A 54,692-nucleotide genomic window follows, 5' to 3' on the forward strand; every position below is an offset into this window, starting at 1 on the left:
TGGGCGGCGTACTCTTCGCCCACCAGGAATTCCAGGCCGTGATCCAGGCCGTCAAGGAATTCGCTGCCGAAACTGGCAAGCCGACCTGGAACTGGTCCGCCCCGGCCGAAAACACCGCCCTGCTCAGCGCCATCAAGGCCGAGTTCGGCGAGGCCATCTCCCAGGCCTACACCATCACCATCAAGCAGGACCGCTACAGCCGCCTGGACGAGCTGCGTGACCAAGTCATCGCCCGCTTCGTTGGCGAAGAAGCTGGCCAGTTCCCGGCGGGTGAAGTGAAAGACGCTTTCGGCCTGCTGGAATACCGCACCGTTCGCGAGAACATCGTCAACGGCAAGCCGCGTATCGACGGCCGTGACACCCGCACCGTACGTCCGCTGAAGGTCGAAGTTGGCGTGCTCGACAAGACCCACGGTTCCGCCCTGTTCACCCGTGGCGAAACCCAGGCGCTGGTTGTTGCCACCCTCGGCACCGCCCGTGACGCCCAACTGCTGGACACCCTGGAAGGCGAGCGCAAGGACGCCTTCATGCTGCACTACAACTTCCCGCCGTTCTCGGTAGGTGAGTGCGGCCGTATGGGCAGCGCCGGTCGCCGCGAAATCGGCCACGGCCGCCTGGCCCGTCGTGGCGTTTCCGCCATGCTGCCGAAAGGCGACGAGTTCCCCTACACCATCCGTGTCGTGTCCGAGATCACCGAGTCCAACGGTTCCAGCTCCATGGCTTCCGTTTGCGGTGCTTCCCTGGCTCTGATGGACGCTGGTGTGCCGATGAAGGCGCCGGTTGCCGGTATCGCCATGGGCCTGGTCAAGGAAGGTGACAAGTTCGCCGTCCTGACCGACATCCTGGGTGACGAAGACCACCTGGGCGACATGGACTTCAAGGTAGCCGGTACCGCCAAGGGCGTGACCGCGCTGCAGATGGACATCAAGATCAACGGCATCACCGAAGAGATCATGGAGATCGCTCTGGAGCAGGCTCTGGAAGCGCGTCTGAACATCCTCGGCCAGATGAACCAGATCATCGCCCAGTCCCGCAGCGAGCTGTCGGCCAACGCGCCGACCATGATCGCGATGAAGATCGATACCGACAAGATTCGCGACGTCATCGGCAAGGGCGGCGCTACCATCCGTTCGATCTGCGAAGAGACCAAGGCCTCCATCGACATCGAAGATGATGGCAGCGTGAAGATCTTCGGCGAGACCAAGGAAGCTGCCGAGGCCGCGCGTCAGCGCGTTCTGGGTATCACCGCTGAAGCCGAAGTGGGCAAGGTGTACGTGGGCAAGGTCGAGCGCATCGTCGACTTCGGCGCCTTCGTCAACATCCTGCCGGGCAAGGACGGCCTGGTGCACATCTCGCAAATCAGCGACAAGCGCATCGACAAGGTCACCGACGTTCTTCAGGAAGGCCAGGAAGTCAAAGTCCTGGTTCTGGACGTCGACAACCGTGGTCGCATCAAGCTGTCGATGAAGGACGTAGAAGCCGCCGAGGCTTCGGGCGTTTGATAATCGCCGCACGATGAAAGAGAGGGCCCCTTGCGGGCCCTCTTTTTTTGCCCGGACAATGGCGAACCGCCATCGTGCCTGGAACAGTCATGGACAAGACGCTCTGCCAGTACCATCCTGCCCAACCCGCAACCTGGCACTGCGTGCCCTGCCAGCGCCATTTCGGCGATTGCTGCATTCCCCTGAATGCAGACGCGCCTGACGACAGCCCCGTCTGCCCACTGTGCCGCAGCCAGCTGACCTTCCTCGGAGCGGCCAACACCGCCCAGCCCTTCTGGGAACGCCTGCCTCAATTCTTCGCTTACGGCCTGCAGACCGGACCGCTGGCCTTCAGTGCACTGTTGGCCCTCGCAGGCCTGTTCATGCCGCGCTCGCTGATCCTCTGGATCATCCTGCTGAGCATCGCCACGAAGTATTTCCACAGCGTGATCGAGTCCAGCAGTGAAGGCGTTCGCGAAGCGCCCTCTCTGGTCAGCGCCTTCGCGGGGGAAGGCTTTTCATTGTTCTTCAAGCAGATGGCGGTCTTCGCCATTGCGCTGGGGGCGCTGTGGCTGGCGGCGGATTTCAACAGCGAGACGATCTTCTGGGTGGTGAACATCGCCATCGTGCTCCTGCTGCCGGCCAGCATCATCCGCCTGGCGCTGAGCAAGGAACTCGGTGCGGCGCTGAGCCCCGATCAGGTGGGTGAGGTGATCAAGGCCATGGGCTGGCGTTACCTGATCCTCTGCGCCTTTCTCTTCATCCTCTGGCAGTCGCCCAGCTATGTGGCCTGGATGCTTTCCGGCGGTCTGCCGAAGGTGGTGCTGATGCCCATCGCCACCTTCCTGTTCGGTTACTTCGGCGTGGTGATGTGCAGCATGATGGGCTATGCCGTGTTCCAGTATCAGGGGGCGCTGGGCTTTGCCATTGCCGAGGAAGGCACCCAGCAGGGCTTGCCGGAAAGCGAATGGCGCCGTCGCAAGGCGCTCGTGGAAGCCGAGATTCGCCTCAAGGAAGGACAGAGTGACGGAGCATTGGAAATACTCACCAATGCCCTGCAGCGTGACCCTGAGGACCTGCGCCTGAACGAGCGTTTCCACCAGTTGCTGTTCGGATTAGGGGCCCGGGAGCGCTGTCTGCGGCATCTGGAGCATTACCTGCCCCTGGTCGCTCGCCAGAATCCTGCACTGGCTGCCACGGCGCTGCTCAATGCCCGCCAGTTCCAGGCCGATTTTCTCCCAGGCGACGCACTGGTGTGCGAGCAGATCGCAGGTGCATTGCTCGATCGCCACAAGGTTCGCGAAGCCCTGAGTCTGCTGCGCAACCTGCACCAGCGTTTTCCTGACTATCCGCACATTCCCCGTGCCTACCTGCTGGCGGCGCGCGGTTTCGCCGAAGGACTCGGGCAGGTGGAGCCGGCGCAAAAGCTGCTGGCCTACATTCGCGCACGCTATCCGGCTTCGCCTCTGTTGGACCAGGTCACTGCCCTGGAAGGCACCATCGCCAAGTTGGGGGGCACTGGGCGCTGAAGCGGGTTTTATCGTGCAGTCTGCAAGGCGACTCGGGATCGAACTTGCAGACTGCACGTGACGGGGCTTTTGGTGGTTTTTGTATCTATCTGATTTGGCTGGATTTTAATTTTCTTCGGAAGCTGGCACAGGCCTTGCGATGTTCATCGTGACCCTGCAGCCGGGAGCTTGCTGCAGATGTTCCGAAGAAGAGAGGAGTACCACCTCATGAAACAGTCTTTCACCAAGTGGACCTTTGCCGCTGTTACTGCTGCCGCCATCAGCCTGCCGTTCGCTACCGGCGCCTACGCAGAAACCAGCGGACAAACCATGCTGGCAGCCAGCGACACCGTTCAGAAGGCCGAAGAGGCTGTCTCGGACACCTGGATCACCAGCAAGGTCAAATCGACATTCCTGGCTGACAAGAACCTCAGCGGCATGGACATCAAGGTCGAAACCAACAAGGGCGTGGTAGCACTGTCCGGTATGGTGAAGACCGATGCCGAGCGCGACCTGGCGATCGAAACCACGAAGAACATCAAAGGTGTTACCGCGGTTTCGGCTGACGGTCTGAAGTCCGCCGATTAACCCCCCGGCCGGGCCCGCCCCGAGGGTGGCCCGGCCCGAGTGAGAGGAGCATCCCCATGAACGCCGATATCATCAAAGGCAAATGGAAGCAGCTCAGTGGCCGTATCAAGGAGAAATGGGGCCATCTGACCGATGACGATCTCGACGTGGCCGAAGGCCATAGCGAGTACCTGGTCGGCAAGTTGCAGGAGCGCTACGGCTGGAGCAAGGATCGTGCGGAGCGGGAAGTCCGCGACTTCAGCACTCGACTCTGACGCCTGCTGGCAAAGAAAAGCCCCGCAATTGCGGGGCTTTTTCTATCAGCGCGCCAGGTGCTGCTGGTACAGCGCCAGTTGGCGAGTCTGTTCCGCTTCGGGGAAGGCTCGGCGCAGGTATTGGCCGAGTTCACCGACTCCGCGCAGGTCCTGGCGCTGGCCCAGTTGCTTGGCCAGTTGCAGGGTCAGCCCGGGAAGCTGCGGTGGTACCGGATTCGTCTGGCAGAGTCGGCGCCATGGTGCCAGGGCGCGCGTGCCGTCCCCGGCCTTGATCAGGCGTTGCAGCAAGTGCAGCAGTACGGCGGGGTGCTGCAGCAAGCGTTGCTGCGGGTCGGCGACATCGTCGGCCAGTTTCTGCAGCAGGGGCAGGGCGGCCGCTTGTTCAGGCAGGCTGAAGAGTTGCTTCAGTACCGCGGTCAGCAACGGTTTGTCCTGCCGACTCTTGGCCACCGGATAGAGCCGTTCCAGGAGCGCCAGTCGGCCCGGGTAGCGCTGCAGCAGGTCGAGGCCGCGCGGGGCGGCCTGATCGAGGGCGAAGCGGCCGATGAGCTGATCGAGAGCTGTCAGCTCGCGCTTGAACGGCGCGTCCGGATCTTCCTTGTTGAGATAGGCCTCATCCACCTTGAGGAATCCCACCTTGTGCAACGTCCAGGTCGAGAGGAAGCCGAAGGCAAGACCGCCGAGGTGCGCGTAGTAGTTCACGTGGTCATCGGCCAACAGCACGCCGTATAGCTCCTTGCCGAGCCATGCGGGAAATATCCACAAGGCCGGAGCCTTGAAGTAGCCGATCAGGGGGCCCAGCCAGTAGAAGAAGCGGATCTTGCGCAGGCCGTAGACGCCGATGGTCATGCCCATCAGTCCCGATACCGCTCCCGAGGCACCGATGCCGGCGACCCAGACCGGGTCCATCGCCCACCAGAGCAGGTGCGAAGCGAGGCCGCTCGCCAGGTAGAGGCCGAGGTAGACCCAGCGTCCGAGTGCCGCTTCCAGGGCGAAGCCGCAGATGAACAGGAAAATCATGTTGCCCAGCAGGTGATCGAAGCTGCCATGCAGGAACATGGCGCCGAACAGCCCCTGGACACTGAACTTGTTGGGGATGAAGCCGAATCGCTGCGCGCTGATGAGGTCCCGCGCCGCTTCTGCCTTCTGCCGAGCCTGCTGCCAGGCAGGATCGGCCTGGTAAGCCGGGAGGCGGTGCAACCAGTCCTCGAACTCCAGGTCGCGGATGATGATGGTCGCCAGGTCCTGGCGGCGCATGGCGTCGATGCTGTGGCGCTGGTCGGCGTCGAACTTCTCGCGCTCCACCAGGTGGTCGATGAACAGCGCGCGCTCGCGGTTGAGCAGGCCTCCGTCCAGGTAGAGCTGCTGCGCTTCTTCGATGCGCGCCTGGTCGCCGCCCTGGTAGACGATGTAGATCAGGGTGTTGAGCAGGATCAGCAGCAGGGTGATGACGGGGGGGCGTCGCCAGTCGAGGGGTTGATCAGCGGGAAGGATGATCATCGCGCGCGGCTCAGTTGCGCTTGCGGTCGAATTCGTTGACGAGTCTGCTCTCGCAGCGGAAGGTGCTGGCGGTGGCCTCGAAGGTCAGCGGGAGGGTGGCTGCAAGGGCGCAGGCAAAGGCTTTCATGGGGGCGGCATCCTGTCCGGTGGTAAGCGTGCGCAGAGCCTAGCATTCCGTCCGAGCGGCTGTCAGTTGCCCCGTTTGCTGTCGATATCGCGCAGTCGATTGCCCTCGAAACGGAGGAATTGGTACATGCCGTTGCGTGGCCCGTAGACCCATTCCTCGACCCGGACCTCGTTGCGCCGGTAGTACTCGTCGACCACCTCCTTGAAACCCAGGTCGGCACGACTGATGGGTTCGCCGCACTTCTCCAGGACTTCGCCGGTGGTGTCATCGAGGCTGATGAGGTTGCTGTTGCAACGCAAGGTGGAGGAGGCGTGGGCGTTGCCCAGGGCCAGCAGCAGCGAGGCGAAGAGAAGGACGCGGCACTTCACGGGAATGTCCGAATAGCGGGAGGTCGCTACAGCCTACACCCGGCGCCGATGGGCGTCAGCGACTGCGCCGGGTTTCAATGCGCACCAGGCGATTGCCCTCGAACGTGAGGATGCTGAGCATGCCGTTATTGGGGCCATAGACCCATTCCTCCACGTTGAACTCGCGCCGGTCATAGGAGCCGAGGGTGTAGCCGACAAGATCGCGGTGCACCGGCTCTCCGCATTTCTGCAGGACCTCGAAGGTGCGGTCGCCGAGGCTGATCAGCTTGCTGCCGCAGCGCATGGTCTCGGCCCCGGCCGGAGCAGCCAGGGCGAGGATCAGCAGGGCGAGCGGCAGCGTACGCATGGAGGACTCCTACTCGCTGTCCAGGTGCAGCGGAGTGATCACTTCCCCTGCCTGGTTGGGGTCCACCAGGCTGACGTCGAGCAGGAAGATTCGCTCATCGGCAAGACCGCCACGGTCCACCAGGTAATCCTTGATGGTGGCAGCGCGGGCCTGGCCCAACTGGCGCAGCAGCAGGTCGCTCTGTGCCCAGGACGCCAGCACCGCATCGCGCAGCTTGGTCGTGCGCTGATCGCTGTCCAGTTCCTTCCACTCGGCCGGAGGCTGTTGTTTCAGGCGGGTGCGGTAGATGCCCTCCAGCATAGGCCCTTTCTCGTCGTCCGGAACCTCGATCTGGCCCGCCTCGGAAGGTACCTTGTCGCCCCGGCGCTGGGCGATCTTGTAGTAGGTGCTCTGGTATTCCCGCTCCAGTCGCTGCTGGGCCAGCAGCGGGCCGTCGGCGGCCTTGGCGCTGGCGCCTTCCACCTCCAGACGCAGCGCCGGGCGCTTCTTCAGCGCGTCGGCCAGGGTGTCCAGGGCCTTCTGTGCATCGGTGTCGAGCTCGCTGCTGCCAGCGGGGAAGGGAACCTGGCCAAGATCTTCGCTGCTCCCCCCCACCAGGCCGGCAACGAAGTTGAAGGGCGCCTGCACGGCGCGCAGCACCAGGTTGCGCAGGGTCTGCCAGACGATGGGCGCAACGCTGAATTGCGGGTCGTTGAGGTTCCCGGCCACGGGGAGCTTGATGTCGATCTTGCCTTCGGTGTCCTTCAGCAGGGCAACGGCCAGGCGCACCGGCAGGTCCACCGCGTCGGGGCTGGATACCTGCTCGCCGAGCTGCAGCTGTTCCAGCACGAGATGGTTTTCAGCTTTCAGCTGGCCCTTCTCGATCTGGTAATGCAGGTCCAGGTTCAGCCGCCCCTTGCGGATGCGGTAGCCGGCGAACTTGCCGGAGTAGGGCGTCAGGGTGGTCAGTTCGACACGCTTGAAGCTGGTGGCGATATCCAGGCTGTCCAGCGGATTGAAGGGGTTCAGGCTGCCTTTGATGGTGACCGGCGCGTAACGATCCACCTTGCCATTGATAGCGACCTTGGCCGGCTTGGGGTTGCGGTTGTCGAGGGTGCCGATCTCGCCGTTGAGTTGCTGGATGGCGGTGGCGAAGTTCGGTGTCAGGCTGAAGTCGGCGAAGTTGGCCGAGCCGTCCTTGATCTCGATACCGCCGATACGGATGCCCAGGGGTTTGGCGGCAGGTTCCGGTTTGGCGGCGGCGTTGGCTGGAGTGCCAGTCTCGGCGGGCTGCTTGATCACCAGGTCGCTGGCGTTGGTGGTGAGGTCTTCGTTGATGATGAAGCGCGCGTAGGGCTGGCTCAGGCTCACCTTGTCGATGTTCAGGGTATCGCCGTGCTGGTAGTTGAGGCCTTCCACCAGCAGCTGCTGCCATTTGACGAAGTCTCGCTCCTTGATGGTGTCCAGGGTGTGCATCTGGTTCACCAGGGCGCGGCCGGTAACGGCGAGGGCCAGCGGCTCGGTGCTCTTGAGGTCGACGTTGAGGTCGCTGTCGAGCATGCCGCTGCGCAGTTCCAGGTGCACGAACGGGCTGAGGTAGGCCTGAGCCACGCGCAGGTCGATGTCGCGGGTCTGCACCTGCAGTTTGGCGGTCGTGGGCTTGAGCTGGACCTGGCCCACCGCCTGCAGCTTGCCTTGCTTACCCAGGCCGGTATCGAGGTTCAGGTTGAAAGGCGATTCGCCGCGGCTATCGAAGTCCTTGAGGTCCAGGTTCAGCGGGCCCAGCTCCAGCTGCACCGGTTCCTTGGGCACCCGATCGGCCAGGTGCACCTTGTAGCCGCGCAGTTGGGCTTCGCGCAGCAGCACCAGCCAGGGCTTGCCCGGCTCGGCCTTGTCATCGTCGGGCTCGTCGGTGGTCTTTTCGTCGCTTTTGGCTGCCGGTTTGGCTTCACTGGCGAACAGTTTCTGCCAGTCAAGCTGGCCGTCGGCTTCACGGGCTGCCCAGGTTTCCAGGTTCTGGCTGTGGATCTTGCCGATCACCACTTCCTGCTTGATCAGGTCGAGGGAGCTGTCGCTGACCTCCAACGTCTCCAGTTTGACCAGGGCGCGATTGTCTGGCGCCTTCATGGCGAAAGGCGACACCTTGATCCAGATCTTGTCCAGGTTGAGCTGGGTGCCCTTGGACAGGTTCAGCTTGTACTCGGTGGACAGGCTGATCACACCTTGCTCCAGCACCAGGGGCACGGCATCGCGGACATAGGGCCAGAAGGCCTTCATCTTGCCTTCCGTGAGCTTCAACTGGCCGCTGGAACTGAACGGCACCAGGCTGATCTGGCCTTCCCAGTCGACCCGTCCACCGTATGGGCCGGTGGCGACCAGGGACATCTCGGAACTGTCATCGGGCAGCGTACTGAGATTGCGCAGTTCCAGATTCAGCGAGTCGTAGACGAACTCGATGGGCTCGCTCGGGCGAAGGTCCTCGAAGTGCAGGCCGCCCTCGCTCAGCTTGATGCGGTCGATGCGCAGGGGAAAGGGATCGCCAGCCGGTTCTTCCGGCTTGGGCTCGCTGGCTGGCAGCTTGAACAGCTGGGCCAGGTTGAGTTTCCCGTCCTTGGCGAACAGTACCTCGGTGGTGGATTTGTCGAGCTCCACGTCCGCGAGGTGCAGGGCGTCGGACCAGAGGCTGTCCAGTTCCAGGTTGGCATAGAGTCGTTCGAAGCCGACCTGTTCGGCCCTGTCTTCGCCGATATGCAGCCCCCAGAGGGTCAGTTCCAGGCTGAAGGGGTTGAGCTGGATGCGCTCAAGCCGGGCGGGAACCGTGGCGTATTGGGCCAATTGCTGGTTGGCCACCCGCAGGGCGATCCCCGGGATGATCAGAAAGCCAAGCAGGCTGTAGAGGGCTACGACGATCAGCAGGGCGCAAACGGCCCGTTTCAATCCTTTGTACATGAGGCGTCAACTATCCCGGCGAAGAATGCCTTGGATTATGGCACGGCCTCAGGGTTCCGCCTGACGGCTGGCTCTCGTTACCGAGCGGTCTTCAGAGCTGCAGGATCAGGGTCTTGAGCGGGGGGCGCGCATCCTGGGACGGGAAGTCGGGGGCCGGTGCCAACGGTTGGCAGTCACGGGCTGGACGGCCCAGTTTGCTGGCGCAACGCAGCACCAGTTCGCGCCAATCGTCCATGGCCACCTTGGCCAGGTTGTTGTTGCAGATCAGCACGCCGCCTTCCGCGGTCGCCAGCAGGGCCGGCTTGAGCAGGCTCTGGTAGTCACGCAGCAGGTCCACGGTGCCGAAGGCGCTCTTGGCCCAGGCCGGCGGGTCGAGGAACACCAGGTCGAACTGCCGTTGTTCCAGGCGCGGATAGCTGGGCAGCTTCTGCCCGTGGCGGCGGGCGATGGGCTGCCCGGCCAGTTGGCGGATCGCCGGGAAGTAATCGGATTGCACGAAATGCATGGGGGCCAGACCCGGGTTCAAGGCGCCGTTCTCACGGCCGACCGCGAGGTTGCCCTCGGCGAAGTCCAGGTTCCACACCTCGCGCGCACCACCGCCGGCAGCGCAGACGCCCACTCCGCAGGTGTAGGCGAAAAGGTTGAGCACGGACTTGCCGGCGCTGTGGTCCTTGACCCAGCCACGGGCGTTGCGCAGATCGAGGAACAGCAGCGGGTCCTGCCCTGCGTGTCGGCCACGTACCCGGTAGTTCAGGCCCCACTCGCGACCCACGAGGTCTTCCAGGGCGGCCGGTTCTGCCTGATAGATCGGATCGCGACGATCGACCCGTGAATTGCCCTGGGAACGGTCGTTGTAGACCAGCAGCAGTTTCTCGCCGAGGAATTCGTCCACCGCTGCGGCCAGGTCCAGGATTGGGCCGCGTTCGAGTGTCTGGTGGAAGCTCTGCACCATCAGCTGGGGACCGTAGCGGTCGACGGTCAGGCCTGAGGCCCCTTCCTGGCTGCCGTGGAACAGCCGATAGCAATCGGTGCCTTGGGCATGGAGTTCAGCCAGCAGCGGCTGACGGGCATCGAGTGCGGCGCGCAGCGCCTGGATGAGAGCGGAGGACATGCGCGGCGTCTCGCAAAAAGGGGCGCGCAGTTTAACAAAGCGGCTTTACCGTAGGTTGGCGCAGAGCGAAGCCCAACAAAGGGTATCGCGTTGGGCTTCGCTGGGCTCAGCCCAACCTACAGAATCGGCTTAGCGCTCGATAGCCAGGGCCACGCCTTGACCGCCGCCGATGCAGAGGGTCGCCAAACCCTTCTTGGCGTCGCGCTTGATCATTTCATGCAACAGGGTCACCAGCACGCGGCAGCCGGAGGCACCGATGGGGTGGCCAAGGGCGATAGCACCGCCATTGACGTTGACCTTGGCGGCGTCCCAGCCCAGTTCCTTGCCGACCGACAGGGACTGTGCAGCGAAGGCCTCGTTGGCTTCGATCAGGTCCAGGTCGCCCAGACTCCAGCCGGCTTTTTCCAGGCAACGGCGGGTGGCCGAAACCGGGCCGATACCCATGATTGCCGGATCGACACCAGCATTGGCATAACCGGCGATGCGGGCCAGCACCGGCAGACCCAGTGCCTTGGCCTTCTCCGCGCTCATCAGCAGCACGGCGGCAGCGCCGTCGTTGAGCGTGGATGCGTTGCCGGCGGTGACGCTGCCGTCCTTCTTGAAGGCCGGCTTGAGTTTGGCCAGGGCTTCGGCAGTGGTGCCGGCGCGTGGCTGCTCGTCGGTGGCGAAGGCGAGCGGATCGCCTTTCTTCTGCGGAATCAGGATGGGGGTGATCTCATCCGTGAAACGCCCGGACTCGATAGCGGCCGCGGCCTTCTGCTGAGAGGCGGCGGCAAAGGCGTCCTGCTGCTCGCGGTTCAGGCCGTATTTTTCCACCAGATTCTCGGCAGTAATGCCCATGTGGTAGTCGTTGAAGGCGTCCCACAGGCCATCCTGGATCATGGTGTCCACCAGCTTGGCGTGACCCATGCGCAGACCGGTGCGGGCACCCAGCATGACGTAGGGCGCCAGGCTCATGTTCTCCTGGCCGCCGGCGATGATCACCTCGGCGTCGCCGCAGCGGATGGCCTGGGCTGCCAGGTGCAGGGCCTTGAGGCCGGAGCCGCAGACCTTGTTCAGGGTCATGGCGGGAACCGCATGGGGCAAACCGGCCAGGATGGCAGCCTGGCGCGCCGGGTTCTGGCCGCTGCCGGCGGTGAGCACCTGGCCCAGGATCACTTCGTCAACCTGCTCGCCCTTGAGGCCGGTTTGCGCCAGCAGCTGGCGGATTACGGCGGCGCCCAGCTCCGGGGCGGGAATGTTCGCCAGGGAGCCCTGGAAGCTGCCGATGGCGGTGCGGGTGGCGGCAACTATTACGACGTCTTGCATGGATCTGTCCTCACGGCGGTGAATTGGGTCAGGCAATGACCGGGCAAGCAGTGATCGTCGCACAGGCAATTTGACCGGACCACACTCTCAACGGGGGGGCAGTCCCATGCGACGGCGAGCACGATGGACTGCGCCATTACGCATGGCCCAGCGCAGCAGCGGTGCCACCCGCCAGACCAGGTCCCGTACTACGCGGCGCTGCCAGGGGCGCTGGTGCAGGCCGAGCATGGCGCTGGCCCAGTCCGGCATCAGGTCGATGCCAGCCTGCATCATCAGTACGCCGAAGGGCTTGGCCATCGCGCTGGGTGCCGGGGCTCCGAGGAGGACACGCACCACTTCCCGGCTGCGTTCGTCGCAGGCAAGTTGCGGGCGCATCGCCTCCAGATAGTCCGCCACTTGTTGGCGGGACTTCGGTACGTCCCGCGCACCGAGCCGTTCGGCCACCAGCGCGATCTCGGCGTAGTAACGGTCCTGTTCTTCCCCGGAAAGGTGCGGGTTGAGGTAGCGAAGGTGGGCCTTGAGAAAGCAACTCACTTCGGCCACATGGACCCAGGTCAGCAGGGCCGGGTCGCTGGCGGCATAGGGGCGTCCGTCCGGCGCGGTGCCCACCACCTGCGAATGGATGGTGCGGACCTTGTCGATCAGCCAGTCGGCATCCTTGCGGGTGCCATAGCTGGTGCCGGAGATGAACTGGCCGGTGCGGCGCAGGCGGCCGAGCATATCCGCGCGGAAATTGGAGTGGTCCCAGACGCCGGAAAGCGCCAGGGGATGCAGCATCTGCAAGAGCAAGGCGCTGATGCCGCCGATCATCATCGAAGTGAAATCGCCGTGAACCTTCCAGGTCACCGAGTCCGGGCCGAACAGGCCGGGGTCGCCCTTGGGGTTCTCGAAATCGAGCTGGCCAAGGGCAAGACCAGTAAGGCCGATGATCTGGCTTTCGATACGGCGACGAATGAATTCCATGCAGCGAGTGCTTCCGGGCGAAGGCGCCAGCCTCCAGGGAGGCTGGCGTCTTGAGGGGCTTACTGGTTGAGGCGCTTGTCGATCAGGTTCTGCACCACTGACGGGTCGGCCAGGGTGGAAGTATCGCCGAGGTTATCCAGCTCGTTGCAGGCGATCTTGCGCAGGATGCGTCGCATGATCTTGCCCGAGCGGGTCTTGGGCAGGCCCGGCGCCCACTGGATCAGCTCGGGCTTGGCGAAGCTGCCGATCTCCTTGCTTACCAGGGCCAGCAGTTCCTTCTTCAGCTCATCGGTCGGTTCCAGGCCCTTCATCGGGGTCACGAAGGCGTAGATGCCCTGGCCCTTGAGGTCGTGCGGGTAACCCACCACGGCGGCCTCGGCCACGGCGTCATGCAGAACCAGGGCACTTTCCACTTCAGCGGTGCCGATGCGGTGGCCGGAAACGTTGATTACGTCATCGACGCGGCCGGTGATCCAGTAGTAGCCGTCTTCATCGCGACGGGCGCCGTCGCCCGTGAAGTAGTAGCCGGGATAGGCGGCGAAGTAGGTGTCGATCATCCGCTTGTGGTCGCCATAGACGCTGCGGATCTGACTGGGCCAACTGGCCTTGATCGCCAGTACGCCGGAGCCGGCGCCTTCGATTTCCTTGCCCTTTTCATCCAGCAGCACCGGCTGCACGCCGAAGAACGGGCGAGTAGCCGAGCCGGGCTTGAGCGCGGTAGCGCCCGGGAGCGGGGTGATGAGGATGCTGCCGGTTTCGGTCTGCCACCAGGTGTCGACGATGGGGCAGCGGCAATCGCCCACCACGTGGTAATACCACTCCCAGGCTTCCGGGTTGATCGGTTCGCCGACGCTGCCGAGCAGGCGCAGGCTGGCGCGGGAGGTCTTCTTCACCGGTTCCTCGCCTTCGCGCATGAGGGCGCGGAGGGCGGTGGGGGCGGTATAGAAGATGTTCACCTGGTGCTTGTCGATCACCTGCCAGAAGCGCGAGGCGTCTGGGTAGTTGGGCACGCCTTCGAACATCAGGGTGGTGGCGGCATTGGCCAGCGGGCCATAGACGATGTAGCTGTGGCCGGTGACCCAGCCCACGTCCGCGGTGCACCAGTAGATGTCGCCGTCGTGGTAGTCGAATACGTACTTGTGGGTCATCGCCGCGCCCAGCAGGTAGCCGCCGGTGGTATGCAGTACGCCCTTGGGTTTGCCGGTGGAGCCGGAGGTGTAGAGGATGAACAGCGGGTCCTCGGCATCCATCCATTCGGGCGGGCAGTCCTCGCTAACGCCGTGCAGGGCCTCGTGGTACCAGAGGTCGCGCCCGTCCTGCCAGTCGATCTTGCCTTCGGTGCGCTGGACCACCAGCACCGAGGATACGTTCGGGCAGTCTTTCAGGGCCTTGTCGACGTTCTGTTTCAGCGGGACGTACTTGCCACCGCGCACGCCTTCGTCGGCAGTGATCACGGTGCGGCAGTCGGCGTCGAGGATGCGGTCACGCAGGGCATCCGGGGAGAAGCCGCCGAATACCACCGAATGCACGGCGCCGATGCGCGCGCAGGCGAGCATGGCGTAGGCCGCCTCGGGGATCATCGGCATGTAGATGCAAACCCGGTCGCCCTTCTTCACGCCACGGCTCTTCAGCACGTTGGCCAGGCGGGCCACGTGGCTGTGCAGCTTGCGATAGGTTATCTGCGCGGATTCGCTGGGGTTGTCGCCTTCCCAGATGATGGCGACCTGCTCGCCGCGCTGCTCCAGGTGGCGGTCGATGCAGTTGTAGGCGACGTTCAGCTTGCCGCCCTTGAACCACTCGGCCTCGCCTTTCGCGAGGTCACTGTGGTGCAGCTGGTCCCAGGGCTTGAACCAGGTGAGGAAGCTGGTGGCCTGCTCGCTCCAGAACAGCTCGGGCTGCTCCACGGACTGCTGGTACAGGCGCAGGTAGGCATCGTTGTCGATAAGGGCGTGCTTGCGCACGGCGTCCGGCACGGGGTGAAGGCTGATCTCGTACATGGCGGGTCCTTGTTGTTGTAAAGCCGAGATGGCGACAAGGGTGCATCCAAGCCGTCGCCGGGTTCAAGAGTTGTCCATGGAGTTTTGAACCCGGGGCCCGCCGGATCGTTCAGCGGCGTGGATACTCCAGCTGGGCGGCGACGAAGGCGGCGGTGGCGCTGCCATTGCGTGCGGCAATGGCGTCCAGCGTTTCGTCCAGCACCCGGCCGGGACGCGCATCGCTATCGGGGAGGGCAGGTTCCCCACCTGCGGGGGCATCAGGCAGCAGTGTCAGGCCGTAACGGGTACGCACCGGACCGCCGCCCACGGCCTGTACTTTGCTGCGGAAACTGCGGGCCCACGCGTCGGCGCGCAAAGCGAGGGTGGCCTCATCAATCCCGGGGCGCAGTGGCAGGGTCAGGGTCTCGTGGCGCCAGAAGGCCAGGTAATTGGCCGCGGCCGTCAGGTAACCGCCGGGGCCGAAGGCAAAGGCCTGGCTCTGGTGCTCGACGGACCAGTCCGCCAGACCGATCTCACTCGCGAAGGCGAGCGCTTTCTCGGGGCCGGCGATGGCTTCCACCAGCGCCACGGACACAGGCAGCGCGGCGCTGACGCCCGAGCTGGTCACCAGCTTGCCGTCCACCACATAGCGCCGGTCGACCTGCCAGCGGGTGTCGGGAAAGTCTGTCTCGCGTTGTGCTTTCGAATACCAGTGACCGGTAGCCCTGCGGCCGTGGAGCAGGCCGGCGTGGCCCAGTACCAGCACGCCGTCGCAGATGCCAACGATGGTGGCGCCCCGTGCAGCTTGTCCGGCGACGAAGGCGGTAAGGACGGGATCATCACTGTGGTGCACGGCGGGAACGATCAGGTAGTCCGCCCCCTGTGGATAACGTTGTTCGAACTCGGCGGTGGTCGCCTGCACTTCGAGCCTCAGCGCCGGCATCATCTGCAGCGGCCCTTCGCGGGTGGATAGGGCCACTACTTCGGCAACACCGGCGCGGCTGAGCAGGCCGAAGGGCACCAGGTAATCCACCAGTTCGGTCATGCGGTTCTCGCCGACCACCGCCACCAGCGGCTGTTCGCGACCGAAGCGCGGCTGGTAGGGCTGGAGTGCTTCTGCGTGAGCCAGCAGGGGGAGGTAAAGGGTCAGGACCAGCAGGAGGGCGCGCATGGGGCTTCTCCGAAAATGGGGATAACCAGTGTGGCGCGCAGGCAAATGTCAGGAATGACAGCTATCAGTGAATATCTGCCAGCCCGTCGTTCGAGTACTCCCCCATGCCGCAACCCCATCGTGTGCTCCTACTGGTCTTCCCGGACTTCCAGCTGCTGGATGCCACCGGCCCGGCGGAAGTGTTCGCCGCCGTCAGCGGGCACCTGCCGACGGAGGCGGGGCCTGCCTATGTCCTGCAGGGCATCTCCGTAAGCGGTGGGCTGGTGCGTTCCAGCACCGGGCTGGAACTGATGACCGACGCCCTGCCGGAGCCGGCCAGCCTGGCGGGCTGCACGCTGCTGGTGGCGGGCGGCTTTGGCGTGCAACGGGCGATGGCACAGGGCGTGCTGGCGCGCTGGCTCAAGGACGCGGTTAACCGAACGGCCCGTTGTGGTTCAGTGTGCACCGGGGCTTTCCTGCTGGCCCAGACCGGTTTGCTCGATGGCCGTCCGGTGGTGACCCACTGGAAGTACGCGGTGCTGCTGAAACGGCTGTTCCCGAAACTATTGGTGCAGGAAGACGCGCTGTTCGTTCGCGACGGGTGCTTCTTCAGCTCGGCTGGGGTGACGGCCGGTATGGACCTCTGCCTGAGCCTGGTGGAGGAGGACCATGGCCGCACGGTATCGCTGCAGGTGGCCAAAGGGCTGGTGATGTACCTGCGCCGGCCAGGAGGACAGCGGCAGTTCAGCGCCGAACTGCTGGCGCAGCAGGCACCCTCGGGAGGCATGCTGGAGAAGCTGGTCCAGTGGTTACGCGGTCGCCTGCATGAAGCATTGGACATCGAGTTGATGGCGGCGGAGATGGCGGTATCGCCGCGGACGCTTCACCGGCATTGCCAGGCGGAACTGGGGGTGACGCCTGCGAAACTGCTGTTTCAGCTGCGGCTGGAAGAGGCCTGTCGATTGCTGGAGCAGGGCGTGCCGTCACTCAAGCGTACGGCGGAGAAGAGCGGGTTCGGCAGCGAGTACAACCTGCGCCGGGCATTCGTTCAGGCGCTGGGGGTAACGCCGAGCGAGTATCGGCAGCGGTTTTGCCGGTAGGAAGGGATTCGCGAATGAATTCGCTCCCACAAGTGCGATTCAGCCTGTGGGAGCGAATTCATTCGCGATAGGGATCAACCGCGGTGACGCGCGCGGAAGAAGTCGATCAGGCCCTGGGTCGAGCCGTCCTCGGCCTGGGCTTCGTCCTGGCCAGTGAGGCGTGAATAGACCGCCTTGCCCAGTTCCTTGCCGAGTTCCACACCCCATTGGTCGAACGCATTGACGCCCCAGAGCACGCTCTGCACGTAGACCTTGTGTTCGTACATGGCAATCAGTGCACCCAGGCGGCGCGGGCTGATGCGTTCCACTACCAGGGTATTGCTCGGGCGATTGCCGGGCACGACCTTGTGTGGTGCCAGGCGCTGTACTTCCTCTTCCGGCATCCCCTTGGCGCGCAGCTCGGACTCAGCCTCTTCAAGGGATTTGCCAAGCATCAGTGCCTGGCTCTGGGACAGGCAGTTGGCGAACAGCCACTGGTGGTGGTCGGCCACCGGGTTGTAGCTGGATACCGGGACGATGAAGTCCGCCGGAATCAGCTGGGTGCCCTGGTGCAGCAACTGGTGATAGGCGTGCTGGCCGTTGCAGCCGACACCACCCCAGATCACGGGACCGGTACCGGCGGTGACGGGGGTGCCGTCCTGGCGCACGCTCTTGCCGTTGGACTCCATGTCCAGCTGTTGCAAGTGGTCGGTGAAGTTACGCAGGTAGTAGTCGTAGGGCAGGATCGCGTGGCTGTGTGCGCCCCAGAAGTCGCCGTACCAGACACCGAGCAGACCGAGGATTACCGGGATGTTGCGGTCGAACGGCGTGCTCTGGAAATGCTGGTCCATGCTGTAGGCGCCGGAGAGCAGTTCCTTGAAATTGGAGATGCCGATGGACATGGCGATCGGCAGGCCAATGGCGGACCAGAGCGAATAACGACCTCCGACCCAGTCCCACATAGGGAAGATGTTCTCTTCGCGGATGCCGAAGGCCACCGCCGCTTCCTTGTTGCTGGAAACGGCGATGAAGTGCCGGTACAGCTCCTCTTCGCTGCCGCCCTGGGCCAGGTACCAGGCGCGTGCGGCCTGGGCGTTCTTCAGGGTTTCCAGGGTGCTGAAGGACTTGCTGGAGACGATGAACAAAGTGGTTTCAGCGTTCAGGCGGCAGGCCAGTTCGCGGAACTCGCTGCCGTCGATGTTCGCGAGGTAGTGACAGCGCACGCCTTTCTGGGCGAAGGGCAGCAGCGCTTCGGAGACCAGTTGCGGGCCGAGGAAGGAGCCGCCGATACCAATGTTCACCACGTCAGTGATGGGTTTATCGGTGTAGCCGCGCCACAGGCCGTTGTGTACGTAGCCGACCAGTTCGGTCATCTGATGCAGAACGCGATGGACTTCCGGCATCACGTCGACGCCATCCACCCACACCTTGTCGCCAATGGGGCGGCGCAGTGCGGTGTGCAGCACCGGACGACCCTCGGATGCGTTGATCACGTCACCACGGAACATGGCCTTGATGGCATCGCCGAGCTGGGCTTCTTCGGCCAGCTTGACCAGGAGGTCCAGGGTGTCGGTACGGATCAGGTTCTTCGAGTAGTCCAGCAGCAGGCCGCAGGCGCTGTGGCTGAACTGCTTGAAACGCTCGGAATCTTCGGCGAAGGCCTGGCGCAGACTGAAGCCGGCAAGGTCCTGGCGATGCTGGCGGAGCGCGGCCCAGGTGGGCAGTTGGGTGACATCGAGCGGCGTCAGGTGGTGATCCATGGAGTACCTGTGTGCGACTTATGAAAAAGCCCGGATAAGTCCGGGCTTCGGGTCATTCAGCTGTCCGGTCTCAGGCAACCTGTACCGGAATCGCATTGCTGGTATGGCTGAGTTCGTTGCCCGGGGCCATGTACAGCATACGCGGTTTGAAATTGGCCAGTTCGGCTTCGCTGTAGTGAGCGTAGGCGCAGATGATCACGCGATCACCTACTTTGGCCTTGTGCGCCGCGGCGCCGTTCACCGAGATCATCCGCGAGCCGTTTTCGCCGCGGATGGCGTAGGTGGTGAAACGCTCGCCGTTGTCGACGTTGTAAATCTGGATCTGTTCGTACTCGCGGATGCCGGCGAGATCGAGCCATTCACCATCAATGGCGCAGGAACCTTCGTAGTCGAGCACAGCGTGGGTGACTTCGGCGCGGTGCAGTTTGGCCTTGAGCATGATGGCGTGCATGGCTTTTCCTCGTCAGGATGCGGGCGGCGGCAGAGTTTGCCCGAACCCCCGAGGGGGTTCAAGGCTATGACGGGCGTCGATCAGGCTTGCGCTTCGAGGTTGAAGGCAAGGTTGTCGATCAGGCGGGTGTTACCCATGAAGGCGGCACCGAGGATCACCAACTGATGGTCCTTGTCGCCTGCGGGGCGCAGATTCAGCGCTTCGCGGACTTCCAGGTAATCCGGGCGGAAACCGGCCCTGGCCAGTTCGGCCTGGCCTTCCTGTTCCAGTGCGGCGAAATCGCGGCGGCCTGCACGGATGGCGGAGGCCAGTTGCTGGAGGGTGCGGTACAGGGCGGGCGCGGCCGCGCGCTGGGCGTCGTCCAGGTAACCATTGCGCGACGACAGGGCCAGGCCATCTTCGGCACGGACCGTGGGTTCGCCCATGACCTGGATCGGCATGTTCAGGTCGCGCGCCAGCTTGCGGATGACTGCCAACTGCTGGAAGTCCTTCTCGCCGAATATCGCGAGGTCAGGCTGGACCATGTTGAACAGCTTGCTGACTACGGTGGCGACGCCCTCGAAATGGCCAGGGCGGCTACCGCCACAGAGACCTTCGGACACCAGCGGCACATTTACGCGGGTCTGGCCGTCCATGCCGTCCGGGTACATCTCTTCCACGTCCGGATGGAACAGCAGTTGGCAGCCAGCGGCCACCAGCTTCTCCTGGTCGGATACCAGGGTGCGCGGATACTTGGCCAGGTCTTCGCTGGGGCCGAATTGCAGCGGGTTGACGAAGATGCTGGCGACCACGAAGTCGGCTCGCTGGCTGGCCTTCTCCACCAGGGCGACGTGCCCGGCGTGGAGGTTGCCCATCGTCGGCACGAAGCCGATGCGCTTGCCCTCGTTGCGTGCGCGGGCGATGGCGGCACGCAGTTCGCGGACGGTCTTGACGGTGATCATGCGGAGAATCCGTGTTCGGCGGCGGGGAAAGTGACGTCCTTGACGGCCTGGACATAGGCAGTGAGCGCAGCCTGGATGCTGGTCTGGCCTTCCATGAAGTTTTTCACGAACTTGGGCGCGCGGCCGGTGAGGGACAGGCCGAGCATGTCGTGCAGGACCAGAACCTGGCCATCGGTGGCGCTACCCGCGCCGATGCCGATTACCGGGATTTTCACCGACTGGGTGATTTCGGCGGCCAGTTCGCTGGGCACGCATTCCAGCAGCAGCATGGCTGCGCCAGCCTGTTCCAGGGCCATGGCGTCGGCGCGCAGTTGGCGCGCCTGGGCTTCCTGGCGACCCTGGACCTTGTAGCCGCCGAGGATGTTGACGGCTTGCGGGGTCAGGCCCAGGTGGGCGCAGACCGGAACGCCGCGCTCGGCCAGCAGGCGGATGGGCTCGGCCAGCCAGGCGGCGCCTTCCAGCTTGACCATGTGGGCACCGGCCTGCATCAGCGCAGCGGAATTGGCGAAGGTCTGCTCGAGGTTGGCATAGGCCATGAACGGCAGGTCGCTGATAATCAGCGCGCCCTTGTTACCGCGTTTCACGGCCGCGGTGTGATAGGCCATTTCGGTCACACTGACCGGCAGGGTACTGTCATGGCCTTGCAGGACCATGCCAAGGGAATCACCCACCAGCAGCACATCCACGCCGGCCTGGCAGGCGGCCTGGGCAAAGGTGGCGTCATAGGCTGTCAGCATGGCGATCTTCTCGCCTTTCAGCTTGAGCTCTTGCAGGGTGGTCAGGGTCACATCAGGCATGAAAACGTCCTCATCGGCACCGGTTTGCACCGGCGCGGGGCAACGGGACGCTTATAGTCCCGATGGGGGGGCATGAAGTCAATTGCAGGTGTTACCGACCTGTTACGGCGTTACCGCCAGGTCGGGTAGGCGCTCGAGGCCTTCGAAGGGGCAGGCCTCCAGCAGCGTCTGCAACGGGCGCCCATCGGGCAGTTGCAGGTCGCCGGCGATTTCCGCCAGGGGATAGAGCACGAAGGCGCGGGCATGCATGTGGTAGTGCGGAACCTGCAATCGTGGCTCGTCGATCCGGCGTTGGCCGAACAGGAGAATGTCCAGATCCAGCGTGCGGGGCCCCCAGCGCTCGTCCTTGCGTACACGCCCCTGTGCAAGCTCGATGGTTTGCAGGGCATCCAGCAGTTCCAGCGGCGAGAGTTCGGTTTCCAGGGCCGCGACGGCATTGACGTAGCGGGGCTGGTCCGGCGGGCCGAGCGGATCGCTCGCATAGAGCGAGGAAACGGCAGTGAGCCGGGTGCGGGGCAGGTCGCCCAGTGCTGCGAGGGCGCCTCGCAGCTGGCTGACGGGTTCGGCTAGATTGCTGCCGAGGCCGATGTACACGCGCTCCATGATTACTCGCCCGGCGTGCCGGGGGCGTTGTCGCTACGTGGGCCACGACGGCGGCGGCTGCCACCGCGACGGCGACGCTGACCAGAGGGCTGCTGGTCATCCTTGGCGCTCAGCTCGCGGATCATGTTGCGGCGCTGGCTGTCGCTGGCGTCCTGGTAATCGGTCCACCAGTCGCCCAGTCCATCGGTTTGCTCGCCAGCGCTTTCACGCAGCAGCAGGAAGTCGTAGCCGGCACGGAAGCGCGGATTTTCCAGCAACAGGTCGGCGCGCTTGCCACTGCGGCGCGGCAAGCGTTCCTGCATGTCCCATATCTCGCGAATCGGGATGCTGAAACGCTTGGGAATGGCGGTACGCTGGACCTGTTCCATGATCAGGCCGTGGGCGGCTTCCTGCATTGCCGGGATCGGCGGCATGCCGCGTTCCTGCAGCTGCGCCGCACGGGCGGGCAGGGCCGGCCACAGCAGCGCGGCGAAGAGAAACGCCGGGGTGACGGGTTTGTTCTGGCGGATGCGCTCGTCGGTGTTGATCAGTGCCTGGCGGATCAGTCGACCGGTGTATTCGGGGTCACGTTCCAGCGCAGCGGCGCTGGCCGGGAACAGCGGGGCGAAGAGGTCGTACTCCACCAGCAACTCGAAGGTGCGCTCGGCCTTGCCGCTGAGGAACAGCTTGAGCACTTCGTCGAACAGGCGCGCGGAGGGAATCTCGCGCAGCATCGGTGCCAGGCGGCGAATGGGCGCGGCACTGTGTTTCTCGATCTCGAAGTCCAGCTTGGCGGCGAACCGCGCGGCACGCAGCATGCGCACCGGGTCTTCCTGGTAGCGCTGCTCGGGGATACCGATCAGTCGCACCAGCCGATTGCGGATGTCATGCACGCCATGGGCGTAGTCGAGGATGCGTTCGGTGGTGGGGTCGTAATACAGCGCATTGATCGTGAAGTCGCGACGTTGGGCGTCGTCTTCCAGACTGCCGTAGACGTTGTCACGCAGGATGCGACCACTTTCGTTACGCGAGGACTGGTTGCTGTCTTCCTCGTCTTCACCCTGGGGGTGATTGGCGCGGAAGGTGGCGACTTCGATGATTTCCCGGCCGAATTGTACGTGGGCCAGCTTGAAGCGACGGCCAATCACCCGGGCGTTACGGAACTCGGCGCGCACCTGTTCCGGGGTGGCGCTGGTGGCCACGTCGAAATCCTTGGGTCGCAGGTTCAGCAGCAGGTCGCGGACGCAACCGCCGACGAGGTAGGCCTGATAACCCGCCTTCTGCAGGCGGTCGACTACCACCACGGCGTTGCGGCTGATGCCCGAGCGGTGCAGCGAATGCTGATTGTTGCCCAGTACTTCGGGTGTGCTGCGCGGATGCTGAGCGCGGCGAAGGGGGGATCGGAAAGACTGGAACAGCTTCTTCAGCATGGGATGCACTGTTTTGCGGAATGGACGGCCAGAAAAGGATATGGGCGCACGATGGCCGCGGATTCTAGCACTGGGAGGGGGGATGGAGAAGAAAAGCTCTGAAAGGAGACAAAGCTACTGGGGGAGCCGAAGCTCCCCCCCAAATTGGTGCGTGCTTTGTTTTTATTGTTTCGGGCTTGGTGTTTTTGTTGTTCGACCCGGTCCAGCAAGCATTTAGCCTCTGGATATGCCCTCCAATCGAGGGTGAGTAGCAAACGGATTGCTTTGGACGCTGATGGTGCCTTGATCATTCCATGACCCAACCAGTACGGGTGCTGTCTCGGGACAGTTTTATTGTTCTCAGTCTGGCTGTGGGGCGAGCCCCAAGGGCAACTCCTCTCCAAAAGAATCAGTTAGCTGCGCCTCCGCTGTCTTGTTTTTATTGTGCTGGAGTCGATACGTCTTGTTTTTATTGTGGGGTTCAGCGGTTGTTATTGTTGTTGTGCCAGAGATAAAGCAGAAGCCGTGCCAACTTTTGAGATTCCTTGTAAATCAAGGCTTTGCGGGGATTGATGTCTAGACGGCGGGCAAAAAAAAGCCGGGTTTTCGTTACCTTTAGACCCGGCTTTGTTACGTGATGTTAGATGGGGTAACAGGGCGCGGGACCAGATGTGTTCCCGGGCTGTCACCCTCGCCGGGGGCTCAAGGCCCGGCTGCGGCACCCGATTTGCGGCGCGGGATACCCAGGCGCTGACGCCGTTCCCATAGGCATTTGCGGCTGATGCCCAGCTTGCGGGCCAGCTCGGTTTCAGTCATGTGATCCTGATGCTCCAGCACGAAGTGCTGGAAGTAGTCCTCGAGCGAAAGGTCTTCTGTAGGCTCGTGGGCCGTGTTGTTGGCCTGGGCCGGAGCGGCGGCTTCGTTGAAGTCCAGGTCGTCCAGGTCGTCCAGCTCGATGTCGATGCCCAGCAGGTCAGCCGAAATGTCCGGGCTCTCGCACAGGATCACCGCACGCTCGATGGCGTTTTCCAGTTCACGCACGTTACCCGGCCAGTTGTAGTGGCGGATGGCCTGTTCGGCATCTGCGGCGAAACGCAGGCTTTCGCGCCCCATCTGGGAGCACTGGCGCGCCAGGAAGGAACGGGCGATTTCCAGCACGTCGTTACCGCGCTCGCGCAGGGCGGGCAGTTTCAGGGAGATGACGTGCAGGCGGTAATAGAGGTCTTCGCGGAACTGGCCGGTCTTGGCCAGCGTCTTGAGGTCGCGGTGGGTGGCGGCGATCAGGCGAACATCGACCTTCTGCGATTGCACCGAGCCCACACGGCGGATCTCGCCTTCTTGCAGGACGCGGAGCAGGCGCGCCTGGGCTTCCAGTGGCAGTTCGCCGATCTCGTCGAGGAACAGGGTGCCACCGTCGGCGGCTTCCACCAGACCGGCGCGGCCGGCCGTGGCGCCGGTGAACGCACCTTTCTCGTGGCCGAAGAGTTCCGACTCGATCAGGGTTTCCGGAATGGCCGCGCAGTTCACCGAAATCAACGGTGCCTTGGCGCGACGGGAAAGGTTGTGCAGGGCGCGGGCCACCAGTTCCTTACCGGTGCCGGATTCCCCCTGGATCAACACGGTGGAGTCGGTCGGGGCGACCTTGCGGATCTTGCTGTAGAGCTCAAGCATCGCCGAGCAGGACCCGATGATGCCGATCTCGCCGTCGGCATTAGCGGCAGCGGCCTTTTCACCGCCTCGGCCCGCAGTGGGTCGCTCGCTCGGGGTCGATCTGGCCTCCTGGCGCTCCTTGAGGATGCGCGAGACGGCCTGGAGCATTTCGTCATGGTCGAAGGGCTTGGCGATGTAGTCCACCGCGCCCATCTTCATCGAGTCCACCGCCGAGCGCAGGCTGGCGTAGCTGGTCATGATCAGCACCGGGGTGCCTTGGGCCAGTTTGATCAGTTCGGTACCGGGAGCGCCAGGCAGGCGAAGGTCGCTGATGATCAGGTCGAAACCGGGAATGCTGTAGCGCTCCTGGGCTTCCTGCACGGAGCCTGCCTCACTGACCTGGTACTGGTTGCGTTCCAGCAGGCGTCGCAAGGCGGAGCGAATGATGGTTTCGTCTTCGACGATCAGAATATGTGGCATTAATTCGGCTCTCTAGACGGTCTCAGCCCACGGCGGATGTCGCTTCGACAAAACGAGGCAACGTCACCCTTATTCGGGTGCCGCGCTGGCTCTCGGAGTCGGCCGGGCTTTCGATGGTTATCTGTCCATAATGCTCTTCCACGATCGAATAGACCAGTGCAAGGCCAAGGCCGGTCCCTTTCCCTGGGTCCTTGGTGGTGAAGAAGGGTTCGAACAAGCGGTCCATGATTGCCTTCGGAATGCCGCTTCCCTCGTCTTCCACGACGAGGTCGACGGTATGCTCCGAGGCTTCACTGCTCACTCGGATGGCGCTGCCCACAGGGGACGCGTCGCGGGCGTTGGACAACAGGTTGATCAGGACCTGGGCGAGACGCTGCGGGTCGCCTTCGACGACGTGCTGCGGATCGCAGAGGTTGAAGAAGTTCACATCGATGCTGCGCTTGTTCAGTGACAGCAGTCCAATGGCGTCCTGCGCGACCTCAGCCAGGCACACCGGCTCGCTGGCCTGCTGGCGGCCACCGGCGTGGGCGAAGCTCATCAGCGACTGGACGATACGCGTGACGCGCTTGGTCTGTTCGAGGATCTGGCTGCTGAGTTCCTTGATCTCGGAATCGCCTTCGCGCTCTTCGCGCAGGTTCTGCGCCAGGCAGGCGATGCCGGTGATGGGGTTACCGATTTCGTGGGCAACGCCGGCCGCGAGGCGGCCGATGGATGCAAGGCGCTCGGAGTGCACCAGCTTGTCTTCCAGCAACTGCGTGTCGGTCACGTCTTCCACCAGCAGCACCAGTCCGCTGCTGCCAGGGGCCAGGGGTTCTTCGATCGCCGCCTTGTGCAGGTTGAGTGCACGCACCTGGCCGTCCAGGGTCAGGCGCTGTTTGTGCAGGTGCTCGTCGGGCAGGTTGATGAAGCCTTCCAGCAATCCTTTCCAGGGCTCGGCGATGGTGGACAGGCGCGATCCCACGACGCGCTGGGCGGGAATCTCGGTCAGTTCCTCCATGGCGCGGTTCCACATCAGGATCTCCTGATCCTTCGCCAGCGAGCAGACGCCCATGGGCAGTTCCTGCAAGGTCTGGCGGTGGTAGCGGCGCAAGGCATCCAGTTCGGCAGCCAGGCCGGTGAGGCGCGAGTGATAGTCCTCCAGCCGGCTTTCGATGAAGTGGATGTCCTCGGTCACGTAGCCTTCGCTGCCGGATTTGTAGGGCAGGAAGGTTTCCACCATATCCTGGGCCACGCTCGGGCCCATCAGGCCGGAGAGGTTGGCTTCAATGCGGTCACGCAGGCGACGCAGGGCATAGGGACGGCGTTCATCGAAAGGCAGGTGCAGGTCGCGTAGCGCCTGTTCCACTTCCTTCTGTGCCGTCTTGGCGCCTAGGGGCTTGGCCAGTTGGCTGGCGAATTCCTGCGGCGAACTGGCCACCAGTTCGCGGCGTTGTGGGCGGCGTACGTTGTCCACCGTGCAGGCTTCGGCGGCGCTGCGTTCTTCGGGGCTGGCTTCGGTGAAGAGCGAGACCAGGGTGAAGATCAGCACGTTAGCCGCGAGGGAGGCGATGGCCGCGATGTGCCAGCTGGTGTCGTCGAGGACGTAGATGGCGTTGAACAGCGGCAGGTAGACGCCCTGCAGGTTGCCCACCAGCGGCAGCAGCATGGCGAACAGCCAGACGATGAAGCCCGCCAGCAGGCCCGCGATGAAGCCGCGGCGGTTGGCCGTCGGCCAATAGAGGACCGACAGCGCGCCGGGGAGGAATTGCAGGGTGGCGACGAAGGCGACGATGCCGAGGTTGGAGAGGTCCTGCTCGGCGCCCAGCAGCAGGTAAAAACCGTAGCCGCCCATGATGATGAAGGCGATCAGCGCGCGGCGGGTCCACTTCAGCCAGCGATAGATGTTGCCTTCGGCCGGTGGTTGGTAGAGCGGCAGCACCAGGTGGTTCAGGGCCATGCCGGAGAGCGCCAGGGTCAGCACGATGATCAGGCCACTGGCAGCGGACAGGCCTCCGACATAGGCGAGCAAGGCCAGCGCCGGGTTGTCGACCGCGATACCGAGACCGAGCGTGAAGTATTCAGGGTTGGTGGTGGCGCCCAGCTTGAGGCCGGCCCAGAGAATCAGCGGAATGGCCAGACTCATCAGCAACAGGAACAAGGGCAGGCCCCAGCTCGCGCTGACCATGGCGCGTGGGTTGAGATTCTCGGTGAACGTCATGTGGTACATGTGCGGCATGACGATCGCCGACGCGAAGAACACCAGCAGCAGCGTGCGCCACGGACCTTCCTGCAAAGGCGTGTGCAGGGTGGAGAGGGCGGCCTGGTTCTGCAGTAGCCACAGTTCCAGTTCGCGTGGGCCGCCGAATACCCCGTAGAGGGCATAGAAGCCGATACCGCCCAGGGCCACCAGCTTGACCACCGATTCGAAGGCGATGGCGAACACCAGGCCGGCGTGCTTCTCGCGGGTGGCGATATGGCGTGCGCCGAAGAGGATCGTGAACAGCGTGATCAGGGCGCAGAAGCTGAAGGCGACGCGGTTGTGCACCGGCTCGCGGGTGAGGATGCCAATCGAGTCAGCCACGGCCTGGATCTGCAGCGCCAGTAACGGCAGTACGCCGATGATCATGATCACCGTCGTCAGCGCGCCGGCCCAGGTGCTGCGGAAGCGGAAGGCGAAGAGGTCCGCCAGGGATGAAAGCTGGTAGGTGCGCGTGATGCGCAGGATCGGATAGAGCAACACCGGTGCCAGCAGGAATGCGCCCGACACGCCCAGGTAGCTGGCGAGGAAACCATAGCCGTACTGATAGGCCAGCCCGACGGTGCCATAGAAGGCCCAGGCGCTGGCGTACACGCCCAGGGACAGGGTGTAAGTCAGCGGGTGGCGGATGATCCAGCGCGGGACAAAGCCCCGGTCACTGAGCCAGGCCACGCCGAACAGGGCCAGAAGATAGGCAGCGCTGATCAGGATCAGCTGGGTGAGGCTAAAGCTCATCAGCATCGCGTTGACTCTGCAGAATGAAGGTCACCACGATCAGGATCAGCCACAGCAGGTAGGGGCGGTACCAAGCGCCGTTGGGGTCGATCCACCAATCCATGATGGCGGGGGAGAACAGGTAGATTCCCACCACCAGGAGCAGGACCAGTCGATAGATGTACATGCCGCAATTCTCGTCGTGTCTGCCGCGATGGTAGCGAATGCCCGGTACGGCGGCGAGTGGCTAGCGCAGCTGTGTTTCGGCCAGTGTTCGGCAACGCGGTATGCGCGTGGCATCCCAATGGGCGATTCCCCAGTCCAGTGCTTCTCGGGGGCTGCCTTCGGCCAGTTCAGCGGGCGGGTCCTGGCCGAGCGTGCGCAGCGCACGGGCCAGTAGCGGTCCGGCACTGTCGGCCGGCAAGGGCGGGGAGCGGTAGGACTTGCCCAGCTTGTGGCCATCCGGCTGGATGATCAGTGGCACATGCAGGTAGCGCGGCTGGCGGAATCCGAGCAGTTCCTGCAGATAGAGCTGACGCGGCGTGGAGTCCAGCAGGTCGGCGCCACGCACGATGTCGGTAACACCCTGCCAGGCATCGTCCAGCACCACGGCCAACTGATAGGCATAGAGCCCATCACGGCGGCGGATGACGAAATCGCCCACTTCGCGTCCCAGGTGCTGGCGGTATTCGCCCTGCACGCGATCGACGAAGTGGTACTCCAGCTCCGGCACACGGATGCGGATGGCGGCATCGTGCTGGGGATGCTGTGCGTTGCGACAGGTCCCCGGATAGATACCCAGGCTGCCTTCCAACTGCTTGCGCGAACAGGTGCAGGCATAGGCCAGGCCCATCTCATAGAGACGGTCGATCACCTTGGCGTACGCCTCGTGGCGGTCGCTTTGGCGCACCATTTCGCCGTCCCACTCGAATCCATAGTTCTCCAGTGTCTGGAGGATCGCTGCCTGGGCACCTTCCACCTCCCGTGGCGGATCGAGGTCTTCCATGCGCAGCAGCCAACGGCCGCCGACTGAGCGGGCATCGAGGTAGGAGGCGAGGGCGGCGACCAGCGAGCCGAAATGCAGATAGCCGCTGGGCGTGGGGGCGAAGCGCCCGATATAGGCAGGGGACATTACGTTGCGGACAAAGCAACGGGGCGCCATTGGCGCCCCGTTTCGGCATCAGGAGCCGAGCTGCTTTTCCTTGATCTCCGCCAGGGTCTTGCAGTCGATGCAGAGGGTGGCGGTGGGGCGGGCTTCCAGACGGCGAATGCCAATCTCGACGCCGCAGGAGTCGCACCAGCCGTAATCGTTGTCTTCGATCAGCTGGAGAGTCTCGTCGATCTTCTTGATCAGCTTGCGCTCACGGTCGCGGGCTCGCAGTTCCAGGCTGAATTCTTCTTCCTGGCTAGCGCGGTCGGCCGGATCGGGGAAGTTGGCAGCTTCGTCCTGCATGTGGTGCACGGTACGATCCACTTCTTCCATCAACTCTAGCTTCCACTTGTTGAGGATGTTGGTGAAGTGAGCACGCATGCTGTCGCTCATGTACTCCTCGCCCTTGGTCTCTTGGTAGGGCACGAAGCCACGAATCAACTGGCTGTTCTGTTGTTTTGCATTGGTGGGCATGGATGGCCGCCTCTCACTTTCTTAATCCATTGCGCAGGATTATGGTCCATCGCCGGCGGTGCCGGCCCTGCGGCTGCAAGCGGGCGAACTTACCAGATCAAATCCGGGTACGCCACTCCCCGGCGTCGTACATGCTGCAGCGTCCAGGGACCATTGGTTAGAATCCTCTCTTTGCCTTAATAAAGGAAGGCCAATGGCCCAGTCCTACAGTGCACGCAGCCGCGCCATCGAACCCTTCCATGTCATGGCCCTGCTGGCTCGCGCCAACGAACTCCAGGCGGCGGGTCATGATGTGATCCACCTGGAAATCGGCGAGCCGGACTTCACCACCGCCGAGCCCATCATCCAGGCCGGACAGGAAGCCTTGGCCGCCGGGCATACCCGTTACACTGCCGCTCGCGGCTTGCCGCAACTGCGCGAAGCCATCGCCGGCTTCTACGCATCACGCTATCGGTTGAACATAGACCCTGATCGCATTCTCATCACCCCCGGAGGCTCCGGGGCGCTGCTGCTGGCCAGCAGTCTCCTGGTGGACCCGGGCAAGCACTGGCTGCTGGCCGACCCCGGCTATCCCTGCAACCGCCACTTCCTGCGGCTTGTGGAAGGTGGTGCGCAGCTGGTGCCGGTCGGGCCGGAAACCCGCTATCAGTTGACCCCGCAGCTGGTCGAACGGCACTGGGATTCCGACAGTGTGGGGGCGCTGGTCGCCTCGCCGGCCAATCCTACGGGCACGGTGTTGCACGCCGATGAACTGGCGGCGTTGTCGCAGACCCTGAAAGTTCGCGGTGGCCATCTGGTGGTGGATGAGATCTACCACGGCCTGACCTACGGGATGGACGCCAGCAGCGTGCTGGAAGTGGATGACGACGCTTTCGTGCTGAACAGTTTTTCCAAGTATTTCGGCATGACCGGCTGGCGTCTCGGTTGGTTGGTAGCGCCCGCCGATGCCGTGCCTGAACTGGAGAAGCTGGCGCAGAACCTCTATATCAGTGCGCCTTCGATGGCCCAGTACGCCGCGCTGACCTGCTTCCAGCCGCGGACACTGGAGATCTTCGAGCAGCGCCGCGAAGAGTTCGCTCGCCGCCGCGACTACCTGATGCCGGCCCTTCGCGACCTGGGCTTCCGAATCGCGGTCGAGCCGGAGGGCGCCTTCTATCTGTATGCGGACATTTCCGCCTTTGGCGGCGATGCCTATGCCTTCTGTCGGCATTTCATCGAAACCGAGCATCTGGCCTTTACGCCGGGCCTGGATTTCGGCCGCTACCAGGCCGGTCACCATGTGCGCTTCGCCTATACGCAGAGCCTGCCGCGTCTGGAAGAAGCGGTGCAGCGCCTGGCGCGCGGCCTGAAGACCTGGGCGGGCCAATGAAGTTCGCCCCAGCCCTGGAAGAGGGCAGGCTGCTCAAGCGCTACAAGCGTTTCCTCGCGGACATCGAGACCGCTTCGGGGGAGCAGTTGACCATTCACTGCCCCAACACCGGCTCGATGTTGAATTGCATGAGCGAGGGCTGCCGGGTCTGGTTCAGTCGCTCCAACGATCCCAAGCGCAAACTGCCCGGTACCTGGGAAATCGCCGAGACGCCGCAGGGGCGTCTGGCCTGCGTCAACACCGCCCGTGCCAATGCCTTGGTGGAGGAAGCGTTGAAGACGGGCCTGATCCCCGAACTGGCGGGATTCTCCAGCCTCAAGCGTGAAGTCGCCTATGGGCAGGAAAACAGCCGCGCGGACTTCCGCCTGGACTTCGCTGATGGTCCGGCCTTCATCGAGGTGAAGAGTGTCACGCTGGGCTTCGATGGCTCGCCGGTCGCGGCATTTCCTGATGCGGTCACCACGCGGGGCAGCAAACATCTGCGTGAGCTTGCCGCGCTGGCTCGCGAGGGCGTGTGGGCCGTGCAGTTGTATTGCGTGAACCTGTCGGGAATCGACGCGGTGCGCCCGGCTGAGGAAATCGATCCGGCTTATGCGGCGGCCTTGCGTGAGGCCGTTTCTGCCGGCGTCGAAGTGCTGGCTTATGGGGTCGAGCTGACGACAGAGGAAGTGCGCGTCTGTCGCCGTCTTGATGTGAGGATCTGAGCCTCAGGCTGCGTCCAGCAGCCAGATGCCCTCGGCATCTTCGACAATGCCGACCGGCTCCAGCACTTCACCGACACAGGGGCCGGTAACGCATTCACCGGATTCGATCAGGAACAGCGCACCATGGGCGGCGCATTGGATCAGGCTGCCGCTGTGGTCGAGAAACTGGTCCGGCGTCCATTCCAGGGGAATGCCCCGGTGGGGGCAGCGGTTCTCATAGGCATGGACCTGCCCGTGCCGGCGCACCAGCAGAATCTTCAGGCCATCAACGACAAAGCCCCGACTCTGACCTTCGGCCAGCTCATCGGGGCGGCAAAGCAGGATCATCGGCTTCTCCACGGCAGGCGCGCATTATCGCGCGCTGCCGTGGATTGCCAAGAGGGGCACATCCGTGTGCTGAAAGGGGTCAGATTTCCCAGACCAGGTTGACCGAGGCGTTGCGGCCCGGTTGGGTGTAACGGCCAAGGCTGCGGCTGTTGGCGTCCAGGCCCTGGACGTCGCCCCACTGCCAGTATTCCTTGTCGGTCAGGTTGAACAGGCCGGCGTTGACGGAGAAGGCATCGGTGACCTGCCACCAGGTGTTCAGGTCCAGGGTCCCGTAGCCAGGCGTGGCGAACTGCTCGGTGATGCGCAGGTTGGCGTTGTTCGTCTGGTCGATGCGGTCCTTGCCCTTGACCAGGGTCCAGGCCAGCTCACCGCCGAACTTGCCGGTCGGCTCGGCGTAACCCAGGCCGATGACGGCCTTGAGCGGGTCGATGCTGTTGATCGGCTCGCCGGTTTCCTCGTTCTTGCCGCGTGCATAGGCAACGGACCCGATCAGGCGGGTGCCGGTGGGCAGGCCGAACTGATTGAGGAACAACTCACCCTTCGCCTCGGCGCCACGAATGGTCACCTTGTTCAGGTTCTGCGACTGGAAGGTGAGCAGGTTGTTGCCGGTCGGGTCGGGGATGGTCACCTGGTCGATGAAGTCCTCGTAGCGGTTGTAGAACAGCGCCACGCCGAAGCTGCCGGTGTCGTACTTGCCGCGCAGGCCCACTTCATAGCTGTCGCTGGTTTCCGGCTTCAGGCTGGTGTTGGCGATGGTCTGGTAGCCCATCCCGGCGTTGACGAACTCACCGAAGATATCCACAGGCTCTGGCGCCTTGAAGCCGGCGGCGTACTGGCCATAAAGGCTGTGCGAGTCGTCCAGGCGGTAGGTGACACCCAGCTTGGGCGACAGCTGGTTGTCGCTGAAGTCGGAAGGATTGCGGTTCACCGGATTGCTGTTCAGGTATTCCGCGGTCACGTCGGGCTTGAGCTCGTAGTAGTCGTAGCGCAGGCCCGGCAGCAGGGTCCAGCGGCCGATTTCGATGCTGTCCTGGACGAACAGGGCGTATTCATGGGTGACCGGATCGGGGAAGTCGCTCAGCGGGAAGGTTTCCGCGCCGAAGGCCGGCGGCAGGGGCTGGCCGGTGCTGACGCGAACCTCGTTGCCCTTGCGCAGGTCGCTACTTTCCAGACGCTTGAGGTCGACGCCGTAGATCAGGTGGTGCTGGGTAGCGCCGACAGCGAAATGCTTGTCGAGTTGGCTGTTCAGCGACCAAAGCTTTTCCTCGTAGGTCGAGTCGCGGGTACGCAGGCGTTCGAAGGCTGACGCCGGCGGTACCGGGTTGCGGTTGAAGGCGACCCAGCTGTAGCGGCTCTGATCGGTCTGCTGGCGAATCTTGCTGTCCTGATGGTTGAGCTGCCATTTCAACTGATCGGCGAAGACGGTATCCAGCTCCAGCTGATGTTCCAGGCTGATGCGCTCGCGGTCGGTGCTGTCGGTGGCATTGCTCGCCGCGATCAGGGAATTGCTGAACATCCCGCCGCCGAGGGCAGTGGAGGTCAGGGTCGACGCTTCGCTGAGCACGCGGGTATCCACGTCATCATGGAAACTCTCGTAGCTCAATTGCAGGCGATCGTTGCCCGCATAGTTCCAGCCGATCTTGGCCAGCAGGTTGTCGGTGGTGAAGTCCTGCGGGTTGGCTTCCTCGCGGCCGGCGCCGGTGCCGCCACGGCCACCGAAGGTTTCGACTTCGTCGCCACTGCGACGGCCCAGGTGAAGTACGCCATCCACGACGCCCTGGCGACCGGCGAAGGTGGCGCTGCGCAGCCAGCTGTTGTCGGCGCTGCTGTAGCCGGTCTTGAGACGGGCGTAGGCGTCATCGCCTTCGTCCAGATAGTCGGCGGCATCCTTGGTCAGGAAGCTCACCGCACCGCCGATGGCATCGCTGCCGTACAGCGAGGAGGCCGGGCCGCGGATGATTTCCACCTGCTTGACGATATCCGGGTCGATGTAATTGCGCTGGGCATTCAGGAAGGGGCCGAAGTTGAAGGCGTCCGGCACGGACACGCCATCCACCTGGGTCAGCACGCGGTTGCCGCCGATGCCGCGAATGGTGAAGCCGGACAGGCCGAAGCGGCTACCGGCACCACTCACCGAAACCCCCGGCTCGTAGCGCACCAGGTCGCGAATGTTGTTCACGTTCTTCTGGTCGATGTCGCGCTCGGTCTGCACCGACACCGTGCTGGGAACCTCGTCGAGGCGCTGCTCGCTGCGGGTAGCCGTCACGGTCATGGTGTCGAACTGGGTAGCGGCCTTTTCGGCAGCCAGCACGAGGGAAGGGCAGAGCAACATCAGAGCAAGCCCGGATCGACGGGCAAAGGGCGGACGCAACGGCATGGCAAGGCTCCTGATTAGCAAGGCGTACGAGTTCCCTGACTGGGAAACGCCGGTTCGGTCCAGCGTGGCGGCATCCGTTCCAGCGATTTTTCCGCCTTTTTCGGAGCTCGTTCGTCAGGTCTTACTGGTGATCGCAGGTTGATATCGGCGCAGAACCATAATGGCGTTGACAGATAATTGCAAATAATAATCAAATGCATTCGTATTTAGAAATTGGCCCTTGCGATGCCGCGCTTCCTGTCCTGCTTTCTGTCTGTCCTTGTCCTGCACCTCGTTGCGGGTTGGTTCCTGCATGACCTGCAGAAAGAGCCAGGCATGTCGCTGCAGTCGTCCCCGCCGATGATGGTCATGCTGGTTAGCCCCGAACCCGAGCCAGCCCCCGTAAGTGTTCCCGCCCCGGCGATGCGGCCAGCGCTCCCGGCCAGGCCGGCTCAACCGGTGAAGGTCCAGCGGCCGGTGCCCAAGCCCGTGGTGGCGAGCAAGCCCCGTCCGGCTCCTGCCAAGCCCGTCGTGCCGGCCGAGTCCACAAAAGCCAAAGCCGATGCGCCGACCGAAGCGCAGACCGTTGCGGCTAGCGCGGCGCCGAGTCGTCTTGAGCAGGCAGCCGCCGCCAGCGCACCTGCGGCAGCGTCCAAACCGGTTGTCACTGAAGTTTTCAGTCGTGAGCCGTCGTTCCTCACGCCGCCCAAGCCCCCCATTTATCCGGCCCAGGCCAAGCGTCGTAATCAGCAGGGCCTTGTCCTGGTCGAGGTACGGCTTGATGAGAAAGGCCTGCTCCGAGAGATACGGCTCCTGCGCTCCTCCGGCGTAGAGAGCCTGGATAGATCCGCCATGGATGCGGTCGCCGCGTGGCGCTTCCGCCCCGAAACCCAGAACGGCCAGCCTGTGCCTAGCCGCGTGCACATCCCCATTGAGTTCGCCCTTTCGGCGAGTCGCTGAATCACAAGGAGCTTCAGATGAGCCTGCAAACTTCGACCACCAGCCCGGTTTCCCCGCTTTACCAGGCGTGGCAGACACTGCGTTCCGAGCAGCCGCGCCTGCGCGCACGCGACGCCGCCCAGCGCCTGTCCGTGAGCGAGGCCGAACTGACCGCCAGCCGCCTTGGCGTCGATACCGTGCGCCTGCGCCCCGACTGGGCCAATCTGCTGCCTGCCCTGGGCGAGCTGGGCTACATCATGGCGCTGACCCGTAACGAGCATTGCGTACACGAGCGCAAGGGCTACTACCGTGAGGTTTCGGTCATGGCCAACGGCCAGATGGGCCTGGTGGTCTCCGCCGATATCGACCTGCGCCTGTTCATGGGCGGCTGGGCCAGCATTTTCGCGGTTGCCGAAGAAACCCCGCGTGGCACCCAGCGCAGCGTGCAGATCTTCGACCAGCAGGGCACCGCTGTGCACAAGGTGTTCCTCACCGACGACAGCGAGCTGGCCGCGTGGGAACCGCTGGTGGAGCGCTTCCGCGCTGAAGAGCAGAGCGACGAGCTCGACCTCCGTCCGCAGCCCGAGCCGGTCCAGGCCAAGCCCGATGCCGAGATCGACGTCGACTCCCTGCGTGAAGGCTGGGCCGCCCTGAAAGACACTCATCACTTCTTCGCCCTGCTGAAAAAGCATGGCGCCGAGCGCACCCAGGCACTGCGTCTGGCCGGTACCCAGTGGGCCGAGCAACTGGATACCGCGGAGCTGCCGCGCCTGATGGAAGAAGCCGGTGCCCGTGAAGTGCCGATCATGGTGTTCGTAGGCAACCGTCACTGCATCCAGATCCACAGCGGTACCGTCAGCAACCTGAAGTGGCTGGATACCTGGTTCAATGTGCTCGATCCAGAATTCAACCTGCACCTGCAGACTGCTGGCGTGACTGAGCTGTGGCGCGTGCGCAAGCCCAGCACCGATGGCGTCATCACCAGCTGGGAGGCCTTCGATGCCGAAGGCCAGTTGGTCGTGCAATTGTTCGGCGCGCGTAAACCCGGTATTCCTGAGCGTGAGGATTGGCGAGCACTGGCGGAAACCGCGCCGGCGCTCTGAGGTCGAGCAGCCAGGGGCGCGCCGCGCCCCGATCCAGGCCAACGCCCTGTGAAAACAGGGCGTTGGCGTTTCCCGCATTCAGCGATGGAGTTGTTTTCGATGCGTCTAGTTGTCGGTCTGGCCAGCCTTTGCGCAGGCATCCTGTTTTCTCACCAGGCTGCTGCAGCCGAGGCGTTGCCCCAGCGCTGGGTCAGCGCCGGTGGTTCCGTCAGCGAGTGGGTCGTGGTCCTGGGTGGCCAGGCCAAGCTCGTGGGCGTGGATACCACCAGCCAGCATCCCGAGGCACTGAAGAACCTTCCCAGCATCGGTTACCAGCGGCAGCTGGCGGCGGAGGGGATTCTCTCGCTACGTCCCGACGTCCTGGTCGGTACCGAGGAAATGGGGCCGCCGCCGGTGCTGGCGCAGATCACTGCCGCCGGAGTGCGCATCGAGCGCCTGGCATCCACGCCCGACCTCGTCACCCTTGAAAAGAACCTCAAGCTGATCGGTACCTTGCTGGGCGACGAAGCCCGTGCCGACCAGGCCCTGGCCGATTACCGTCAACGACTGCAGAGACAGGCTGACTGGATTGCCCAGGCGAAGCAGGTACAGAAAGCGCCGCGGGTTCTGTTCCTGCTGGGGCATTCCGGAAGCACGCCGATGGCGGGTGGCAAGGACACGGCTGCCGCGTGGCTGATCGAACGTGCCGGTGGGCAGAATCTCACTGACCATCAGGGTTACAAGGCAATTTCCAATGAGGCTCTGGCCGCGCTGGACCCGGACGTCGTGGTGATCGCCGATCGCCGTCTGGAAGGCGATGCCGCTCGCGAGGCGCTGCTCAAGCAGAATCCGGCCCTGGCCGCGACCCGAGCCGCCCGCGAGGGTCGCCTGCTCAGCCTCGATCCGACCCTGCTGGTAGGAGGGCTGGGTCCGCGCCTGCCTGATGGTATGGCTGCGCTTTCCGCAGGCTTCTATCCTTCGGCTCCGGCCTTGACCGAGAAAAGCCCGAGCCAGCCATGACCGCGTCTGTCGCTTCCCGTCCATTGTTCATCGCGTTGGGCGTACTGCTGTTCCTGGCGCTCTGGTTGTCGCTGGCGCTGGGGCCGGTCAGCTTGCCCCTGGGTGACACCCTGCGTGCAGCCCTGCGCATGGCGGGCCTGCCGTTTTCCGCCCAGGGTCTTGAGCAGGCCGAGCTGATCGTTGGGCAGATTCGTCTGCCGCGTACCCTGCTCGGGTTGGCGGTGGGTGCGGTGCTGGCCTTGTCCGGCGTCGCCATGCAGGGGCTGTTCCGCAACCCGCTGGCGGACCCCGGTCTGGTTGGGGTGTCCAGTGGTGCCGCATTGGGCGGTGCCGCCGCCATTGTTGGAGGCGCCGCGCTGGGCGGATTACCGGACGCATTCGCGCCCTATCTGCTGTCCATCTGCGCCTTTGCAGGAGGCCTGGGGGTGACGGTGCTGGTCTATCGCCTGGGGCGCCGCGACGGCCAGACCAGCGTGGCCACCATGCTGCTCGCGGGCATCGCCCTTACAGCGTTGGCCGGTGCGGTGATCGGCTTGTTCACCTACCTGGCCGACGACGCCACCCTGCGCAGCCTGACCTTCTGGAACATGGGCAGCCTCAACGGTGCCAGCTATTCGCGGCTATGGCCGCTGCTGATCGTCACCCTGTTCGTCATCGTCTGGCTTCCACGTCGGGCCAAGGCACTTAACGCCATGTTGCTGGGCGAATCAGAGGCCCGTCACCTGGGATTCGATGTGGAACGCCTGAAGCGCGAGTTGGTGTTCTGCACCGCCCTTGGAGTGGGCGCCGCAGTGGCGGCGGCCGGCCTGATCGGCTTCATCGGCCTGGTGGTGCCGCACCTGGTGCGCCTGGTTTCCGGCCCTGATCACCGAATCCTGTTGCCCGCCTCGGCTTTGGCCGGGGCCAGCCTGATGCTGCTGGCGGATCTGGCCGCACGCCTGGTGCTGGCGCCGGCGGAGTTGCCCATCGGCATCGTCACGGCGCTCATCGGCGCGCCGTTCTTCCTTTTTCTGCTGGTGCGAGGTCGTAGCTGATGCTGCGCGTGGAACAACTGGACGTGCTGCGCGGCGGCAAGCAAGTGCTGACGGGCGTCGATCTGGAACTGCAACCCGGCGAGGTACTGGGCGTGCTCGGGCCCAACGGCGCAGGCAAGAGCACCCTGCTCGGGGCCTTGTGCGGCGAGGTGTCGCCCGCAGGCGGGGAAGTCAGCCTCGATGGCCGTGCGCTGGCCGAGTGGAACGGTCCGCAGCGTGCACGGCGCCTTGCGGTGTTGCCGCAAAGCTCCACACTGAGCTTCGCGTTTCGCGTCGAAGAGGTCGTGGCCATGGGGCGCATGCCTCACGACACCGGACGGGAACGCGATGCCGAGGTCGTGGCGCAGGCGCTGGAGGCGGCGGATGCGAGCCATCTTGCCGGCCGCAGCTATGTGGCGCTATCCGGGGGCGAGCGCCAGCGCGTGCACCTGGCCCGGGTGCTGGCGCAACTCTGGCCGGGGAATGCCGGGCAGATACTGTTGCTCGACGAACCCACTTCGGCGCTCGATCCCTTGCACCAGCACATCACCCTGCAGGCCGTGCGTACCTTCGCCGAGCGCGGGGTAGCGGTGCTGGTGATCCTCCATGACCTGAATCTGGCCGCGCGTTACTGCGATCGCCTGCTGTTGCTCGCCGATGGTCGACCGCATGTGCTGGGCTCGCCGGAGCAGGTGCTCCAGGCCGAACCACTCAAGGCCGTCTTCGGCCTGGAGGTGCTGGTGCAGCGCCATCCGGAGCGGGGCCATCCCCTGATTGTTGCTCGCTGAATCAAAGGACTTCCCATGCGTGTTTTCCTGCTTTTCCTCTGCAGCCTGCTGGCTGCCTGCCAGACCCTGCCACCACCGCCAGCCTGGCAGAGCCCCGAGGGGCGTGATCGACCGGAGCTGGGTGAAATCCGTGACCTGCGCACCGGGGAACGACTGACGCCGGAGCAACTGGTCGAACGGCTCGCTGCCCAGCCGCGCGTACTGGTTGGCGAGCAGCATGACAATCCGGATCACCATGCCCTGCAGCTCTGGCTGCTGCAGGCCCTTGAGAGTCGCCGTGAGCAGGGCAGCCTGCTGCTGGAGATGCTCGAACCCGAACAGCAGGCCAAGGTGGATGCCGTGCGCCGCGGGCCGATGCCCAGTGACCTGCCCCAGGCGCTGGCCTGGCAGAAGAACTGGGACTGGGCGTTGTACGGGCCGATCGTCCGTCATGCACTGACGCAGCCCTATCCGCTGCTCGCGGCCAACCTCGACCGCAGCGAGATCAAACGCATCTATAAGGAGCGCCCGGTTCTGCACGGCAAGCTGTCCACTGCTGAGTCCGTGCGTGAACCGTTGCTGGAGCAGATTCGCGATTCGCATTGCGGCATGCTCCCAGAATCGCAGATGCCAGCCATGTTGGCGGTGCAGCAACAGCGTGACCGCCGCATGGCCGAACGGCTTCTGGCGGCGCCGGCCCCGGCGATGCTATTCGCCGGCGCATTCCACGTGCGCCGCGATCTGGGCGTGCCCCTGCACCTGGCGGACCTGGGCAAAGCCGAGGGCAATGCGGTGTTGATCCTGTCTGAGGTGGGTAAGTCGGTGGAGCAGGGCGCCGCCGACTACGTCTGGTACACCACGGCACTTGCCCCGATCGACCACTGCGCCAACCTGAAGAGGCAGATGGCACCGGCGCGCTGAGGCGCGCCGGATGAAAATCGCGGGCAAAAAAAGACCCGGCAATTTGCCGGGTCGAAAACCGTGATTAGCCTGATGAGGAGATAACCTGAAGAGTCCGACTGCTTGGAATCCCAGCTTACCGGCTGATCTCGCGATCAGTTGCGTTAATAATAACGATTATCATTTTCGAGTCAAGCGCTGATTCCGACTTTTCTTCATCCGCTGATTCCAGAAGCAGAAACCCCGGCCTGTGCCGGGGTTTCTCTTGTCTGGATCAGTTTCGCTCGGGGGAGAGTCGAAGCTGGGTGACCTCCTTGTTCAGCAGGTCGATGCGGCGCGCCATGCTCTCGATAAGGCTGTGGGCGATCCGCGGATTGCTCTGCATCAGGCTGAGGAACTGCTCCTTGGGAATCACCATCACGGTGCAGGCCTCGCTGGCCACCACAGTGGCGCTGCGGCGCTCGCGGGTGAACACCGCCATGGCGCCGAAGATTTCATCCTTCTGCACGTCGCCCACCTTTTGACCATCGACGAAGGCTTCCGCATGGCCTTCGATGATGATGAAGACGTGGTCGGCTTCGTCGCCCTGGTGAATCAGCTCTTCGCCCGCGGAGAAGTGTTGGAAGCCGGTGGATGGGCGTACGTCCGGCTGCTTCAGGCGCGCCACGGCATCTGAGAGCAGCGCGGTATGTCCCACCAGGTACTGGATGAACAGCTCCTGGCGCTTCTCGTTGCCATAAATGTGCTTGAACACTTCGCTGCGGCTGAACGGCAGTAGGCTGATGGGCTCGTCGCTGCTGTAGCGGCAGGAGGGCAGGTCGATGCCCTGGCGAAGGCCGATCAGGTCACCCTCCTGGAGATAGAAAAGCGGGCGCTCGTCGACGACGGCATGAATCAGACCGTTCTCGATCAGGAACAGCTGGTTGCCGGGCATCAGCGGTGACAGGTCTTCGATCTGCTCCAGGCGCAGTGCGGTCCCGCTGGGTTCCAGCCCATCGAGCAACTGCCCGGGGATGCTCTGCAGTCTGTTGATCAGCTGGTCGGCGTAGGCCGGTTGCTCCCCGAGTAGGTACATGGCAGTAATTCCTTGAACTGTCTGGAATGGCGTCGCACACGAAGGTCCCTGAAACAATAGGGACCTGGGGCCGGCTCGTAAATCTCTCTTGGTGGAGGTTGTGAGCTAGCTCTTGTTGTGGGCGACTGGCGTATCCAGCTGGTGGTTCAGTTCTGCCTTGTGCCCAGGCGGAAGGTCGTTCCAGTGGATGTCCAGCAGGGCACCCTCGATGGCATAGAGCAGAACCTTGGACGCCCGGAAACCTCGTGCCCTAACGGCTTTGTAGGCACCGACAGCGCCTAGCCTGCGCAAGTCGTTGGCGCTGTGGATGCCGACGGCATGCAGCCACTGTGCTGAAGTCTTGCCCAGATTCTTCATGTGTTGCAGTTCGTCGTTCATCGAGCCTCCTTGCGATGGAATGGCACGAGAGGAGCAGGGCCTATGGATAAGTGTAGCGGCCATTCTTGGGGCGTGGCCTTGTGCTATCGCTCAATCCTCGTGCGCTCCCTGCACGGAATACGATCACTGCTGACGATAGGGCGGGCGCAGTTTTCAACTGTCTGCACGGCTAATCGGCGGGGAAGTTCCGGCTACCGGCTGAGTGCGACCCAGCCGGCAGTATAGAAGCCGCGACGGATGTTGCCCGGCGCGGCGAGGGGGCGGTCAGACGCCCGGCAGGTGCTGGCGGATGAGCTCTACCAGGCCGTCGAGGCTGGCGGGCTGATCAGTGTCGATCCGTTTGCTTTGCGTCTGCTCGACGGCATCCAGCGGTTCGCGGCTGGCCAGTTGGGCGCGCACCACTTCCATGGTGGCGTCAGACGGGTCGTTGCCATCGGCCCGGCGCTGCTCCAGCCAGCCTTCGATTACCGCTTCCGGCGCGTGGCAGTCGAGGATCAGGAACGGTGTGCCGGTCTCTTCCGCAACCTGGCGGGCAGCCTTGCGCTGGTCCTGTTTCAGGAAGGTGGCGTCCATCACCACCGGGAAGCCGGCATGCAGAATCACGCGCGCCAGTTCTTCGAGGCGCTCGTAGGTCGCCTTGCTCGCGTCAGCGTTATAGATGCCGTCCTGCAGCCCTTGCGCACCTGCCTGCTGTTCGCCGAACAGACGCTTGCGCTCAACGTCCGAACGCAGGCGAACCGCGCCCAAGGATTCCACCAGACGCAGCGCGACGTGGCTTTTGCCTGAAGCGGAGACGCCGCTGGTGATGGCCAGGAAGGGCGAGGGGATGGCGCTGTAGCTTTCCGCGAGGCCCGCATAGTTGCGGTACTGGCGAACGGTGGCGGCCTTTTGCACGGCGTCGTCCTGGTGAGCCAGGCTGAACAGGGCGATCTTGGCGCGAACCAGCGCGCGGTAGGCCTTGTAGAAGTTGAGCAGCTCCAGTCCCTCGTAGTCGCCGCTGTGCTCCAGATACTGGCTGACCAGACGGCGGGAAAGGGACTTGAGGCCGCGGTCTTCCAAGTCCATGGCGATGAAGGCGATGTCGGCGTAGACGTCGGTGAAGCGGAAGGGTTCGTTGAACTCGATGCAGTCGAAGAGCACGACTTCGCCGTCGATCAGCGTGGCGTTGCCGAGGTGGATATCACCGTGACACTCGCGAATGAAGCCTTCTTGCTTGCGTCGCACGAGCAGGGGCTTGAGACGCTCGTGGCTGCTTTCGGCCCAGGCCTCGAGTGCATCCAGTTGTTGCAGGTCGGCCTTGTCGCTGAGCAGCGGGCGAATCTGCTCGAAGTTCTGTCGGACGGGCATCATCACGGCATCGGCAGTGCCCAGCGGGTGTTCGAGGGCCACTTTCGGTGCGGCCAGGTGGAAGCTGGCGATCTGTCCGGCCAGGGCGTCGATGTGGCCGGGGGTCAGCTCGCCGCGAGCCTGCAATGCGCTGAGCAGGTTTTCCTGAGGGAACTGGCGCATCTTCAGCACGTACTCGATGGCTGCACCGTCGCCGTTGATCTGCGGGGCCTCGACGCTGCCGGTGATTGGCAGGACTTCCAGATAGAGGTCGCGGGTCAGGCGCTGGTTGAGGCGCAGTTCTTCCTCGCAGAAGTGCCGGCGGCCTTCGAGGTCGGTGAAGTCGAGGAAACCGAAGTTCACCGGCTTCTTCACCTTGTAGACATAACTTCCGGTCAGCAGCACCCAGGAGATGTGCGTCTCGATTACCTGGAACCCGTCCACCGAGTGGGGGTAGAGGGCGGGATTCTGCAGGGCGGCTATCAGGGACTGGCTCACGGGCATTCCTTGTTCTGTCGCTGTGGAAGGGCGGCATTATCGCCTCTGCGGGCGGCCCTGCAAACCGTCAGGGCGTGCCTGTTGGCTGTGGATAAAGTGCGTATAATGCGCCGCCATGACTCGTCCCCGATCCCCCAAATCCCGCTCTAAACGCCGTTCCAGCGGCCTTCGCCCCTGGTTGGGCTGGGCTGTCAAACTGGGCCTGGTAGGCCTTGTGGTGCTGGCCGGTTTCGCCATCTATCTCGACGCCGTGGTGCAGGAGAAATTCTCCGGCAAACGCTGGACAGTGCCGGCGAAGGTCTACGCCCGCCCGCTGGAGCTGTTCGTCGGACTGAAACTGTCCAAGGACGATTTCCTGAAGGAGCTCGATGCCCTGGGTTACCGCCGCGAGAGCGTGTCCAACGGCCCGGGCGCCGCCGCCGTGTCCGGCAGTACCGTAGACCTCAATACCCGTGGCTTCCAGTTCTATGAAGGTGCCGAGCCGGCGCAGCGGGTGCGTGTGCGTTTCTCCGGCGACTATGTGGCTGGCCTGAGCCAGGCAAGTGGTGCCGACCTTGCGGTGACTCGCCTGGAGCCGCTGCTGATCGGTGGGCTGTATCCCGCCCATCATGAAGACCGTGTGCTGATCAAGCTGGATCAGGTACCCGCCTATATGGTGGAAACCCTGGTGGCGACGGAGGACCGCGAGTTCTTCAATCACCACGGTGTTTCCCTCAAATCCATCGCTCGTGCCTTCTGGATCAATGCCACTGCGGGTGAGCTGCGCCAGGGCGGTAGCACCCTGACGCAGCAGCTGGTGAAGAACTTCTACCTGACCAGCGAGCGCAGCATTTCGCGCAAGGCCACCGAGGCCATGATGGCGGTGCTGCTGGAGCTGCATTACGACAAGCGTGAAATCCTTGAGGCTTACCTCAATGAGGTGTTCCTCGGTCAGGACGGCCAGCGCGCTATCCATGGTTTCGGCCTAGCAAGCCAGTATTTCTTCAGTCAGCCCTTGGCTGAGCTGAAGGTGGACCAGATCGCGTTGCTGGTTGGAATGGTCAAGGGGCCTTCCTACTACAACCCCCGTCGATTCCCGGAGCGAGCGCTGGAGCGCCGCAATCTGGTGATTGATCTACTTGCCGAGCAGAGTGTCATCACGCCTGCCGAAGCTGCTGCAGCCAAAGCGAAGCCCCTGGGCGTGAGCAAGCGCGGCAGCCTGGCGGACAGTTCTTATCCGGCCTTCCTCGATCTGGTGAAACGCCAGCTGCGTCAGGATTACCGCGAAGAGGACCTGACCGAAGAAGGTCTGCGCATCTTCACCAGTTTCGATCCCATCCTGCAGTCCAAGGCGGAAACCTCGCTGGATGAGACCTTGAAACGCCTGGCAGGGCGCAAGGGCGTGGACCAGGTGGAATCGGCCATGGTCGTGAGCAATCCGGAAACGGGTGAAATCCAGGCGCTGATTGGCAGCCGCCAACCGCGCTTCGCCGGATTCAACCGCGCCGTGGATGCGGTACGCCCCATCGGCTCGCTGATCAAGCCGGCGATCTACCTCACCGCACTGGAGCGTCCGAGCCAGTACACACTGACCAGTTGGGTAGCCGACGAACCCTTCTCGGTGAAAGGGCAGGACGGACAGGTATGGCGTCCGCAGAACTATGATCGCCGTGCCCACGGGACTATCTACCTCTATCAGGGGCTGGCCAATTCCTACAACTTGTCGACTGCCAAGCTGGGTCTGGAACTGGGCGTGCCCAATGTGCTCAAAACCCTCGAGAGGCTTGGTGTTTCTCGTGAGTGGCCGGCTTATCCGTCGATGTTGCTCGGTGCGGGTGCGTTGAGCCCGATGGAAGTGGCGACCATGTACCAAACACTGGCCAACGGTGGCTTCAATACGCCATTGCGGGCGATTCGCAGCGTGTTGACTGCCGAGGGTGAACCGCTCAAGCGTTACCCCTTCCAGATCCAGCAACGCTTCGACCCGGGCGCCATCTATCTTGTGCAGAACGCGATGCAACGTGTGATGCGCGAAGGTACTGCGCGCTCGGTGTACAGTCAGTTGCCATCGTCCCTGACCCTCGCGGGCAAGACCGGCACGACGAACGATTCGCGTGACAGCTGGTTTGCGGGCTTCAGCCAGGATCTGCTGGCCGTGGTCTGGCTGGGGCGCGACGACAATGGCAAGACGCCGCTGACGGGCGCCACAGGCGCGCTGCAGGTGTGGACCAGCTTCATGCGCAAGGCCGATCCGCTGCCCCTGGATATGCCGATGCCGGACAACGTGACTCAGGCGTGGATTGATCCGCACAGCGGCCAGGGCTCTGACCAGAGCTGCCCTGGCGCAGTCCAGATGCCGTACATTCGTGGCAGCGAACCCGCACCAGGCGCACCATGCGGCCTGGGAGCACCCGTGGACTCGGTGATGGACTGGGTTCGCGGTTGGATGCAATGAACCGAGAGGACGAAACGTGAGTAAAGCCTGGATTCCCGCCCTTGCGGCAGCGGCCCTGTTGGCCGGTTGCTCTACCCCGCAGCGAGGCGCCATTCCCGTGGTCGACTCCGGCGCGCCCCTGTCCGAACTGGAGCAGGGAACCTCCAACCGTGGGGGCTACAAGCAGGCACCCGCGGCGCCGCGCAGCATTCCCGAAGATTCCGGCGTGGTAGTGATGGTGCCGGGCGCCAGTTCCGGCGCGCCCATCGCCGCACCGGCATCCAGTTCGCCTATCAGCGGGAGTATCACCAGCGGCGGGATTACCCCCGGTCCCATTACAGGTGGTCCGGTCGCCACAGCGCCCAGCGCACCCAACTATGGTTCCAGCAATTACAGCGTTCCCAGCTACAGTGCTCCGGCACCCAGCGCTCCGACCGGCATCCCCAGCAACGCGGGCGGTCTGGCGGCCGACGAACAGCTTGACGGTCCGGTGCTGGCGCTGCTGACGACTGCCCAGCAGCAGCAAGGCGGTGGCGATCTCAATGGCGCCGCTGCCAGCCTGGAACGTGCACAACGCATCGCGCCTCGTGAGCCGCAAGTACTCTATCGGCTGGGCGAAGTGCGCCTTGCCCAGGGCGATGCCGCCCAGGCCGAACAATTCGCGCGTCGTGCGCTGACCTACGCCAATGGTCGTCCGGCCATGCAGGCTAGTCTGTGGGACTTGATCGCACGCTCCCGCGATCGCCAGGGCGACCCGTCCGGTGCCGCGCTTGCGCGTAACAAGGCGAAGGTCAATCTCTGATGGATCCGCGCTGCGTCGAACTGGCTGATCAGCTCCTGCTCATCGAGCGGGAGCTGCGTGCCCTGGATTGGTGGGAGGAAACGCCACCCAGCGCGGAGGCTCTGGCGAGCCAGACTCCGTTCTGTGTCGATACCCTGGCGTTTGAGCAATGGCTTCAGTGGATCTTCCTGCCGCGCATGAAGCTTATTATCGAGAATGACATGGAGCTGCCGCATGCGTCGGGGATCCGCGCCATGGCGGAAGAGGTTTACCGGGGGCGGCTCGTCGAAGTGGCCAAGCTGCTCGACGCCATCGGGGCGTTCGATCGGTTGATAGGTGGGGCGAACTGAGGCAGCGCCTCAGTTGCAGTTGTCGCCGATCGCCTTCTCGGCTTCCTTGATGCGGGACTGGCGTTCTTCCTCGGTCAGCCGCTGAACTTCCCCGTTGACCTCCGCACGCAGACGCGGGTTGTTCTGCAGTTGCGCCAGGTTGGTGCGGATGGTGTCGCAGTACTTGCGACGCTCCGCTTCCTGGGTCGCGACTTCCGCCTTCACCTTCTCATCGATGGCTTTCTGATCGCCCACCGTTTTGCGCTCGGGGAGAGGTGCCGGCTGGGTGGTTTCGCTATCCAGGCTCGGCAGGCTGGGGCGCGGTTTCGGCACCGAGGTGTTCACGCTGGTGGCCGGCTGACCTTCCGGCGGCTGTGCGCCAAAGTGGGTGACACCCTGGGCGTCGACCCATTTATAGACCTGGCCGGCTATGGCGGACGAGCTCAGTGCCAGCAGCAGGCTGCCGGCGAGAATCATGCGGTGCATGCGGTTTCCTTCTGGTGGCGGAGAATCCTCCGCTAACTATAACCAAAAGCCACTGTCCTTGATCCTGCGTCGCGTCACAGCAATCCATGCAAGATTCCGCAACGGATTACTTGACTTGTAGTGCGGTAATCCGAAGAATCCAGGGTTCGCTATTCCAGTGGGCCGGCCGCAAGTCGGAAGCTGTAGTAGTCGATGAGGTGCACACCCGCGCCGACCTGTAACACCCGCAACGCGTTACCTCGCGCTGGGTGGGAAAGCCCCGCAACAACTCTCAGGGGCGGCCCCAATGCTTGTTCAGTCAGTAGCTGACGTAGTCGGCGACCACCAGTCGCTCACGCGCTGATTGCAGGCAAACCTAATCAGGCTGTCCGGTCGCGGGCGGTTATCTGGCGTTCTAGAGGTGAAAAACGTGGAGCTTTTATCTGGCGCTGAAATGGTCGTCCGCTCGCTGCGTGACGAAGGCGTTAAGTACATCTATGGGTACCCGGGTGGTGCCCTCCTGCACATCTACGATGCCCTGTTCAAAGAAAATGAAGTGACCCATATCCTGGTCCGTCATGAACAGGCTGCTACCCATATGGCTGACGGCTACGCCCGCGCCACCGGCAAACCCGGTGTTGTGCTGGTGACGTCCGGCCCGGGTGCGACCAACGCCGTCACCGGCATCGCCACCGCCTACATGGACTCCATCCCGATGGTGATCCTGTCTGGCCAGGTGCCAAGCAACATGGTCGGCACCGATGCCTTCCAGGAAACCGACATGGTCGGTATCTCCCGCCCGATCGTGAAGCACAGCTTCATCATCAAGCATCCCTCGGAAATCCCAGAGGTGATCAAGAAGGCCTTCTACATCGCGCAATCCGGCCGTCCGGGGCCTGTGGTCGTCGACATTCCGAAGGACATGGGCGATCCGACCCAGAAGTTCGAATACAGCTACCCGAAGAAGGTCAAGCTGCGCTCCTACAGCCCTGCCGTTCGCGGCCACTCCGGCCAGATCCGCAAGGCTGCCGAGATGCTGCTGGCAGCCAAGCGCCCGATCCTCTATGCAGGCGGTGGCGTGATCATGGGCAACGCATCCGAGCAGCTCACCGAGCTGGCCAAGATGCTCAACCTGCCGGTCACCAACACCCTGATGGGCCTGGGCGCCTTCCCGGGCAGTGATCACCAGTTCGTCGGCATGCTCGGCATGCACGGCAGCTATACCGCCAACCTGGCGATGCATCATTCCGATGTGATCCTGGCCGTCGGCGCGCGCTTCGATGACCGCGTCATCAACGGCGCAGCCAAGTTCTGCCCGAACGCCAAGATCATCCATATCGACATCGACCCGGCTTCGATCTCCAAGACCATCAAGGCCGATATCCCGATCGTGGGGCCGGTCGACAGCGTGCTGTCCGAGATGGTCGCCATCCTCAAGGAAATCGGCGAAACCCCGAACAAGGAAACCGTCGCTGCCTGGTGGAAGCAGGTCGATGAGTGGCGCGCTGGCGGTGATCTATTCCCCTACGACAAGGGCGACGGCAGCATCATCAAGCCGCAGAGCGTGATCGAGACCCTCTGGGAAGTGACCAAGGGCGATGCCTACGTCACCTCCGACGTAGGTCAGCACCAGATGTTCGCGGCGCAGTACTACCGCTTCAACAAACCCAATCGCTGGATCAACTCCGGCGGCCTGGGCACCATGGGCTTCGGTTTCCCCGCAGCCATGGGCATCAAGCTGAACTTCCCGGAAACCGACGTCGCCTGCGTGACCGGTGAGGGCAGTATCCAGATGAACATCCAGGAGCTGTCCACCTGCCTGCAGTACGACCTGCCGGTGAAGATCATCAACCTCAACAACGGTGCGCTCGGCATGGTCCGCCAATGGCAGGACATGCAGTACAACAGCCGTTACTCGCACTCCTACATGGAATCGCTGCCTGACTTCGTCAAGCTGGCCGAGGCTTATGGCCACGTCGGCATTCGCGTGACCGATCCGAAGGATCTGAAGGCGAAGATGGAAGAAGCGTTCTCGCTGAAGAACCGCCTGGTGTTCCTCGATATCCAGGTCGATTCCAGCGAGCACGTCTACCCGATGCAGATTCGGGATGGCGCCATGCGCGACATGTGGCTGAGCAAGACGGAGCGGACCTGAACATGCGACACATCATTTCCCTGCTGCTTGAGAACGAGCCGGGCGCTCTGTCCCGCGTGGTCGGCCTCTTCTCCCAGCGCAACTACAACATCGAAAGCCTGACGGTTGCTCCGACCGAGGACCCGACCCTGTCGCGTCTGACCCTGACTACCATCGGCCACGATGAGGTGATCGAGCAGATCACCAAGAACCTCAACAAGCTGATCGAAGTGGTCAAGCTGGTAAACCTGTCGGAAAGCGCTCACATCGAGCGCGAGCTGATGTTGGTCAAGGTCAAGGCCACTGGTGCCCAGCGCGCCGAGGTCAAGCGCACCACCGACATCTTCCGCGGCCAGATCGTCGACGTGACTTCCAGCGTCTATACGATCCAGCTGGCGGGCACCAGTGACAAGCTGGACAGCTTCATCCAGGCAATCGGTACCAGTTCGATCCTGGAAACCGTACGCAGTGGCGTCACCGGGATTTCCCGTGGCGACAAAGTGCTGACTATCTGATCGCAGTCGTGAAAAACCCCGCCTGGTGCGGGGTTTTTTATTGCCCGGATTTTACTGGCGGCGATTCCAGAAGGCTGCGATCAGCGGGTCCTTGAGGCGTTTTTCCAGGGCGAACAGGCCGATGTCGTAGGCGGCCAATGGCGGCTGGATATCGTAGATGCGGATGCGTGCGGTCAGTGGGCTGTTGTCGAGCACGATCTGCGGAACCACGCCGATACCGAACCCCAGGCTCACCATGCTGACGATGGCCTCGTTGCCGCTCACCTGGGCATAGATGCGCGGCTTGATGCCGTGGCTTTTCAGCCAGCGGTCGGTCCGGGTTCGGGCCAGGCCTTCTTCCGAGAGAATCATCGGCACGTCCTTCCAGCTTTGCGCTGTGGGCTGTCTCCGTTGTTCTTCTGTGAGCAATTGAGGTGACTGTGGGCCGATGAAGCGCAGCTCCGAGCGGGTAATCGACTGGAAGTCGACGCCGGCTGGCAGGTTGTCGGGTCGGGCACCGATGGCAAGATCCTCCAACCCTTGTTGCACCCGCTCGACGGCCGTTGCGGGGTCACCGGTGTGCAGTTTCATTTCGATGCGGGGGTAGTCCTGGCGGAAGCTGCTCAGGATGTCGTAGAGAAAGCTGTAGCTCGCGGTCACCGAGCAATACAGGGAGAGTTCGCCGTGCAGGTCCAATTGGTTCTGCATGAGTCGTTGGCGGATGGCATGCCAGCCGCTCATGACCTCACTCGCGTATTCACGGAACTGCTGCCCCTCGCGGGTCAACTGGACCGAGCGACTGTCCCGCACGAACAGTGGTGCGCCGAGTTCGTCCTCGAGTTGCTTGATGCTGCGACTGAGCGCGGAGGGGCTGACATGCTGCTCGCGGCTGGTTTTGCCGAAGTGCAGGTTGTCTGCCAGGGAAAGAAAAAGCTTGAGGGAGTGGCTGTCCATGGACGTTTCAAATATCGGCACATTGCGTTGCGAATATATCATTTTACGCAATGTAGCAGATCGCTTAATGTGCCCTTGTCGCGGTGCATGCACCCCATCCATTTCGCTATAAAAGAGTCCGGAACATGAAAGTTTATTACGACAAAGACTGTGACCTCTCCATCATCCAGGGCAAGAAAGTTGCCATCATCGGTTACGGTTCCCAGGGCCACGCCCACGCGTGCAACCTGAAAGATTCCGGTGTGGACGTGACTGTTGGCCTGCGCGCCGGTTCTGCCACCGTTGCCAAGGCCGAGGCCCATGGCCTGACCGTCAAGAGCGTGCCGGAAGCCGTTGCCGCCGCTGACCTGGTCATGATCCTGACCCCCGACGAATTCCAGTCCAAGCTGTACAAGGAAGAAGTTGAGCCGAACCTGAAGAAGGGTGCCACCCTGGCCTTCGCCCACGGCTTCGCCATCCACTACAACCAGGTCGTACCTCGCGCTGACCTCGACGTGATCATGATCGCGCCGAAAGCTCCGGGCCACACCGTTCGCTCCGAGTTCGTGAAAGGCGGCGGTATCCCTGACCTGGTAGCTATTTACCAGGACGCTTCCGGCAACGCCAAGAACGTTGCCCTGTCCTACGCTTGCGGCGTGGGCGGTGGTCGTACCGGCATCATCGAAACCACCTTCAAGGACGAGACCGAAACCGACCTGTTCGGTGAGCAGGCTGTTCTCTGCGGTGGCTGCGTAGAGCTGGTGAAAGCTGGTTTCGAAACCCTGGTCGAAGCTGGCTACGCGCCGGAAATGGCCTACTTCGAGTGCCTGCACGAGCTGAAGCTGATCGTCGACCTGATGTACGAAGGCGGCATCGCCAACATGAACTACTCGATCTCCAACAACGCCGAGTACGGTGAGTACGTAACCGGTCCGGAGGTCATCAACGCCGAATCCCGTCAGGCCATGCGCAATGCTCTGAAGCGCATCCAGGACGGCGAATACGCCAAGATGTTCATCCAGGAAGGTGCTTCGAACTACGCTTCGATGACTGCCTACCGCCGCAACAACGCTGCTCACCCGATCGAGCAGGTTGGCGAGCGTCTGCGCGCGATGATGCCGTGGATCTCCGCCAACAAGATCGTCGACAAGACCAAGAACTAAGGTCTTTTCCGATCCCCAAAGAACGCGGCCTTGGCCGCGTTCTTTCGTTATGGCTGCACTGTTCTGGTATAAAGCCTGTTTGCCGGGCGGCGCGTTCAAACGGGTCGCCTACCACACCTCGAATTCGCTGCAAGGATGTTGTTCATGAGTGAACGCCCCGAAGAACCGCATCAGGCCCCCGAAGACGACAGCCTGCTGCCCATCGACGAGCATGTCGAGGAAGGTCAGGACGCTGAGGGCCGTAAAGTCCGGCATCGCGGTATTTACCTGCTGCCCAACCTGTTTACCACCGCAAACCTGTTCGCCGGCTTCTATGCCATCATCAATGCCATGAGCGGCAACTTCTCGGTGGCAGCTGCCACTATCTTCGTTGCCATGGTGCTGGACAGTCTCGATGGACGGGTTGCCCGCCTGACCAACACCCAAAGCGCCTTTGGTGCCGAGTACGACTCGTTGTCGGACATGGTCGCTTTCGGTGTCGCTCCTGCGTTGCTGGCGTTCGAATGGGCGCTGAGTGGTCTGGGTAGTGTCGGCCTCACCGTGGCCTTCATCTACGTTGCCGGTGCCGCCCTGCGTCTGGCTCGCTTCAATACCCAGATCGGCAAGGTGGACAAGCGTTTCTTCATCGGTCTCGCAAGCCCGGCAGCAGCAGGGGTGGTGGCTGGTACAGTCTGGGCGTTCAGCGATTTCGGCATCAAGGGTTCGAACATGTCGTTCATCGTGGCCCTGCTGGTTGCCCTTGCAGGCATGCTGATGGTGAGCAACATCAAGTTCTACAGCTTCAAGGACCTGGACCTGAAAGGTCGCGTACCCTTTGTGGCCATCCTGGTCGTCGTGCTGGCCTTTGCCGTTGTCTTCAGCGACCCGCCGCGCATTCTCCTGCTGATCTTCCTGGCTTACGCCGCGTCTGGCCCGGTGCAATACTTGCTCCAGCTGCGTCGTCGCAAGCAAGTCGAGTGATGTAATTTCTTCGCGGCTCCGCAGTCCATTGGGCATCCCAGCCCGAATTGCGGAGCCGCCATGCTGATCCAGATCCCACCTTCCTCCGCGTGCCGCGAGCACGAAATCACACCTGAATCCGTCTACCTCTCCCGACGCCAGTTGATGGCTGCTGCCGGCGGACTTGCCGCAATGGTTGCATTGCCCGGCCATTCCCAGGCCGCGTCGACCTACCCCGATGTCGAGTCAGTCCAAGGTCCGGCCTGGTTCAACGAAAAGCTGGCGGGTACCCATTGGCAGGCGGTTACACCGGGTGGCGAATCGATCACGCCCTTTCAGGATGCGACCCACTACAACAACTTCTACGAGTTCGGAACCAACAAGGGGGATCCGGCGCGCTACGCCGAGAAGATGCAGCTCGAGCCGTGGACGGTGCATATAGAGGGTGAAGTGGCTAAGCCAGGTACTTACTCGATAGAGGATCTCGTGAAACCTCATGGGCTTGAAGAGCGCATCTATCGGCTCCGGTGCGTGGAAGCCTGGTCCATGGTGATTCCATGGCTCGGCTTCCCCCTGTCGGATTTGCTGAAGCGAGTTGAACCTACCAGTAATGCCAAGTACGTCAGCTTCGAAACCCGGCTCGCACCTGATGAGATGGCCGGCGTACGCTCCGGCTTCTCCCTCATCGACTGGCCCTATGTGGAAGGATTGCGGCTGGACGAGGCAATGCATCCGCTGACCATTTTGGCCGTGGGAATGTATGGGCGCGTCCTGCCAAATCAGAACGGTGCGCCGCTTCGATTGGTGGTGCCCTGGAAGTACGGCTTCAAGAGTATCAAGTCGATCGTGCGAATCAGTCTGGTCAGCGAACAACCGTCGACAACATGGCAATCCATCGCCCCAGAGGAATATGGCTTCTATTCCAACGTCAATCCTGAGGTGGACCATCCGCGCTGGAGTCAGGCCCATGAGCGAAGACTTCCGAGTGGGTTGTTCAGTCCGAATATCGTGCCGACTCGCATGTTCAACGGCTATGACGAAGTGGCCAGCCTCTATACCGGGCTGGATCTGAGGAAGTACTACTGATGAGATTCAGGCTTTGGCGATTTTTCGTATTCCTGGTAGCGCCGATTCCGGTCGGGCTGTGGCTTTATCAGGCCTGGATATTTGCGCTGGGTCCTGACCCGGGCAAGGTGCTGGTCGACCGCCTGGGGTTGGCAGCTCTCTGGTTGCTGCTCATCACCTTGTCCATGACGCCGCTGCAGAAGCTGACCGGTTGGGGAGGGTGGATTGCAGTTCGCCGCCAGTTGGGGCTTTGGTGCTTCAGCTATGTGGTACTGCATATCACCGGCTACGCCGTCTTCCTGCTTGGCCTGGACATGCAGCAGCTCTTGGTCGATCTGGGCAAGCGCCCCTATATATTCGTGGGTGCCCTGGGGTTCAGTGGTTTACTGGCGCTCGCTGTGACTTCCAATCGCTTCAGCATCCGTCGGCTGGGCAAGCGTTGGAAGCAATTGCACAGGCTGGTTTACGCCATCCTGGCCATAGCATTGCTACATATGCTTTGGGTTGTCCGTGCCGATATGGCCGAGTGGGCTGGCTACGCGCTTGTCGGCGCTGCATTGATGTTGCTGAGGCTCCCACTGGTAGAGCGCTGGCTGCCCAGGGTATTTGCAACTTTCAGGCGAAATGACAAAAAGGTTTCAATTAAGTGTTGACGGGAGATTTTGCACCCCTATAATGCGCCCCACTTCCGGTGCAGTCGCCAAGCAAAACTCCTTGAAAATCAACGAGTTGAATGTTTGGAGAGCGCGTCGGAAGGTTCCGCTTCGTAAGGTTCGCCGCTGGCGAATGAGGCTGAACAGGAGGTGTTGACAGCGAGTTTGAACGCTGTAGAATGCGCCTCCCGCTGACGAGAAGAGTGAATCGGATCGGAAGCGCAAGCGGTTGAGTAGA

The 54,692-nt window shown here is 63.1% G+C and carries 49 protein-coding genes (1 of these 49 only partly in view); 22 read left to right on the plus strand and 27 right to left on the minus strand.

Features of this window, described 5'->3' with window-relative positions:
- From pnp to MnOB_RS05640, 4 genes are all read left to right on the plus strand, one after another.
- Window positions 1–1,502 carry the 3' portion of a polyribonucleotide nucleotidyltransferase gene (pnp, locus tag MnOB_RS05625; protein ID WP_077522877.1) on the plus strand. Its footprint begins 607 nt before the window's first position, so the window shows 1,502 of its 2,109 coding nt (coding positions 608–2,109); the start codon falls outside the window, past its left edge; its stop codon occupies window positions 1,500–1,502.
- A gap of 89 nt (window positions 1,503–1,591) precedes the next feature.
- Window positions 1,592–3,010, plus strand: coding sequence for a hypothetical protein (locus MnOB_RS05630; RefSeq protein ID WP_077522879.1), 1,419 nt, complete (start codon window positions 1,592–1,594; stop codon window positions 3,008–3,010).
- Window positions 3,011–3,217: 207 nt separating this feature from the next.
- Window positions 3,218–3,577 (plus strand): BON domain-containing protein, encoded by a 360-nt coding sequence (locus MnOB_RS05635; RefSeq protein ID WP_077522881.1) that lies wholly within the window; start codon window positions 3,218–3,220, stop codon window positions 3,575–3,577.
- 56 nt (window positions 3,578–3,633) lie between these two features.
- Window positions 3,634–3,831 (plus strand): CsbD family protein, encoded by a 198-nt coding sequence (locus MnOB_RS05640; protein WP_077522883.1) that lies wholly within the window; start codon window positions 3,634–3,636, stop codon window positions 3,829–3,831.
- 45 nt (window positions 3,832–3,876) lie between these two features.
- Here the strand turns inward: MnOB_RS05640 and MnOB_RS05645 are convergent, their stop codons facing one another.
- The 9 genes from MnOB_RS05645 to MnOB_RS05685 form a co-directional block, all read right to left on the minus strand.
- A complete protein-coding gene (locus MnOB_RS05645; RefSeq protein ID WP_077522885.1) occupies window positions 3,877–5,331 on the minus strand; it encodes a rhomboid family intramembrane serine protease in 1,455 nt (484 codons plus the stop codon).
- A 189-nt stretch (window positions 5,332–5,520) separates the two neighbouring features.
- Window positions 5,521–5,826, minus strand: a complete 306-nt coding sequence (locus tag MnOB_RS05650) for a DUF2845 domain-containing protein (protein WP_077522887.1) — start codon at window positions 5,824–5,826, stop codon at window positions 5,521–5,523.
- Window positions 5,827–5,881: 55 nt separating this feature from the next.
- The gene (locus MnOB_RS05655; protein ID WP_077522889.1) at window positions 5,882–6,172 is read right to left on the minus strand and encodes a DUF2845 domain-containing protein; all 291 of its coding nucleotides are present in this window, start codon (window positions 6,170–6,172) and stop codon (window positions 5,882–5,884) included.
- Window positions 6,173–6,181: 9 nt separating this feature from the next.
- Window positions 6,182–9,100: a DUF748 domain-containing protein gene (locus MnOB_RS05660; RefSeq protein ID WP_077522891.1), complete on the minus strand. Its 2,919-nt coding sequence runs from the start codon at window positions 9,098–9,100 to the stop codon at window positions 6,182–6,184.
- A 91-nt stretch (window positions 9,101–9,191) separates the two neighbouring features.
- Window positions 9,192–10,211: a class I SAM-dependent rRNA methyltransferase gene (locus MnOB_RS05665; RefSeq protein ID WP_077522893.1), complete on the minus strand. Its 1,020-nt coding sequence runs from the start codon at window positions 10,209–10,211 to the stop codon at window positions 9,192–9,194.
- Window positions 10,212–10,340: 129 nt separating this feature from the next.
- Window positions 10,341–11,519 carry an acetyl-CoA C-acetyltransferase gene (locus MnOB_RS05670; RefSeq protein ID WP_077522895.1) on the minus strand — a complete coding sequence of 393 codons (1,179 nt, stop codon included), beginning with the start codon at window positions 11,517–11,519 and terminating at the stop codon, window positions 10,341–10,343.
- 87 nt (window positions 11,520–11,606) lie between these two features.
- Window positions 11,607–12,482, minus strand: coding sequence for an oxygenase MpaB family protein (locus MnOB_RS05675; protein WP_077522897.1), 876 nt, complete (start codon window positions 12,480–12,482; stop codon window positions 11,607–11,609).
- Between the two features lie 59 nt (window positions 12,483–12,541).
- Window positions 12,542–14,479 (minus strand): acetate--CoA ligase, encoded by a 1,938-nt coding sequence (acs, locus tag MnOB_RS05680; RefSeq protein WP_077522899.1) that lies wholly within the window; start codon window positions 14,477–14,479, stop codon window positions 12,542–12,544.
- A 109-nt stretch (window positions 14,480–14,588) separates the two neighbouring features.
- Entirely contained in the window at window positions 14,589–15,629 is a 1,041-nt protein-coding gene (locus MnOB_RS05685; RefSeq protein ID WP_077522901.1) for a DJ-1/PfpI family protein, read from the minus strand.
- A 104-nt stretch (window positions 15,630–15,733) separates the two neighbouring features.
- Between MnOB_RS05685 and MnOB_RS05690 the strand changes: the two genes are divergently transcribed.
- Window positions 15,734–16,708 carry a GlxA family transcriptional regulator gene (locus tag MnOB_RS05690; RefSeq protein WP_077522903.1) on the plus strand — a complete coding sequence of 325 codons (975 nt, stop codon included), beginning with the start codon at window positions 15,734–15,736 and terminating at the stop codon, window positions 16,706–16,708.
- A gap of 74 nt (window positions 16,709–16,782) precedes the next feature.
- Here MnOB_RS05690 and pgi read toward each other — a convergent pair whose 3' ends face one another.
- The 11 genes from pgi to dksA form a co-directional block, all read right to left on the minus strand.
- The gene (gene pgi / locus MnOB_RS05695) at window positions 16,783–18,447 is read right to left on the minus strand and encodes a glucose-6-phosphate isomerase (protein WP_077522905.1); all 1,665 of its coding nucleotides are present in this window, start codon (window positions 18,445–18,447) and stop codon (window positions 16,783–16,785) included.
- Between the two features lie 70 nt (window positions 18,448–18,517).
- Window positions 18,518–18,898 carry an aspartate 1-decarboxylase gene (gene panD / locus MnOB_RS05700; RefSeq protein WP_003457244.1) on the minus strand — a complete coding sequence of 127 codons (381 nt, stop codon included), beginning with the start codon at window positions 18,896–18,898 and terminating at the stop codon, window positions 18,518–18,520.
- An 80-nt stretch (window positions 18,899–18,978) separates the two neighbouring features.
- Window positions 18,979–19,839: a pantoate--beta-alanine ligase gene (panC, locus tag MnOB_RS05705; RefSeq protein WP_077522906.1), complete on the minus strand. Its 861-nt coding sequence runs from the start codon at window positions 19,837–19,839 to the stop codon at window positions 18,979–18,981.
- Window positions 19,836–20,636, minus strand: a complete 801-nt coding sequence (gene panB, locus MnOB_RS05710; protein WP_077522908.1) for a 3-methyl-2-oxobutanoate hydroxymethyltransferase — start codon at window positions 20,634–20,636, stop codon at window positions 19,836–19,838. The genes panC and panB overlap by 4 nt, the downstream gene beginning before the upstream one ends.
- A gap of 102 nt (window positions 20,637–20,738) precedes the next feature.
- Window positions 20,739–21,239: a 2-amino-4-hydroxy-6-hydroxymethyldihydropteridine diphosphokinase gene (gene folK / locus MnOB_RS05715; protein ID WP_077522910.1), complete on the minus strand. Its 501-nt coding sequence runs from the start codon at window positions 21,237–21,239 to the stop codon at window positions 20,739–20,741.
- A gap of 2 nt (window positions 21,240–21,241) precedes the next feature.
- Window positions 21,242–22,648, minus strand: coding sequence for a polynucleotide adenylyltransferase PcnB (locus tag MnOB_RS05720; RefSeq protein WP_077522912.1), 1,407 nt, complete (start codon window positions 22,646–22,648; stop codon window positions 21,242–21,244).
- Between the two features lie 681 nt (window positions 22,649–23,329).
- Window positions 23,330–24,757, minus strand: coding sequence for a sigma-54-dependent transcriptional regulator (locus MnOB_RS05725; RefSeq protein ID WP_077522914.1), 1,428 nt, complete (start codon window positions 24,755–24,757; stop codon window positions 23,330–23,332).
- 22 nt (window positions 24,758–24,779) lie between these two features.
- Window positions 24,780–27,734 (minus strand): sensor histidine kinase, encoded by a 2,955-nt coding sequence (locus MnOB_RS05730; protein WP_199824481.1) that lies wholly within the window; start codon window positions 27,732–27,734, stop codon window positions 24,780–24,782.
- Entirely contained in the window at window positions 27,718–27,894 is a 177-nt protein-coding gene (locus tag MnOB_RS28545; RefSeq protein ID WP_003095129.1) for a hypothetical protein, read from the minus strand. Before MnOB_RS28545 ends, MnOB_RS05730 begins: the two co-directional genes overlap by 17 nt.
- Before the next feature lie 60 nt (window positions 27,895–27,954).
- Window positions 27,955–28,839, minus strand: coding sequence for a tRNA glutamyl-Q(34) synthetase GluQRS (gene gluQRS, locus MnOB_RS05735; protein WP_077522915.1), 885 nt, complete (start codon window positions 28,837–28,839; stop codon window positions 27,955–27,957).
- A 48-nt stretch (window positions 28,840–28,887) separates the two neighbouring features.
- Window positions 28,888–29,331 (minus strand): RNA polymerase-binding protein DksA, encoded by a 444-nt coding sequence (dksA, locus tag MnOB_RS05740; RefSeq protein WP_077522916.1) that lies wholly within the window; start codon window positions 29,329–29,331, stop codon window positions 28,888–28,890.
- 193 nt (window positions 29,332–29,524) lie between these two features.
- On the opposite strand from dksA, the gene MnOB_RS05745 reads away from it, so the two are divergent.
- Window positions 29,525–30,700, plus strand: coding sequence for a pyridoxal phosphate-dependent aminotransferase (locus MnOB_RS05745; RefSeq protein ID WP_077522917.1), 1,176 nt, complete (start codon window positions 29,525–29,527; stop codon window positions 30,698–30,700).
- On the plus strand, window positions 30,697–31,404 hold the full coding sequence (gene sfsA / locus MnOB_RS05750; RefSeq protein WP_077522918.1) for a DNA/RNA nuclease SfsA: 708 nt from the start codon (window positions 30,697–30,699) through the stop codon (window positions 31,402–31,404). The genes MnOB_RS05745 and sfsA overlap by 4 nt, the downstream gene beginning before the upstream one ends.
- A 3-nt stretch (window positions 31,405–31,407) precedes the next feature.
- On the opposite strand, the gene MnOB_RS05755 is transcribed toward sfsA, so the two are convergent.
- Together MnOB_RS05755 and MnOB_RS05760 are read right to left on the minus strand one after the other, a co-directional pair.
- Window positions 31,408–31,731 carry a Rieske (2Fe-2S) protein gene (locus MnOB_RS05755; RefSeq protein ID WP_077522919.1) on the minus strand — a complete coding sequence of 108 codons (324 nt, stop codon included), beginning with the start codon at window positions 31,729–31,731 and terminating at the stop codon, window positions 31,408–31,410.
- Window positions 31,732–31,810: 79 nt separating this feature from the next.
- Window positions 31,811–34,108, minus strand: a complete 2,298-nt coding sequence (locus MnOB_RS05760; RefSeq protein ID WP_077522920.1) for a TonB-dependent hemoglobin/transferrin/lactoferrin family receptor — start codon at window positions 34,106–34,108, stop codon at window positions 31,811–31,813.
- Between the two features lie 225 nt (window positions 34,109–34,333).
- On the opposite strand from MnOB_RS05760, the gene MnOB_RS05765 reads away from it, so the two are divergent.
- The 6 genes from MnOB_RS05765 to MnOB_RS05790 all read left to right on the plus strand — a co-directional run bounded on the left by MnOB_RS05765 (window position 34,334) and on the right by MnOB_RS05790 (window position 39,829).
- Window positions 34,334–35,047, plus strand: coding sequence for an energy transducer TonB (locus MnOB_RS05765; RefSeq protein ID WP_077522921.1), 714 nt, complete (start codon window positions 34,334–34,336; stop codon window positions 35,045–35,047).
- A gap of 17 nt (window positions 35,048–35,064) precedes the next feature.
- Window positions 35,065–36,129 carry a hemin-degrading factor gene (locus tag MnOB_RS05770; RefSeq protein WP_077522922.1) on the plus strand — a complete coding sequence of 355 codons (1,065 nt, stop codon included), beginning with the start codon at window positions 35,065–35,067 and terminating at the stop codon, window positions 36,127–36,129.
- A 99-nt stretch (window positions 36,130–36,228) separates the two neighbouring features.
- Window positions 36,229–37,128, plus strand: coding sequence for a heme/hemin ABC transporter substrate-binding protein (locus MnOB_RS05775; RefSeq protein WP_077522923.1), 900 nt, complete (start codon window positions 36,229–36,231; stop codon window positions 37,126–37,128).
- Entirely contained in the window at window positions 37,125–38,162 is a 1,038-nt protein-coding gene (locus MnOB_RS05780) for a FecCD family ABC transporter permease (protein ID WP_077522924.1), read from the plus strand. Before MnOB_RS05775 ends, MnOB_RS05780 begins: the two co-directional genes overlap by 4 nt.
- Entirely contained in the window at window positions 38,162–38,929 is a 768-nt protein-coding gene (locus MnOB_RS05785) for a heme ABC transporter ATP-binding protein (protein WP_077522925.1), read from the plus strand. The genes MnOB_RS05780 and MnOB_RS05785 overlap by 1 nt, the downstream gene beginning before the upstream one ends.
- A 15-nt stretch (window positions 38,930–38,944) precedes the next feature.
- Complete coding sequence (locus MnOB_RS05790) at window positions 38,945–39,829, plus strand: ChaN family lipoprotein (RefSeq protein WP_077522926.1); 885 nt, start codon at window positions 38,945–38,947, stop codon at window positions 39,827–39,829.
- 253 nt (window positions 39,830–40,082) lie between these two features.
- On the opposite strand, the gene MnOB_RS05795 is transcribed toward MnOB_RS05790, so the two are convergent.
- From MnOB_RS05795 to MnOB_RS05805, 3 genes are all read right to left on the minus strand, one after another.
- On the minus strand, window positions 40,083–40,883 hold the full coding sequence (locus MnOB_RS05795) for a cyclic nucleotide-binding domain-containing protein (RefSeq protein ID WP_077522927.1): 801 nt from the start codon (window positions 40,881–40,883) through the stop codon (window positions 40,083–40,085).
- 105 nt (window positions 40,884–40,988) lie between these two features.
- A complete protein-coding gene (locus MnOB_RS05800; protein ID WP_077522929.1) occupies window positions 40,989–41,261 on the minus strand; it encodes a TfoX/Sxy family protein in 273 nt (90 codons plus the stop codon).
- Between the two features lie 264 nt (window positions 41,262–41,525).
- Window positions 41,526–43,085, minus strand: a complete 1,560-nt coding sequence (locus MnOB_RS05805) for a bifunctional aminoglycoside phosphotransferase/ATP-binding protein (RefSeq protein WP_077522931.1) — start codon at window positions 43,083–43,085, stop codon at window positions 41,526–41,528.
- A gap of 115 nt (window positions 43,086–43,200) precedes the next feature.
- Here MnOB_RS05805 and mrcB point away from each other — a divergent pair, with 115 nt between their 5' ends.
- Genes mrcB through MnOB_RS05820 form a run of 3 tightly spaced genes read left to right on the plus strand, consistent with a single transcriptional unit; the run spans window position 43,201 to window position 46,629 of the window.
- Entirely contained in the window at window positions 43,201–45,519 is a 2,319-nt protein-coding gene (gene mrcB, locus MnOB_RS05810; RefSeq protein ID WP_077522933.1) for a penicillin-binding protein 1B, read from the plus strand.
- Between the two features lie 16 nt (window positions 45,520–45,535).
- Window positions 45,536–46,300: a tetratricopeptide repeat protein gene (locus tag MnOB_RS05815; RefSeq protein WP_077522934.1), complete on the plus strand. Its 765-nt coding sequence runs from the start codon at window positions 45,536–45,538 to the stop codon at window positions 46,298–46,300.
- A complete protein-coding gene (locus MnOB_RS05820; protein ID WP_077522935.1) occupies window positions 46,300–46,629 on the plus strand; it encodes a YqcC family protein in 330 nt (109 codons plus the stop codon). The genes MnOB_RS05815 and MnOB_RS05820 overlap by 1 nt, the downstream gene beginning before the upstream one ends.
- Before the next feature lie 9 nt (window positions 46,630–46,638).
- On the opposite strand, the gene MnOB_RS05825 is transcribed toward MnOB_RS05820, so the two are convergent.
- A complete protein-coding gene (locus MnOB_RS05825; protein ID WP_077522936.1) occupies window positions 46,639–47,094 on the minus strand; it encodes a DUF4124 domain-containing protein in 456 nt (151 codons plus the stop codon).
- Window positions 47,095–47,503: 409 nt separating this feature from the next.
- Here MnOB_RS05825 and MnOB_RS05830 point away from each other — a divergent pair, with 409 nt between their 5' ends.
- The gene (locus MnOB_RS05830; protein WP_077522937.1) at window positions 47,504–49,228 is read left to right on the plus strand and encodes an acetolactate synthase 3 large subunit; all 1,725 of its coding nucleotides are present in this window, start codon (window positions 47,504–47,506) and stop codon (window positions 49,226–49,228) included.
- Window positions 49,229–49,230: 2 nt separating this feature from the next.
- On the plus strand, window positions 49,231–49,722 hold the full coding sequence (gene ilvN / locus MnOB_RS05835) for an acetolactate synthase small subunit (RefSeq protein WP_028630051.1): 492 nt from the start codon (window positions 49,231–49,233) through the stop codon (window positions 49,720–49,722).
- 51 nt (window positions 49,723–49,773) lie between these two features.
- Here the strand turns inward: ilvN and ilvY are convergent, their stop codons facing one another.
- On the minus strand, window positions 49,774–50,655 hold the full coding sequence (ilvY, locus tag MnOB_RS05840) for an HTH-type transcriptional activator IlvY (protein ID WP_077522938.1): 882 nt from the start codon (window positions 50,653–50,655) through the stop codon (window positions 49,774–49,776).
- Window positions 50,656–50,738: 83 nt separating this feature from the next.
- Here ilvY and ilvC point away from each other — a divergent pair, with 83 nt between their 5' ends.
- The 4 genes from ilvC (at window position 50,739) to msrQ (ending at window position 54,454) form a co-directional block, all read left to right on the plus strand.
- Window positions 50,739–51,797, plus strand: a complete 1,059-nt coding sequence (ilvC, locus tag MnOB_RS05845; protein ID WP_265093677.1) for a ketol-acid reductoisomerase — start codon at window positions 50,739–50,741, stop codon at window positions 51,795–51,797.
- A gap of 144 nt (window positions 51,798–51,941) precedes the next feature.
- On the plus strand, window positions 51,942–52,757 hold the full coding sequence (gene pssA, locus MnOB_RS05850; protein ID WP_077522940.1) for a CDP-diacylglycerol--serine O-phosphatidyltransferase: 816 nt from the start codon (window positions 51,942–51,944) through the stop codon (window positions 52,755–52,757).
- Between the two features lie 60 nt (window positions 52,758–52,817).
- Window positions 52,818–53,822, plus strand: a complete 1,005-nt coding sequence (gene msrP / locus MnOB_RS05855; RefSeq protein ID WP_077522941.1) for a protein-methionine-sulfoxide reductase catalytic subunit MsrP — start codon at window positions 52,818–52,820, stop codon at window positions 53,820–53,822.
- Window positions 53,822–54,454, plus strand: a complete 633-nt coding sequence (msrQ, locus tag MnOB_RS05860; RefSeq protein ID WP_077522942.1) for a protein-methionine-sulfoxide reductase heme-binding subunit MsrQ — start codon at window positions 53,822–53,824, stop codon at window positions 54,452–54,454. Before msrP ends, msrQ begins: the two co-directional genes overlap by 1 nt.
- Window positions 54,455–54,692: the final 238 nt, after the last annotated feature.

The sequence above is a fragment of the Metapseudomonas resinovorans genome, assembly GCF_002003485.1.
GTDB classification, from domain to species: domain Bacteria; phylum Pseudomonadota; class Gammaproteobacteria; order Pseudomonadales; family Pseudomonadaceae; genus Metapseudomonas; species Metapseudomonas resinovorans_D.

Coding starts and splice junctions, on each gene's coding strand:
- MnOB_RS05630 (WP_077522879.1), top strand. CDS start 1,592: ATGGACAAGACGCTCTGCCAGTACCATCCTGCCCAACCCGCAACCTGG.
- MnOB_RS05635 (WP_077522881.1), top strand. CDS start 3,218: ATGAAACAGTCTTTCACCAAGTGGACCTTTGCCGCTGTTACTGCTGCC.
- MnOB_RS05640 (WP_077522883.1), top strand. CDS start 3,634: ATGAACGCCGATATCATCAAAGGCAAATGGAAGCAGCTCAGTGGCCGT.
- MnOB_RS05645 (WP_077522885.1), bottom strand. CDS start 5,331: ATGATCATCCTTCCCGCTGATCAACCCCTCGACTGGCGACGCCCCCCC.
- MnOB_RS05655 (WP_077522889.1), bottom strand. CDS start 6,172: ATGCGTACGCTGCCGCTCGCCCTGCTGATCCTCGCCCTGGCTGCTCCG.
- MnOB_RS05660 (WP_077522891.1), bottom strand. CDS start 9,100: ATGTACAAAGGATTGAAACGGGCCGTTTGCGCCCTGCTGATCGTCGTA.
- MnOB_RS05665 (WP_077522893.1), bottom strand. CDS start 10,211: ATGTCCTCCGCTCTCATCCAGGCGCTGCGCGCCGCACTCGATGCCCGT.
- MnOB_RS05670 (WP_077522895.1), bottom strand. CDS start 11,519: ATGCAAGACGTCGTAATAGTTGCCGCCACCCGCACCGCCATCGGCAGC.
- MnOB_RS05675 (WP_077522897.1), bottom strand. CDS start 12,482: ATGGAATTCATTCGTCGCCGTATCGAAAGCCAGATCATCGGCCTTACT.
- acs (WP_077522899.1), bottom strand. CDS start 14,479: ATGTACGAGATCAGCCTTCACCCCGTGCCGGACGCCGTGCGCAAGCAC.
- MnOB_RS05685 (WP_077522901.1), bottom strand. CDS start 15,629: ATGCGCGCCCTCCTGCTGGTCCTGACCCTTTACCTCCCCCTGCTGGCT.
- MnOB_RS05690 (WP_077522903.1), top strand. CDS start 15,734: ATGCCGCAACCCCATCGTGTGCTCCTACTGGTCTTCCCGGACTTCCAG.
- pgi (WP_077522905.1), bottom strand. CDS start 18,447: ATGGATCACCACCTGACGCCGCTCGATGTCACCCAACTGCCCACCTGG.
- panD (WP_003457244.1), bottom strand. CDS start 18,898: ATGCACGCCATCATGCTCAAGGCCAAACTGCACCGCGCCGAAGTCACC.
- panC (WP_077522906.1), bottom strand. CDS start 19,839: ATGATCACCGTCAAGACCGTCCGCGAACTGCGTGCCGCCATCGCCCGC.
- panB (WP_077522908.1), bottom strand. CDS start 20,636: ATGCCTGATGTGACCCTGACCACCCTGCAAGAGCTCAAGCTGAAAGGC.
- folK (WP_077522910.1), bottom strand. CDS start 21,239: ATGGAGCGCGTGTACATCGGCCTCGGCAGCAATCTAGCCGAACCCGTC.
- MnOB_RS05720 (WP_077522912.1), bottom strand. CDS start 22,648: ATGCTGAAGAAGCTGTTCCAGTCTTTCCGATCCCCCCTTCGCCGCGCT.
- MnOB_RS05725 (WP_077522914.1), bottom strand. CDS start 24,757: ATGCCACATATTCTGATCGTCGAAGACGAAACCATCATTCGCTCCGCC.
- MnOB_RS05730 (WP_199824481.1), bottom strand. CDS start 27,734: ATGCTGATGAGCTTTAGCCTCACCCAGCTGATCCTGATCAGCGCTGCC.
- MnOB_RS28545 (WP_003095129.1), bottom strand. CDS start 27,894: ATGTACATCTATCGACTGGTCCTGCTCCTGGTGGTGGGAATCTACCTG.
- gluQRS (WP_077522915.1), bottom strand. CDS start 28,839: ATGTCCCCTGCCTATATCGGGCGCTTCGCCCCCACGCCCAGCGGCTAT.
- dksA (WP_077522916.1), bottom strand. CDS start 29,331: ATGCCCACCAATGCAAAACAACAGAACAGCCAGTTGATTCGTGGCTTC.
- MnOB_RS05745 (WP_077522917.1), top strand. CDS start 29,525: ATGGCCCAGTCCTACAGTGCACGCAGCCGCGCCATCGAACCCTTCCAT.
- sfsA (WP_077522918.1), top strand. CDS start 30,697: ATGAAGTTCGCCCCAGCCCTGGAAGAGGGCAGGCTGCTCAAGCGCTAC.
- MnOB_RS05755 (WP_077522919.1), bottom strand. CDS start 31,731: ATGATCCTGCTTTGCCGCCCCGATGAGCTGGCCGAAGGTCAGAGTCGG.
- MnOB_RS05760 (WP_077522920.1), bottom strand. CDS start 34,108: ATGCCGTTGCGTCCGCCCTTTGCCCGTCGATCCGGGCTTGCTCTGATG.
- MnOB_RS05765 (WP_077522921.1), top strand. CDS start 34,334: ATGCCGCGCTTCCTGTCCTGCTTTCTGTCTGTCCTTGTCCTGCACCTC.
- MnOB_RS05770 (WP_077522922.1), top strand. CDS start 35,065: ATGAGCCTGCAAACTTCGACCACCAGCCCGGTTTCCCCGCTTTACCAG.
- MnOB_RS05775 (WP_077522923.1), top strand. CDS start 36,229: ATGCGTCTAGTTGTCGGTCTGGCCAGCCTTTGCGCAGGCATCCTGTTT.
- MnOB_RS05780 (WP_077522924.1), top strand. CDS start 37,125: ATGACCGCGTCTGTCGCTTCCCGTCCATTGTTCATCGCGTTGGGCGTA.
- MnOB_RS05785 (WP_077522925.1), top strand. CDS start 38,162: ATGCTGCGCGTGGAACAACTGGACGTGCTGCGCGGCGGCAAGCAAGTG.
- MnOB_RS05790 (WP_077522926.1), top strand. CDS start 38,945: ATGCGTGTTTTCCTGCTTTTCCTCTGCAGCCTGCTGGCTGCCTGCCAG.
- MnOB_RS05795 (WP_077522927.1), bottom strand. CDS start 40,883: ATGTACCTACTCGGGGAGCAACCGGCCTACGCCGACCAGCTGATCAAC.
- MnOB_RS05800 (WP_077522929.1), bottom strand. CDS start 41,261: ATGAACGACGAACTGCAACACATGAAGAATCTGGGCAAGACTTCAGCA.
- mrcB (WP_077522933.1), top strand. CDS start 43,201: ATGACTCGTCCCCGATCCCCCAAATCCCGCTCTAAACGCCGTTCCAGC.
- MnOB_RS05820 (WP_077522935.1), top strand. CDS start 46,300: ATGGATCCGCGCTGCGTCGAACTGGCTGATCAGCTCCTGCTCATCGAG.
- MnOB_RS05825 (WP_077522936.1), bottom strand. CDS start 47,094: ATGCACCGCATGATTCTCGCCGGCAGCCTGCTGCTGGCACTGAGCTCG.
- ilvN (WP_028630051.1), top strand. CDS start 49,231: ATGCGACACATCATTTCCCTGCTGCTTGAGAACGAGCCGGGCGCTCTG.
- ilvY (WP_077522938.1), bottom strand. CDS start 50,655: ATGGACAGCCACTCCCTCAAGCTTTTTCTTTCCCTGGCAGACAACCTG.
- pssA (WP_077522940.1), top strand. CDS start 51,942: ATGAGTGAACGCCCCGAAGAACCGCATCAGGCCCCCGAAGACGACAGC.
- msrP (WP_077522941.1), top strand. CDS start 52,818: ATGCTGATCCAGATCCCACCTTCCTCCGCGTGCCGCGAGCACGAAATC.
- msrQ (WP_077522942.1), top strand. CDS start 53,822: ATGAGATTCAGGCTTTGGCGATTTTTCGTATTCCTGGTAGCGCCGATT.